The 54,371-nt window shown below is 47.4% G+C and carries 49 protein-coding genes and 1 tRNA gene (1 of these 50 running past the window's edge); 25 read left to right on the top strand and 25 right to left on the bottom strand.

The window, feature by feature from the left end:
- On the bottom strand, positions 1 to 2,250 hold a 2,250-nt coding region (locus ACFQ45_RS04345; RefSeq protein WP_377365695.1), incomplete at its 3' end, for a retention module-containing protein.
- Between the two features lie 219 nt (positions 2,251 to 2,469).
- Here ACFQ45_RS04345 and ACFQ45_RS04340 point away from each other — a divergent pair.
- Positions 2,470 to 3,960, top strand: a complete 1,491-nt coding sequence (locus ACFQ45_RS04340; RefSeq protein ID WP_452600443.1) for a SulP family inorganic anion transporter — start codon at positions 2,470 to 2,472, stop codon at positions 3,958 to 3,960.
- A 10-nt stretch (positions 3,961 to 3,970) separates the two neighbouring features.
- Complete coding sequence (locus ACFQ45_RS04335; RefSeq protein WP_377365691.1) at positions 3,971 to 4,816, top strand: universal stress protein; 846 nt, start codon at positions 3,971 to 3,973, stop codon at positions 4,814 to 4,816.
- A 1-nt stretch (position 4,817) separates the two neighbouring features.
- On the opposite strand, the gene ACFQ45_RS04330 is transcribed toward ACFQ45_RS04335, so the two are convergent.
- Positions 4,818 to 5,915, bottom strand: a complete 1,098-nt coding sequence (locus ACFQ45_RS04330; protein WP_377365689.1) for a peptidase C39 family protein — start codon at positions 5,913 to 5,915, stop codon at positions 4,818 to 4,820.
- Positions 5,916 to 6,093: 178 nt separating this feature from the next.
- On the opposite strand from ACFQ45_RS04330, the gene ACFQ45_RS04325 reads away from it, so the two are divergent.
- From ACFQ45_RS04325 to ACFQ45_RS04300, 6 genes are all read left to right on the top strand, one after another.
- Positions 6,094 to 7,560, top strand: coding sequence for a RimK family protein (locus tag ACFQ45_RS04325; RefSeq protein ID WP_377365687.1), 1,467 nt, complete (start codon positions 6,094 to 6,096; stop codon positions 7,558 to 7,560).
- A 187-nt stretch (positions 7,561 to 7,747) separates the two neighbouring features.
- A complete protein-coding gene (gene proC, locus ACFQ45_RS04320) occupies positions 7,748 to 8,575 on the top strand; it encodes a pyrroline-5-carboxylate reductase (protein ID WP_377365685.1) in 828 nt (275 codons plus the stop codon).
- A gap of 74 nt (positions 8,576 to 8,649) precedes the next feature.
- A complete protein-coding gene (gene dctP / locus ACFQ45_RS04315; RefSeq protein WP_377365683.1) occupies positions 8,650 to 9,702 on the top strand; it encodes a TRAP transporter substrate-binding protein DctP in 1,053 nt (350 codons plus the stop codon).
- Between the two features lie 80 nt (positions 9,703 to 9,782).
- Positions 9,783 to 10,280 carry a TRAP transporter small permease subunit gene (locus ACFQ45_RS04310; protein WP_377365681.1) on the top strand — a complete coding sequence of 166 codons (498 nt, stop codon included), beginning with the start codon at positions 9,783 to 9,785 and terminating at the stop codon, positions 10,278 to 10,280.
- 2 nt (positions 10,281 to 10,282) lie between these two features.
- On the top strand, positions 10,283 to 11,608 hold the full coding sequence (locus tag ACFQ45_RS04305; protein ID WP_377365679.1) for a TRAP transporter large permease: 1,326 nt from the start codon (positions 10,283 to 10,285) through the stop codon (positions 11,606 to 11,608).
- Positions 11,609 to 11,758: 150 nt separating this feature from the next.
- Positions 11,759 to 12,502: an AraC family transcriptional regulator gene (locus ACFQ45_RS04300; protein WP_377365677.1), complete on the top strand. Its 744-nt coding sequence runs from the start codon at positions 11,759 to 11,761 to the stop codon at positions 12,500 to 12,502.
- On the opposite strand, the gene ACFQ45_RS04295 is transcribed toward ACFQ45_RS04300, so the two are convergent.
- From ACFQ45_RS04295 to ACFQ45_RS04265, 7 genes are all read right to left on the bottom strand, one after another.
- A complete protein-coding gene (locus ACFQ45_RS04295; protein ID WP_377365675.1) occupies positions 12,499 to 13,560 on the bottom strand; it encodes an ABC transporter substrate-binding protein in 1,062 nt (353 codons plus the stop codon). The genes ACFQ45_RS04300 and ACFQ45_RS04295 overlap by 4 nt on opposite strands.
- The gene (locus ACFQ45_RS04290) at positions 13,557 to 15,011 is read right to left on the bottom strand and encodes a sensor histidine kinase (protein WP_377365673.1); all 1,455 of its coding nucleotides are present in this window, start codon (positions 15,009 to 15,011) and stop codon (positions 13,557 to 13,559) included. The genes ACFQ45_RS04295 and ACFQ45_RS04290 overlap by 4 nt, the downstream gene beginning before the upstream one ends.
- Positions 14,980 to 15,657, bottom strand: a complete 678-nt coding sequence (locus tag ACFQ45_RS04285) for a response regulator transcription factor (RefSeq protein WP_377365671.1) — start codon at positions 15,655 to 15,657, stop codon at positions 14,980 to 14,982. Before ACFQ45_RS04285 ends, ACFQ45_RS04290 begins: the two co-directional genes overlap by 32 nt.
- A gap of 93 nt (positions 15,658 to 15,750) precedes the next feature.
- On the bottom strand, positions 15,751 to 17,265 hold the full coding sequence (locus tag ACFQ45_RS04280; RefSeq protein WP_377365669.1) for a tripartite tricarboxylate transporter permease: 1,515 nt from the start codon (positions 17,263 to 17,265) through the stop codon (positions 15,751 to 15,753).
- Between the two features lie 3 nt (positions 17,266 to 17,268).
- On the bottom strand, positions 17,269 to 17,709 hold the full coding sequence (locus ACFQ45_RS04275; protein WP_377365667.1) for a tripartite tricarboxylate transporter TctB family protein: 441 nt from the start codon (positions 17,707 to 17,709) through the stop codon (positions 17,269 to 17,271).
- Positions 17,710 to 17,774: 65 nt separating this feature from the next.
- Positions 17,775 to 18,767 (bottom strand): Bug family tripartite tricarboxylate transporter substrate binding protein, encoded by a 993-nt coding sequence (locus tag ACFQ45_RS04270; RefSeq protein WP_377365665.1) that lies wholly within the window; start codon positions 18,765 to 18,767, stop codon positions 17,775 to 17,777.
- 264 nt (positions 18,768 to 19,031) lie between these two features.
- The gene (locus ACFQ45_RS04265) at positions 19,032 to 20,261 is read right to left on the bottom strand and encodes a pyridoxal-phosphate-dependent aminotransferase family protein (RefSeq protein WP_377365663.1); all 1,230 of its coding nucleotides are present in this window, start codon (positions 20,259 to 20,261) and stop codon (positions 19,032 to 19,034) included.
- 667 nt (positions 20,262 to 20,928) lie between these two features.
- Here ACFQ45_RS04265 and ACFQ45_RS04260 point away from each other — a divergent pair.
- The 3 genes from ACFQ45_RS04260 to ACFQ45_RS04250 all read left to right on the top strand — a co-directional run bounded on the left by ACFQ45_RS04260 (position 20,929) and on the right by ACFQ45_RS04250 (position 24,891).
- Positions 20,929 to 21,771: an HAD-IIB family hydrolase gene (locus ACFQ45_RS04260; RefSeq protein ID WP_377365661.1), complete on the top strand. Its 843-nt coding sequence runs from the start codon at positions 20,929 to 20,931 to the stop codon at positions 21,769 to 21,771.
- Between the two features lie 60 nt (positions 21,772 to 21,831).
- On the top strand, positions 21,832 to 23,061 hold the full coding sequence (locus tag ACFQ45_RS04255; RefSeq protein ID WP_377365659.1) for a glycosyltransferase family protein: 1,230 nt from the start codon (positions 21,832 to 21,834) through the stop codon (positions 23,059 to 23,061).
- Positions 23,062 to 23,139: 78 nt separating this feature from the next.
- The gene (locus tag ACFQ45_RS04250; protein WP_377365657.1) at positions 23,140 to 24,891 is read left to right on the top strand and encodes an alpha-amylase family glycosyl hydrolase; all 1,752 of its coding nucleotides are present in this window, start codon (positions 23,140 to 23,142) and stop codon (positions 24,889 to 24,891) included.
- Positions 24,892 to 24,965: 74 nt separating this feature from the next.
- Here the strand turns inward: ACFQ45_RS04250 and ACFQ45_RS04245 are convergent, their stop codons facing one another.
- Positions 24,966 to 26,816, bottom strand: coding sequence for an ABC transporter ATP-binding protein (locus ACFQ45_RS04245; protein ID WP_377365655.1), 1,851 nt, complete (start codon positions 26,814 to 26,816; stop codon positions 24,966 to 24,968).
- Positions 26,817 to 27,011: 195 nt separating this feature from the next.
- Between ACFQ45_RS04245 and ACFQ45_RS04240 the strand changes: the two genes are divergently transcribed.
- From ACFQ45_RS04240 to ACFQ45_RS04225, 4 genes are all read left to right on the top strand, one after another.
- A complete protein-coding gene (locus ACFQ45_RS04240) occupies positions 27,012 to 28,211 on the top strand; it encodes a Bcr/CflA family multidrug efflux MFS transporter (RefSeq protein WP_377365653.1) in 1,200 nt (399 codons plus the stop codon).
- A 14-nt stretch (positions 28,212 to 28,225) separates the two neighbouring features.
- Positions 28,226 to 28,573, top strand: a complete 348-nt coding sequence (locus ACFQ45_RS04235; protein ID WP_377365651.1) for a HopJ type III effector protein — start codon at positions 28,226 to 28,228, stop codon at positions 28,571 to 28,573.
- Positions 28,574 to 28,726: 153 nt separating this feature from the next.
- A complete protein-coding gene (locus ACFQ45_RS04230; protein WP_377365649.1) occupies positions 28,727 to 29,548 on the top strand; it encodes an HAD-IIB family hydrolase in 822 nt (273 codons plus the stop codon).
- Positions 29,549 to 29,664: 116 nt separating this feature from the next.
- Positions 29,665 to 29,820, top strand: coding sequence for a hypothetical protein (locus tag ACFQ45_RS04225; protein WP_377365647.1), 156 nt, complete (start codon positions 29,665 to 29,667; stop codon positions 29,818 to 29,820).
- A 44-nt stretch (positions 29,821 to 29,864) separates the two neighbouring features.
- On the opposite strand, the gene ACFQ45_RS04220 is transcribed toward ACFQ45_RS04225, so the two are convergent.
- Positions 29,865 to 31,355 (bottom strand): TyrR/PhhR family helix-turn-helix DNA-binding protein, encoded by a 1,491-nt coding sequence (locus ACFQ45_RS04220; RefSeq protein ID WP_377365645.1) that lies wholly within the window; start codon positions 31,353 to 31,355, stop codon positions 29,865 to 29,867.
- A 202-nt stretch (positions 31,356 to 31,557) separates the two neighbouring features.
- Here ACFQ45_RS04220 and ACFQ45_RS04215 point away from each other — a divergent pair, with 202 nt between their 5' ends.
- The gene (locus tag ACFQ45_RS04215) at positions 31,558 to 32,511 is read left to right on the top strand and encodes a LysR family transcriptional regulator (protein ID WP_377365643.1); all 954 of its coding nucleotides are present in this window, start codon (positions 31,558 to 31,560) and stop codon (positions 32,509 to 32,511) included.
- A 96-nt stretch (positions 32,512 to 32,607) separates the two neighbouring features.
- Here ACFQ45_RS04215 and can read toward each other — a convergent pair whose 3' ends face one another.
- The 5 genes from can to ACFQ45_RS04190 all read right to left on the bottom strand — a co-directional run bounded on the left by can (position 32,608) and on the right by ACFQ45_RS04190 (position 37,464).
- Complete coding sequence (can, locus tag ACFQ45_RS04210) at positions 32,608 to 33,243, bottom strand: carbonate dehydratase (protein ID WP_377365641.1); 636 nt, start codon at positions 33,241 to 33,243, stop codon at positions 32,608 to 32,610.
- Positions 33,243 to 34,082: a putative RNA methyltransferase gene (locus ACFQ45_RS04205; RefSeq protein ID WP_377365639.1), complete on the bottom strand. Its 840-nt coding sequence runs from the start codon at positions 34,080 to 34,082 to the stop codon at positions 33,243 to 33,245. Before ACFQ45_RS04205 ends, can begins: the two co-directional genes overlap by 1 nt.
- A gap of 101 nt (positions 34,083 to 34,183) precedes the next feature.
- Complete coding sequence (locus ACFQ45_RS04200; RefSeq protein ID WP_377365637.1) at positions 34,184 to 36,193, bottom strand: putative bifunctional diguanylate cyclase/phosphodiesterase; 2,010 nt, start codon at positions 36,191 to 36,193, stop codon at positions 34,184 to 34,186.
- A 63-nt stretch (positions 36,194 to 36,256) separates the two neighbouring features.
- A complete protein-coding gene (locus tag ACFQ45_RS04195) occupies positions 36,257 to 37,117 on the bottom strand; it encodes a DUF1853 family protein (protein WP_377365635.1) in 861 nt (286 codons plus the stop codon).
- A 5-nt stretch (positions 37,118 to 37,122) separates the two neighbouring features.
- The gene (locus tag ACFQ45_RS04190) at positions 37,123 to 37,464 is read right to left on the bottom strand and encodes a YqcC family protein (protein ID WP_377365633.1); all 342 of its coding nucleotides are present in this window, start codon (positions 37,462 to 37,464) and stop codon (positions 37,123 to 37,125) included.
- A 68-nt stretch (positions 37,465 to 37,532) separates the two neighbouring features.
- Here ACFQ45_RS04190 and ACFQ45_RS04185 point away from each other — a divergent pair, with 68 nt between their 5' ends.
- The gene (locus ACFQ45_RS04185; protein WP_377365631.1) at positions 37,533 to 38,591 is read left to right on the top strand and encodes a DUF3549 family protein; all 1,059 of its coding nucleotides are present in this window, start codon (positions 37,533 to 37,535) and stop codon (positions 38,589 to 38,591) included.
- A 7-nt stretch (positions 38,592 to 38,598) separates the two neighbouring features.
- On the opposite strand, the gene ACFQ45_RS04180 is transcribed toward ACFQ45_RS04185, so the two are convergent.
- The 3 genes from ACFQ45_RS04180 to rlmKL all read right to left on the bottom strand — a co-directional run bounded on the left by ACFQ45_RS04180 (position 38,599) and on the right by rlmKL (position 42,104).
- Positions 38,599 to 38,859: a hypothetical protein gene (locus tag ACFQ45_RS04180; RefSeq protein ID WP_377365629.1), complete on the bottom strand. Its 261-nt coding sequence runs from the start codon at positions 38,857 to 38,859 to the stop codon at positions 38,599 to 38,601.
- 130 nt (positions 38,860 to 38,989) lie between these two features.
- Complete coding sequence (gene purU, locus ACFQ45_RS04175) at positions 38,990 to 39,847, bottom strand: formyltetrahydrofolate deformylase (protein ID WP_377365627.1); 858 nt, start codon at positions 39,845 to 39,847, stop codon at positions 38,990 to 38,992.
- A gap of 91 nt (positions 39,848 to 39,938) precedes the next feature.
- Positions 39,939 to 42,104, bottom strand: a complete 2,166-nt coding sequence (rlmKL, locus tag ACFQ45_RS04170) for a bifunctional 23S rRNA (guanine(2069)-N(7))-methyltransferase RlmK/23S rRNA (guanine(2445)-N(2))-methyltransferase RlmL (RefSeq protein WP_377365626.1) — start codon at positions 42,102 to 42,104, stop codon at positions 39,939 to 39,941.
- A gap of 124 nt (positions 42,105 to 42,228) precedes the next feature.
- Here rlmKL and rmf point away from each other — a divergent pair, with 124 nt between their 5' ends.
- Positions 42,229 to 42,438 carry a ribosome modulation factor gene (rmf, locus tag ACFQ45_RS04165; RefSeq protein WP_377365624.1) on the top strand — a complete coding sequence of 70 codons (210 nt, stop codon included), beginning with the start codon at positions 42,229 to 42,231 and terminating at the stop codon, positions 42,436 to 42,438.
- Between the two features lie 61 nt (positions 42,439 to 42,499).
- Here rmf and ACFQ45_RS04160 read toward each other — a convergent pair whose 3' ends face one another.
- Both ACFQ45_RS04160 and ACFQ45_RS04155 read right to left on the bottom strand, forming a co-directional pair.
- Positions 42,500 to 43,537 carry a quinone-dependent dihydroorotate dehydrogenase gene (locus ACFQ45_RS04160; protein WP_377365622.1) on the bottom strand — a complete coding sequence of 346 codons (1,038 nt, stop codon included), beginning with the start codon at positions 43,535 to 43,537 and terminating at the stop codon, positions 42,500 to 42,502.
- A 32-nt stretch (positions 43,538 to 43,569) separates the two neighbouring features.
- Positions 43,570 to 43,791, bottom strand: coding sequence for a DUF2835 family protein (locus tag ACFQ45_RS04155; protein ID WP_377365620.1), 222 nt, complete (start codon positions 43,789 to 43,791; stop codon positions 43,570 to 43,572).
- Between the two features lie 126 nt (positions 43,792 to 43,917).
- On the opposite strand from ACFQ45_RS04155, the gene ACFQ45_RS04150 reads away from it, so the two are divergent.
- Genes ACFQ45_RS04150 through ACFQ45_RS04120 form a run of 7 tightly spaced genes read left to right on the top strand, consistent with a single transcriptional unit; the run spans position 43,918 to position 51,717 of the window.
- A complete protein-coding gene (locus tag ACFQ45_RS04150) occupies positions 43,918 to 44,883 on the top strand; it encodes an AAA family ATPase (protein WP_377365618.1) in 966 nt (321 codons plus the stop codon).
- Positions 44,884 to 44,886: 3 nt separating this feature from the next.
- Positions 44,887 to 45,777 carry a DUF58 domain-containing protein gene (locus tag ACFQ45_RS04145; protein WP_377365616.1) on the top strand — a complete coding sequence of 297 codons (891 nt, stop codon included), beginning with the start codon at positions 44,887 to 44,889 and terminating at the stop codon, positions 45,775 to 45,777.
- Positions 45,777 to 46,247 (top strand): DUF4381 domain-containing protein, encoded by a 471-nt coding sequence (locus ACFQ45_RS04140; RefSeq protein WP_377365614.1) that lies wholly within the window; start codon positions 45,777 to 45,779, stop codon positions 46,245 to 46,247. Before ACFQ45_RS04145 ends, ACFQ45_RS04140 begins: the two co-directional genes overlap by 1 nt.
- Positions 46,240 to 47,238 carry a vWA domain-containing protein gene (locus ACFQ45_RS04135; protein ID WP_377365612.1) on the top strand — a complete coding sequence of 333 codons (999 nt, stop codon included), beginning with the start codon at positions 46,240 to 46,242 and terminating at the stop codon, positions 47,236 to 47,238. Before ACFQ45_RS04140 ends, ACFQ45_RS04135 begins: the two co-directional genes overlap by 8 nt.
- Entirely contained in the window at positions 47,235 to 48,953 is a 1,719-nt protein-coding gene (locus ACFQ45_RS04130; RefSeq protein WP_377365610.1) for a vWA domain-containing protein, read from the top strand. The genes ACFQ45_RS04135 and ACFQ45_RS04130 overlap by 4 nt, the downstream gene beginning before the upstream one ends.
- A complete protein-coding gene (locus ACFQ45_RS04125) occupies positions 48,947 to 50,776 on the top strand; it encodes a BatD family protein (protein WP_377365608.1) in 1,830 nt (609 codons plus the stop codon). Before ACFQ45_RS04130 ends, ACFQ45_RS04125 begins: the two co-directional genes overlap by 7 nt.
- Positions 50,777 to 50,796: 20 nt before the next feature.
- The gene (locus ACFQ45_RS04120; protein WP_377365606.1) at positions 50,797 to 51,717 is read left to right on the top strand and encodes a Dyp-type peroxidase; all 921 of its coding nucleotides are present in this window, start codon (positions 50,797 to 50,799) and stop codon (positions 51,715 to 51,717) included.
- Between the two features lie 69 nt (positions 51,718 to 51,786).
- Here the strand turns inward: ACFQ45_RS04120 and ACFQ45_RS04115 are convergent, their stop codons facing one another.
- The 4 genes from ACFQ45_RS04115 to lon form a co-directional block, all read right to left on the bottom strand.
- Positions 51,787 to 53,616: a SurA N-terminal domain-containing protein gene (locus ACFQ45_RS04115; RefSeq protein ID WP_377365604.1), complete on the bottom strand. Its 1,830-nt coding sequence runs from the start codon at positions 53,614 to 53,616 to the stop codon at positions 51,787 to 51,789.
- Between the two features lie 75 nt (positions 53,617 to 53,691).
- A tRNA-Asp gene (locus ACFQ45_RS04110) sits at positions 53,692 to 53,768 on the bottom strand.
- Between the two features lie 7 nt (positions 53,769 to 53,775).
- Complete coding sequence (locus ACFQ45_RS04105; RefSeq protein ID WP_115469112.1) at positions 53,776 to 54,048, bottom strand: HU family DNA-binding protein; 273 nt, start codon at positions 54,046 to 54,048, stop codon at positions 53,776 to 53,778.
- Positions 54,049 to 54,173: 125 nt separating this feature from the next.
- A protein-coding gene (gene lon, locus ACFQ45_RS04100) for an endopeptidase La (RefSeq protein WP_452600442.1) crosses the window boundary here: on the bottom strand, positions 54,174 to 54,371 show its end. 2,202 nt of this gene lie beyond the right edge of the window; 198 of the gene's 2,400 nt are visible here — the last part of the coding sequence; its start codon lies beyond the right edge, outside the window; its stop codon occupies positions 54,174 to 54,176.

Below are 54,371 nucleotides of genomic sequence, written 5' to 3'. Positions count from 1 at the left end.
CACGGTGAAGCCTGCTGTGCCACCTTCGGTCACGTTGGTTTGGTCCGCCGCGATGCTCACCACTGGCGCCACAACAGAATGAGTAGAATACCCGAAACTTTTCACTGTATTACCCACTGAATCGCTTGAGTTAACGACGACGCTAATCTCAGTATCCGCGAGCAAATCAGATCCTTGAACATCGACAGACCAATGCCCGTCAACACCAACTAAAGTTGTATATTTAGTTCCGTTAACTTCTAGAGTCAGAGTATCGCCTTCTGCAATATCTCCACCAATCGCGGTACCAGTGACAGGAAGGACTTGCTGACTCTCGTCGAGAGAAATCATGTCATCTGATGTAATGTTATCTACTGTTACAGTACCTTGATCTGCGACAGTATCCTTTTGAATAGTGCTTGGTGCAGCATATGCCACATTACCTACAGCGTCAGATACAGATGCGTTTACTGTCAAAACACCATCTAACAAGCCGGTAACATCAACGTTTGCCTCAAAATACCCCCACCCGTCACTATCTGTGTATGAAATATCAGCTAAAGGAATGCTTATGCTATTGCCAGCAGAGTCGGAAATAGTTAAAGCAGTAACAGTGCTAGCAGTTTCGGTAAAACCACCAATTAAGAGTGATCCTTGCTCATCGTAGTTAACCGTTAAATCACCATTACCATCTTGAGCAAATACCTCGATATCAGCCCAGGTATCAACTTTATAAATCTCAGTACTGGTCACGGAAAAACTATTACCAGCTACATCCGTTCCAGAAACCTTTGCAGTAATATATGGATTTGCAGATGAAGTTGAAGCCAGAACGCTTCCCAAAACACCTACCGAGTACGTTAATCGCCCGAGGGAGTCCGTTTGACTTGACACAACTGTTTCAGCAATCACCGCATCATCCAAAACAATTTGGACAGTATCGCCAGCTTTGGCATCCCCAGACACCCATCCACTGACTGTAACGATATTTCCGTTAGTTGTTTCAGATGCATTTAGAATGCTATCGGATGTAATGGTGTCGATATCAATACCTGCACTCGCAGTCGTATCAACCGTATGAGTAGAGCTTCCATTACTGACGACTGAATTACCGGAAGCATCATCAGACTCAACACTCACATCGAACGCCGTATCCGCTGCCAAGTCTGTGCCCGCAACGTCCACAGACCATGTGCCACCTGCGGCCACTGTGGTTGTGTAAATATTACCGTTAATTTCTAGAGTAACCGTATCGCCTTCTGCGATATCGCCACCTGTGGCCGTACCGGTCACGGTCACTGTGCCTGCCGCTTCGCTCGCGTTGATCACGTCATCAGAGGTGATATCGTCTACCGTCACTGTACCCGCTGTCGCTGTGACATCAACTGCATAAGACTGGCTAGAACTCGCCTGACCTGTCTGTCCTGCTGAATTAGATACTTGAACGCTACCATCAACGATGGCATCTGCGTCATTCGCCAGGTCACTGCCCGCTACAGAGATTGAAAATCCGCCATTTACCACAGTACCAGTATATACAGTGCCGTTAACTGTAAGTTGGACTGTACCTGAAGTGAACGCATCACCTGTTACACTACCCGTAACCGTAACATTGTCCGCAGCTTCTGCCGCGTTAACAATTGAGTCAGTGGTAATCGGATCAATATCCAGATTAATCGTTAATGGTGTTGTAGAGGCACTAGAAGACGCTGAAGTGTTATTTGTAGTACTACTCGTCGCAAAGGCAAATGGATCTGGAGCGGTTTCACGGCCGTAGTAAGCTGAGCCACCTGTATCAACGTCCCGGCTGTTATCGGTGTCATAGCCGTAGGAAGGAAGTGCTTCTTGACCTGAACGGTTGATGCTGACGTCAACACGGTCGCTATCCCCATCATCAGTGCCGTCATTACCTGCGGCCGGAGCGTCTTGGATTAAGGTAGGGTCTTGGCCTTCAAGGATGGCCTGTTGTAATTCATCAAAATCGACACTGGAGTCGGCGACGAGCTCTTGAGCGTCACCAAAGCTGAAAACTTCATCTGTGATTTCGACGACGGCCTCGTTGGCCACAACAATCTGGTTACCATCTACAAACTCGATGGTGGCACTGCCATTACCAATAGCGATAACGGTTTCACCGTAGAATATAGGATCCCCAACGTTAACAATCCGCTCTTGACCATCTATGGATTGGACTCTGACCGATCCACTGATTTGTACTACGAAGCCAACTGCATTACCGAGAGTTGCAAAGGAAACTTGATTGTCGCTCATGATGATTACCTTGATAGAATTTTCAGCTATGACTGAACATAGACCTTCTTATCAAGCATTTCTATTGTACCAAGGTACAGTCGGCCAATTTATCGAGAATTTGCCGCTCAAATTGCGTTCACAATTATGACTCATTATAATGCGACGCTTCATTTAGCAGCGCCAGGCATGCAATGTGTCTCGTTCGTTCCGCTGCACAATCTCAAGATGATATAAAGGGTGTCCATGACAGATACATTAAAAAGAGAGTGGTTCTCGAACATACGCGGTGACGTATTGTCCGGTACCGTGGTGGCGTTAGCTTTGATTCCAGAAGCCATTGCCTTTTCCATCATTGCAGGTGTTGACCCAAAAGTGGGATTGTACGCATCCTTCTGTATAGCAGTGATTATTTCATTCTTGGGCGGTCGTCCAGGTATGATTTCTGCCGCCACAGGTGCCATGGCTCTCTTAATGGTGACTTTGGTAAAAGAGCACGGTTTACAGTACTTGCTCGCCGCCAGCTTTCTCTGTGGTGTTTTCCAAATCGCAGCAGGCTACCTAAAGCTCGGCAGTTTAATGCGCTTTGTCTCACGGTCGGTGGTGACTGGCTTTGTGAACGCTTTAGCCATTTTGATCTTCATGGCACAGCTTCCTGAATTGACCAATGTAACATGGCATGTGTACGCCATGACGGCAGCAGGGCTAGGCATTATTTATTTGTTCCCATACTTACCTGTGATTGGTAAAGCTCTTCCTAGCCCACTTGTTTGTATCGTCGTGCTGACTGGCTTTGCTATGGCTGTTGGCCTAGACATCCGTACCGTTGGTGATATGGGTGAGCTACCAGACTCTTTGCCTATCTTCTTACTACCAGATGTACCGCTAAATCTGGAAACCCTATTGATCATCTTGCCCTACTCACTCGGCCTTGCAGTGGTGGGACTTCTCGAATCCATGATGACGGCAACCATTGTCGATGAGCTGACCGACACAACCAGTGACCGTAACCGTGAGTGTAAAGGTCAAGGGGTTGCAAACATAGGTTCCAGCTTACTAGGTGGCATGGCAGGCTGTGCCATGATTGGTCAATCAGTTATCAACGTAAAATCTGGCGGCCGCTGTCGCTTGTCCACCTTCATTGCAGGTGTACTACTCTTGATCATGGTGGTATTCCTTGACGACCTAATTAGTCAGATCCCTATGGCCGCCTTGGTAGCCGTTATGATCATGGTGTCAATCGGCACCTTCTCTTGGGAATCCATCATCAATTTGAAACATCACCCGATGTCCACCAATATTGTTATGTTGGCTACAGTGGCGATCGTTGTGGCAACCCACAACCTAGCATTGGGCGTATTTGTCGGTGTCTTGCTGGCGTCTTTATTCTTCGCTAATAAAATTGGCCGCTTTATGGTGGTTAAAAGCGAAAACGCTGACCAAGGCACGGTTTATAAAGTGGTTGGTCAGGTATTCTTTGCTTCTGCTGAGAAGTTCAACAACGCGTTTGACTTTAAAGAAGCGGTACAGCACGTCACCATCGATCTATCCAGCGCTCATTTCTGGGACATCACGGCCGTATCCGCATTGGACAAAGTTGTGATCAAGTTCCGCCGTGAAGGCGCGACGGTAGAGGTGGTCGGCATGAATGAAGCCACTGCCACTGTAGTAGACAAGTTTGGCGTTCACAACAAACCAGAAGAAGCCGAAAAACTATTAAGCGGCCACTAAGGAGTTCACGATGAAAAACATTGTTGCATGCATTGATGGTTCAGCGTTAACCCAACCTGTTATTGACGCCTCTGCTTGGGCGGCATCAAAACTTGCAGCACCGCTGGTGCTGCTCCATGCCCTTGAGAAACAAAGTACCAATGAGCAAGATTTATCAGGCACCATTGGTTTCAGTAGCCGCGAGCATCTCTTATCAGAGCTGACCGAGCTAGATGAAAAACGTGCCAAACTCGCCCTAGAACACGGCAAGGTTTTGTTAGATCAAGCCAGCTCCCATGTGCAAGATCGCAATCTTGAGGTGACAGCACTACAACGTCACGGCCACTTTGTGGAAACTTTGGAAGACCTTCAAAACGACACCCGCCTATACGTTGTAGGCAAGCAAGGTACTGACCATAGTGCCAGCCCAGTGATCGGCTCTAATCTTGAAAACGCGGCGCGTTCCCTCTCCCAACCCATCATGGTGGTTTCAGGAAAATTCAGCACTCCAGAGAGCTTCATGGTCGCTTACGATGGACGAGAGACCGCCATTGCAGCACTCGAGCGCATTGCCAACAGCCCATTACTCAAAGACATTCCTTGTCATCTGATAATGGTCAAGCGGGATGTCGCAGATCAAGAAGAGGCGCTCGAAAAAGCACGTAAAAAGCTGCAGGAGCTGGGCTTTAAGGTGGAATCACACCTAATCGAAGGCACTAGCATTCAGCAAGCCCTATTAAATTACCAGCAACAGCACAACATCGGACTGGTCGCCATGGGCGCCTACGCTCACTCCAAGGTGCGTCAATTCTTTGTGGGTAGTAACACCACCAAAATGCTAACGGACTGCCAAGCTCCCGTCATCATCTTGCGTTAACTCACGAGATCACGATGGCCGCTCGCAATTGTGAGCGGCCATAGCGACTCATTTTTTCAAAGTCGGATTTCACCACCGGCACATATTGACACTCCACCAGCGCCACATCCTCTTCAAAATCTGGATCATGGACATAGATATGTTGCTCGTCATAGCCCGTCACCACCACCCAATGGGGGGACTTTTTACCATCCATTCGATAAGTACTGATCAACACAATGACCCACTTGCCCTGATCCACCGCAGTGACTAAGTCAGCACTAGACAACGACTGGTAGTGAACAGGCACCCCTTCCGCCTCGCTTTCACGAACAAACTTAGTATGACACGCTAAGAGTACTGTCTTCTTCAATTCGTCTCGCACCCCATCCAAAAATAGCGGCTGATCATCATTGAGCCAGACTTCAGCATTAAATCCACGACGTTTAGCCGCCAGCCCTAGCCCAGTAGGGTGACACCCCCCATGACCACTGGTCATGTAAATCGTGGTCGCTTCACGCCAAATGTCTAATTCATGCTCTAAGCTAGTATCCGCCTCATCATTATGGGCGGCACACACCATCAATAGGGAAGCAGGCCCACAGGTATAAGGCGTTCGTTGTCCCACATAAGGCACTTTCAACAACTTGCTTTTGTCATCAAAGGCTCGAATGCGCTTATGCATTCGCACGGCATTACTGGTGTCTTCATAGTAATTGAGATAAGCCCCAAATGGGCGGTAGCCCACTTTTTTATACAAAGCGATCGCCCCAAGATTACGCTCACTGACTTCAAGACGTAGGGAAATACAGCCATGTTTAGCAGCATGTCTCTCCGCTTGAACCAATAACAGTTGCCCTATCCCCTTCCCTCGCGCGGCTGCTGACACAGCCAAAGAATACAAACGAGCATGGGCACGCCCTTTAAAAAGGTGCACCAGAGCATAACCAAACACCTGATCATCCACGGAGGCCACAAGCAAAACAGACGCCTCAGACTTGATACCATGACGTAAACTACGGCGGCTCATCCGGTCCCCTTGGAACGCCTCTTTTTCTAAAGCCTCTAACGTATCTAAATCGGATAACTGGGCAACACGGACGAGAATTTCTTGTGACATATAAAGGCCCTCAAAGCCTAAATAAAGACGGTAATAATGGTGCGGATTTTAAGACCAAAACTAATCAAAAATATAGTCATATTGGTACGCAAATTTAATTAATTTACTACTATTACAAAGATAAAAAATAGCGCACTATGCGCCTATCTTAACAAGCCTATTAGAAGGACTTTTCTGCATGGCACAAACCTACATTGTGGTCGATCAACTCAAAGACTGGTCTGCATTCTTACCAAGTGACCATGTCATCACCTTTCCCCAGTATCTATCACTCACCACTAAGGCGAATGACCGCACACGTATCATTAACTTGTGCAAAAGCAGCCGTTATTTGTCTGATGGCTACTATTGCTCATTGCTTGCAGAAAGCCGTGGCCACAACGTTATGCCCTCCGTACGCACCCTAAATGACCTAAATAAAAAAGCCCTGTATGACATTGAGTTGTCACAATGGCTGCCGTCCCTAGCAGAAAAACTCGGCACGCCCAATGAAGCCACAACCATCAAAGGTCATGCGGTATTCGGCAACACACTTAACCCAGAGCTTAAAGACTTCGCACGCAAGCTGTTTGAGAAGTTCCCAGCGCCCGTTATTGAATTCACCCTAAGTTACAAGAAACAATGGCAAGTGAAGTCACTCAAGGCAACCTCCCATAAAGCCCTAGATGACGCGGAAGAAACCTTGTTTGCCGAAGCCCTCGATGGCTTCAGCTCAAAAGTCTGGAACCGAACTCGTAAGAGTCGCAGCATCAAGTTCGACCTAGCCATGCTAGTCAACCCAGAGGAAGAGCTGCCACCTAGCGACAAGCAGGCCCTGAAAAAATTTGTGCAAGCGGGCAAACAACTGGGCATCCAAGTAGACATCATTGGTCCAAAGGATATCGTTCGCCTACCGGAATACGATGGTTTGTTCATCCGCGAGACCACCAACATCGACCACCACACCTACCAGTTTGCCAAAAAGGCCGAAGCCTATGGCCTGGTCGTAATGGACGATCCAACGTCTATTATGCGCTGTACTAACAAGGTGTACTTGGCGGACCTCTTTAACACCCATAAAGTCCCCAGCCCTAAGACGCGCATTATCCACCGGGGCGAAACAGGCATAGAGGACACCTTAGAGCAGCACATCAGCTATCCCATGGTCGTGAAAATCCCAGATGGTGCTTTTTCTAAAGGCGTGCTGAAAGCCCAAGACCGCGCTGAACTAACCAAGTGCTTGGACGAGCTGTTTAAAAAATCGAGCTTGCTGCTGGTGCAAGAATACCTGTACACCGAATTCGACTGGCGTATCGGCATTTTGAACAACAAGCCTATCTTTGCGTGCCGCTACTACATGGTGAAAAACCACTGGCAGATCTACCAACACGGTGAATCCAAAAGCGAGAGTGGCGGCTTTGACACCCTACCTACTTTCGAAGTGCCAAGACGAGTACTGCAAGCGGCCATCGCTGCCACCAAACCGATTGGCAACGGTTTATATGGAGTCGATATCAAAGAAGTAAAAGGCCGTGGTTACGTCATCGAAGTAAATGACAACCCCAGCATAGACCGTGGTGTGGAAGACAAATACCTTGGAGATGAACTCTACATGCAGATCATGTCTGAGTTCCTGCGCCGCATGCAGCAAAAGACCATGAACTAATCCTCTCACCTTCACCAGAGTTGCCACAAAAGCAGCTCTGGTGAGCTTTTCTCCGATACGTCCATCTTTTGAACACGAACTGCTGTGTTTTTTGAACGTTATTTAATAACGACTTCCATAGAATCCTTAAAAGTGGTTTAGCGGTTTACAAATACCGCAACTGATTTACAACTTTCGAGGATCATTCATGTCTCAACACATCGCGTTTATTGGAGCAGGCAATATGTCTCGCGCCATTTACGGCGGACTTATTCGCTCTGGCTATCCCGCATCACAGATCACTGCCACGTCACCAGAGCTGGACGTTTTACAAACCCAACAAAACACCTATGGCATTCACACCACCACGGACAACCTATTGGCCACCACTAAAGCAGATGTCTTGGTTTTAGCGGTCAAACCACAGATTTTGAAAATGGTCTGTGAAGAGATCGCGCCCGTGGTGAAAAACCGCAAAGCACCACCACTGATCATTTCCATTGCGGCCGGCATCGAATGTAACGCCATCAGCAAATGGCTTGGAGTGGAAGCTCCCATCGTCCGCTGCATGCCCAATACACCAGCCTTAATTGGGGTTGGAGCCTCTGGCCTGTTCGCCAACCGTTTTGTATCCGATCAACAAAAAGATGCCGCAGAGCAACTCATGGGAGCCGTTGGCATCGCCGAATGGGTCACAGAAGAGCCGCTTTTAAATGCTGTTACAGCCGTCTCAGGCAGTGCACCAGCCTACTTCTTTTTAATGCTAAACGCGATGCAACAAGCGGCCATACAACAAGGTCTCTCAGCCGATAGCGCCCGCAAGCTTGCCCAACAAACGGCTCTCGGTGCCGCCAAAATGGCCATAGACAGCACAGAATCACTGACCCGCTTAATGCAAAACGTCATGTCGCCCCAAGGCTCCACCGAACAAGCCATTTTGTCACTACAAAGCAACGAATTCAGCGAAGCCATTGAAGCCGCAATGAATGCCTGCAAAGCACGCGCTGAAGCCATGCAAAAAGAATTCGGAGGCTAACTCCGCACTGAATTCAAGGAGGAACAAAGACTGTCATAAGGACATACCTAAGCATCTAAAACAAAGGAACCATAATGAAAATACAAAAAGTACTCTGTCTTGCATCAGGTATCATTGCCGCCACCCTTTCCACTCAAACCCTCGCGGAAAACAACTGGCGTATGGCGACACCTTGGTCCGGTGGTCCTTGGTTAGAAAGGGATGCCCAATCTTTTGTTGATCATGTGAACAACTTAAGCAATGGCGATTTCAATATCAAAGTGTTCCCCGGTGGCACACTAGGCAGCGCTTTGAAAGTGACCGACTCAGTGCAATCCGGTGTCGCACAAATCAGCCATAACTACATCAACTACGACTACGGCATGGACCCTACTACCGCCTTACTGGCAGGCCACTCAAGCGGCCTTACCCCAGAAGAATTCATGTTATGGATGTATCAAGGGGGTGGCGTGGAGCTTTACGAGCAGTACCGCCGAGAAAAATTTAACGTGGTCGCTTTCCCTTGTTCCATTTTGGGCACAGAAATCTTCCTACACTCCAATAAACCGGTACGCACTTTAGAAGACTTTAAAGGATTACGTCTTCGTACATCGGGCGCTTGGGCAGAAATCGCTTCGCGCTTAGGCGCTTCAACAGTGGTCATGGCAGGGAGCGAAATTTACAGTGCTCTTGAGCGTGGCGTGATTGATGCCGCCGAATGGGGCAGCCCAGAAATGAACAAACCAACAGGCTTCCAAGAAGTTGCGAAATACGTGATTTTCCCTGGCATCCACCAATCCGGTGGTGTTTTGGAATGCCAAGTGAATCGTCGCGCTTGGGAAGGCCTATCTGACCAGCAACAGAATTTGTTACGTCAAGCGGCAAAACTGTCTGTGTTTGATTCTTGGTTGGCAGCATCTTACGCCGATCTGGATGCCTACGAAGAACTTAAATCTGGTAACAATGAGCTGATCGAGCTTGACCCAAGCTTTATCAGTGCTGTTCTTAAAGAAACCAAAGCATGGGAAGACAGCTATGCAGAAGAAATTGATTGGTTCGCTAAAGTTCTTGAGTCCCAGCGCGCCTTCAAAGACAAAATCCAAAGCTGGCCTAACTACCGTCTAAAAATCGGCGAAACAGAGAGCTAATTCGTTCTCTCCTACGCTAACACTCAGCCAGCAACACTCCAATGTTGCTGGCTCCCACTAAGCTGATATCGAAACACACTATGAAACTCATTCGACTGATCGATGGGGTCACTCGCCTTTTTGGTGCCATGGCTGCCCTATTGATATTGCCGCTTATTTTTGCGCTGGTATACGAAGTATTCAGCCGCTATGTCTTAAACACCCCTACTCTTTGGGCCTATGAAATCAGTTATATGGTTATGGGAGCACTCTTTATGCTCGGCATGGCCAATGCGTTACGTCTCAAGCAACACGTCAGCGTGGACTTAGTCACCATGCACTTATCCCCTAGAGCGGCTGCTTGCCTTCGCATCTTGTTTTATTTGCCACTAATCCCCTTGATGTTTTGGCTCACCTGGGAGTTGGCTCACTATGCTTTAGAAGCCCTACATCGAGGCGAACGCTCCGGCCGCTCCGCTTGGAACCCTGTGATGTGGCCAGTATACAGCTCCTGGTTTATTGGCTTCCTTTTGTTGGCACTGCAATTGGTGTCAGAACTACTCAAAAGTCTTGTTGAAATAACCGGTCAGGAGCCTTAACCGTGAGCGAATATTTATCTTTACTGATGTTTCCGGCCTTGATCGGTTTTATCTTCTTAGGCCTGCAAATCTCATTTGCCATGATGCTAAGTGCTGCGGTATTTGGTTATCTAGTATTTGAGGACGTGGTGGCGTATCAGCTGCTGTCCAAGATCGAAGAAACAGCCTCTAATTCTGTGCTGGCAGCGGTGCCCTTATTCATCTTTATGGGGGCCATGCTCGAAAAATCCGGTATTGCCGAAAGACTCTTTCATGCCATTCATCTTTGGACTAAACGCCTTCCCGGAGGCATTGGAGTTGGGACCATTCTACTCGGGACCATCTTTGCCGCAGCCAGCGGAGTGGTAGGCGCCACGGAAGCAGTCATCGGCTTGCTTGCCATTCCAATCATGCTTAAGCATCAGTACGACAAGCGTCTATTATCAGGCGTTATCTGCTCTAGTGGTTCACTGGGGACCGCCATCCCACCTTCAATCACAGTGATTGTACTAGGGCCTGTAGCAGGGGTATCAGTTGGTCAATTATTTAATGGCTTACTTATCCCGGGCTTATTGATGGCGGGGCTGTTCATTCTCTATGTGATTTTAATAGCTTATTTCAAACCGGCTATGGCGCCATCGGGTACAGACACTGGCCCTCAGATCACTTTAAGCGAAAAATTAAAAGTCACTGTCACCGCTTTACTGCCTGCGGCCGCACTGATTTTCACCGTATTGGGTACCATTCTACTAGGGCTGGCGACCCCCACCGAGGCGTCCGCTTGCGGTGCTGTAGGCGCGGTACTGCTGTCGATTCTTTATCGCAGCTGCTCTCTCTCTGTATTGTGGGAGTCGGTACTCAGAACCGTAAACATCTCTGCCATGATCTTAATGATTGTGATGGCAGGCAATATGTTTGCTGGGATCTTCTTCGCCACAGGCGGCATGGGGACGGTTCAGTCGTTATTGCTGGACTCAGATTTAAGCCGTTATTCTGTGTTGGCAATGATTCTAGGGATCGCCTTTATCGCTGGCTTCCTGCTGGACATGATGTCCGTGGTCTTGATCATTATTCCAGTGGCGATGCCAATCGTGCGCTTGCTTGGCTTTGATGATATTTGGTTCTGTGTTGCCTTCTTAGTCATTTTGCAGACCAGTTACCTAACGCCTCCTTTGGCACCTTCCATTTTCTATCTAAGGGCCATATCGCCTGCATCCATCACCTTGAAACACATGTATGCCGGGGTAATTCCATTCATTGGTATACAGATAGTCGTGTTGGTGGCGATTTTGGCGATACCTGAGCTGGCAACTTGGCTGCCCAAAAAGCTCTCAACAGCCAATTGGTAGGCGCTTTGTACACAAAACCCAACACAAGTAAATAAGTATCATTATTGATAATGTGCCCTCAAAAGAGGGCACTATTCATTATTTGCAAATTTCTTGCATGCTTTAGACGCTCGGGGAAAAATACCCCAAAATAACTATAAGAGTACCTTTATGCAGATCAGAGATGTCCACTTACCTAACCATTGCCATTCACATAGCCACGATTTTCATCAAATTATTTTTCATACCCATGATGAAGCGCTATTTGACATAAATGGTTGCCGCGACACCATGAACATGCATAAGGGATGCATTATTCCGACCACAGACAAACATTGCTACAAGGGCTACGGCGACAGCCGCCAGGTCATTATTGATTTGCCCATCTTGAACTTTCACACCCGCGTAGACACCTTGTTCGACAAGCCCTGTTACTTCAAATCAGATCAGAATCTAATCGATCTAGTGCGTTGCATCAAAAACGAACAAGACAACTTTGAGCATTTCCCCGAAGCACATCTGAATATTTCCATGGGGCTATTGGCTTCTCTCTACTGCCGAATTTATGGCAGCGCGCCTAATACGACTTTTTTCAAGCGTTTGAATATTGAACTCATTGAACGATTTGTTGAGCATCATCTCGCCGCCAAGATTTCGGTGGCCCAGCTCGCAGATATGAACCACATGAGTCGAGGTCATTTTAATGAACTGTTTACCAAGCAAACGGGGTTATCCCCTTACCAGTTCATTTTGAAAAAGCGCCTCACCGTGGCCCACGAGTTAATTGTTTCGACGCGCAAGCCTCTCTCTTTGATTGCCCAGAATGTGGGATTTAGCTCTCAAAGCGCCCTAACCCACGCCTTTACAAAACACTTTGGCTACGCCCCGCGGCAACTTCGCACCGTCAGCTGCTAATCACCGCTGCTCAGCTCTAGGGCTAATTCCCAGCTTCGAATAAAGCGTCGCTGCTTGACTAAATCTCGCCCGACCAAGAGCTGCTGGTCTAGATCGACCGTCCGAATGGTGCGCGTTGGCCCAAGCGGCAAAGCAAACTGAGAGGCATTTTGCGATGGGCGAATAGGGTATAAAAGCTCCTCGGAAGTCATCAGAGCCTGGCCTTCGTCAGACAATAAAAAGTCTAAGAAACGCCCCGCATCTTGAACGTTGACGGCGTTTTTAGGAATCACAGCGGTACGCATCAGCATCAAGGTGTAATCTTTAGGAATGATCATTTCCAGATTAGGATCTTCAGCAGCACGCTGAGCCGCATAGGAACCTAGCAGGTTGTACCCAACAACCAATTCACCTGAGGCCACATCATCAATTATGCTGCTCGAGCAACAATAGGTGCGCACTCCGTGGCTACCAAAAGCTTCTAACATACGCCCCCATGTGGCATCCGCTTGACGGGCGTCTTGGCTCGCCAACAAGTAGCCAACACCACTGGTGCGAATATCGTAGGTTCCCATGCGTCCAGAGACTTGCTCATCATTTTGACGAATGTAGCTCAGCAAACCTTGTCGATCCTGAGGGATGTCCACCCCCATAAAGGCATTTTTGTTTACCATCATCACTACGGGCTCGTAAGAAAAGGCAAATACTTCATCTCGCCATTTCGCCCGATTGGGCAGGCGTCCCACTTCCTCCGACTGATAGGAACGGGTAAAGCCATCGTTAACCAGCTTTAACTGTAAATCCATGGCACTGCTCAATATCAAGCTTGCAGTAGGCTTAGCCGAATCCGCCACCGTGGAGTAGTAAAGCTCTAGGGTATTTATGTCCACATAACCGATGCGCACATCGGGATTTCGCTCAACAAAACGCTCCAAGATCGGCCGAAAGGAGGACATATCTAGAGTGGAATTGATGTACAACACTCGCTGGGCATTCGGGCTACCAAACCAAACAGGCAAAGCACCATAGCTCAAACTTGCGAACAAAAGGCCAATCAAAGCAATACATCGTCTCATCATTGGTCTCCAGAAAATTGGTATGCAGGAAAATCAACCACCACAGTCGTACCATGGGGATCCGTATCAAGCAAAACCACGTCCGCATTGTGGTGTTTAGCTATGTCTTTTACGAGGGACAAGCCCACTCCTGATCCAGCGATGTCATAGCGCCCTCGGTAGAAACGCTCGAACACTCGCTGCTTGTCTGCATCACTGATACCAACCCCATGATCGATAACCTCTACCCGGTACACTTGAGGAAGCGGGGTCACGCGAACTGTCACTTCTTTGCTCTGCTCAGAGGTATCCAGCATGCTGTAACGTACGGCGTTTTCGATTAGGTTCTGCATCATTTGCTCAATGGCAATGGTGTCCCCCACTACGATGGCCTCTTCCACTTCCACATCAAAGGATAAAATCACCCCTTTACGGTAAGCCGTAAGGGCTTGAGCCCGACAAGACTCTTGAATCGGTTGGATCAAATCGATCAACCCCATGGCTTTGGATTGCAAACGATGGCTAATAACCGCTTGATTCAACAGAAAGCTCACCGTATCGCTCAAGGCTTCACACTGGGCAATGATTTTTTCCAAGGCTTGGCGCTGCTCTTCTGGCTTACCAATGTCTCGAGCGTTTTCTGCCAAAGCTTTTAAGCTGGCAATGGGTGTACGTAGCTGGTGGGCGGCGTTGCCGGTATAGTTTTCAAGCTCTTCCAAGTTAGTCTGCAAGCGCTTCATAAAGTCATTAATTACGACTTTTAGATGATAGGTTTCTCTTGGGGTTTTCAGCGTCAGGGGCGTTAAATCTCCTGGAGTCCGCTCCTCTAACACCTGCTCAATTCGGTGCAAAGGGCGCAGGATCAGATGACTACCGATCAATAGCAAAACAATAGACACCAATGAAACCAACAAAATTAGTTCCACGGCACGCTGGGTCACTGAACCAGCCATTTCTTCACGGGATAAACGGGTATGAGCCAGAACAATACGCACGGTACCACTGGCATCCGGCTCAGTTAGATAACGTTCTAACCAAGCAAACCTTAGGGTTTCGCCGGAATACTGCCGATCAAAAAACTGAATCACGCCCTGCTCTACCGGTAAACTGGGTGTGGCATCCAGATCAAAATAGCCAGTCACAAAACCTTGAGAGGAGCTTTCAACCTTATAGAATACACGGTCGTCACTGGCCTGAGCCAAGGTAGCAAACGCAGACCAAGGGATATCAATGGTGATTTCACCAGCCTCTTGACCTAGGTTTTCATCCATCTGCAATAATGCACTGCGCAACAACCGATCATAGGAGATGTCCGCCAAACGCTGACTGTAATCAAACACCAACTTCATCGCCAATACAGCAATAAAGGTAATGGTGACAATACCAACAGCAACGAAGCGCCCTCGCAGGGAAGGAGAACGTCGATACTCAGCTAAGGATTCACTAGCGTTGTGCTGGGGTAACTTCCGCCACATACCCAATGCCTCTAAGGGTGCTAATGGTCAGGTCGCTGCCTGCCATTTTTTTTCGTAAACGTCCCACGTATAGCTCAATGGCATTGGGGCCAGGCGTTTCATCAAAGTTGAATAAATGCTCCGTGATCTCGTCCTTGCTCAATACTCGACCGAGATGCCCCAGAAAGATTTCCAGCAAACGAAATTCGCGGTTGGTCACCGCTGTCACGACTTGATTCACTAACACCTGACGACTGTCGCGGTCAACCGTAATATTGCCATGCTCAGTGACATTGGAGGCATACCCCTGTTTGCGGCGCAATAGAGCACGGCATCGTGCCTCTAGCTCACCAAAATCAAAGGGTTTGGTCAGGTAGTCATCGGCGCCTGCATCAAGTAAACGAATACGATCATCCACTTGGTCCCGAGCGGTCAACACCAACACAGGAGTGGCGTCCTCCCGTTGACGCAGCGCCTGCAGAATTTGTAAGCCCGACATATTAGGAAGATTCAAATCTAAGATGATCAGGTCAACAGACTGATAACGCAGCAGCTCATTGGCTTGCTTGCCGTCCATAATCAAATCTGCTCCGTGGCCAAGGCTCGATAAGCGCTCGCATATGGCTTGGCCCAACACTTCGGTATCTTCTACTACTAGTATTCGCATTCCAACTTCTCATCGGCCTAAAAACGGAACAAGTCCGAGTGAGATCCCCACCCGGACTTGTTAATCATAAACGCTTTTTCGCTCTAAATCAGATTAGGCTTCAGTGTTTTTACGCTTCATTTTTGCACGTAATACCGGACCCACGATCACAGGAAGGATCAAGCCAGCTAGAGCAACAGCCCAAAGAGCGATGCTTAGACCACTGCTCCAAAGCACTGTCCAGTCACCATCAGACAATACTAAGGCGTGACGTAGGTTTTTCTCCATTTCAGGCCCTAACAACATACCCAAAATGATTGGTACAAGTGGGATCTCAATCTTACGCATCACATAACCCATGATGCCGAAGCCCACCATAAAGTACAGGTCGATCGCACTGCCCGTGATCGAGAAGATACCAACCGATGCAATCAAGGTCACAATCGGCATCAAGTACTTAGGTGGAATGCTTAGCAACTTAACAAAGATCCCTACCATTGGGATGTTAAGCAGTAATAGCACCAAGTTACCTACGAATAGCGCAGCGATAACACCCCATACTAGATCAGGGCTTTGCTGGAACAACATAGGACCAGGGTTAACGTTTAAAGAGATCAACATGGCCAACAACACGGCCGTTGTACCACTACCAGGAACACCTAGAGTCAACATAGGTACTAGGGCACCTGATGCTGCACCATTGTTACCGGCTTCCGGTGCAGCCACACCACGTGGATCACCTTTACCAAAGGTGCCCTCTTTGTCTGACGCTTTTTTCTCCAAGGTGTAACTAATGAAGCTTCCCAGAGATGCACCCGCACCTGGCAATACACCAGACACGAAGCCTAATAAAGCACCACGAAGCGAAGCAGGCATAATAAACAGAATGTCTTTAGCCGTTAGCTTCAATTTGTTTAGTGCCACTTGTTTAAGGCCGTCACCCGCATGTTGCTCAAGGAAGAAGAACAGCTCTGAGATGGCAAACAAACCAACGATTGCAATCAGGAAGTCCACACCTTCGAATAAGTGAAGGTTGTTAAACGTGTAACGCTGAACGCCAGATGAGATATCGATACCCACAGTAGCGATCATTAGACCCAAAGCAGCAGCGATTAAAGTCTTGAATTGGTTTTTACCTGTGATACCGCCAAGTGTCGCAAACGCCAAAGCGAACAATGCAAAGTACTCAGCAGGACCAAATTTCAAAGCGAATTTCGCCAAGATAGGTGCCAAGATCACCAAACCAATGGTGGCGATGAAGCTACCAATAAAAGAAGCGATTGCAGACGTTGCCAAGGCTTCTGCAGCCTTGCCCTTGAGCGCCATCGGATAACCATCCAAACAGGTCATCATGGCTGGCTCATCGCCTGGAATGTTCAATAGGATGGACGAAATACGACCACCATACATGGCCCCCGCGTACACAGAGGTCAATAAAATCAAAGAAGACGTTGGCGATAGACCCAAGCTAAACGCCAGAGGAATCAGGATCGCTACACCGTTTGCAGGGCCAAGTCCCGGCAAGGCACCAATAAGCGTACCCAAGATCGCACCGATGAGTGCAAATAAAAGGCTTTCTGGAGAAAGAGCAACCGCGAAGCCTTGCATAAGTAGTTCGATAGTACCCATAACTTACAGCCCCAAAATACCAGAAGGAAGCGCTAGCTCAAGCAAGCGAGTAAACAATACGTAGATCACAACCGATGTGATGACACCCGTTAATAGGCTCTTCACTGGCGTTGCCCCCATTCTCCAACATAAGAATGCTACAGCAGGTGTTGCAGACAATACGAAACCTAGATGCTCAAGGGCGAAGGCAAACAAAGCCAATACCACACACACCACGCCAAGCTCGATCAACATTGACACAGCAGGCCATTTCACATCTTCATCAGGTTTGATCACCATGTACACAGCACCAATACCCAAAATAATGGAAAGCAAAATTGGGAACGTTTCTGGGCCGACAGCTTCTTGGCCACCGAATGGTACGGGGAATTGAGATGCTCCATAACCGTAAGCTACGGCTAAAATAAGCAATAGAACCCCGAACACACGATCATTAATACGCATGTTTATGCTCCGAAATAACTAAGGGAAAACGGAGGGGAAGCGGGTTCCCCTCAAAATCAGACTAATTAGCGAATTAGACCGATGTCTTTAGATAGAATTTGAATGTCTAGGGTTTGGTTCTTCACGAATTGAGTGAATTCTTCACCAGACTTCTGGAAAGGCATTAGACCGTTTTTAGTCATCACATCTTTCCACTCTTGAGTACCGCTAAGCTCTTCAACAGTGTCAACCCACCAGTCGTAAGAATCTTGGCTTGCATTACCCGGCACGTAGAAGCCACGCCAGTTTGGCGCAACAGAACTGATACCTTGCTCCATCGCTGTTGGGATCTGATCGAATGGTGCAGGTAGACGCTCTTCAGAAAGCACAGCAAGTACACGTAGGTCACCAGAATCCATGAAGCCTTTTACTTCAGAGATGTCACCAGTAAACGCATCAACGTGACCGCCAACTACTTGTACCAATGCTTCAGAACCACCGCTGAACGCTAGGTAACGAATTTTTGGAAGGTTTTCAACATTTGCTTCTTTTGCTGTGATCAAAACTTTCAAGTGATCCCAGCCGCCTGATGCACTACCACCTGCGAATTTCACCGCACCTGGATTGCCTTTCAAAGCGTCCATCATTTGCTTAAGAGAAGTGTATTTAGAATCTTTGCCGACAGCGATAACGCCGTAATCAGCACCCAGTGTACCGACCCATTTCACTTGGTCTGCATTCATACCTGGGAATTGGCCTTGAGCAAGGCGCGTGGTTGTTGCAGTAGACGCAGCAACAATTAGGGATTCATCTTTGTCACGTTTACTAACAGTGTGGGCGAATGCAACACCGCCACCTGCACCTGCCATGTTGACAGTTTGAACGTTACCTTTGATGTAATCTAAATCTGTAAGTACCTTGCCAACGCTACGACACGTAAAGTCCCAACCACCACCTGGGTTTGCTGGAGCGATACATTCAGCACTGCGAGCTGGCTCGTAGGCATACGCTTGTCCTGCGATAGTTAGAGCGGCTGTACCCGCAACAAGAACAGACTTAACTGACATGGTTTTAAGCATGATTTATCTCCTGCTTTTATTGTTTTTGTATTTAGATAATTAAGAACATCCGTCAATACGAACACCCTATGCGCACAACATACTCCGCTAACCTGTCACGATCCTGTCATCGAACATATTTTTTACACAAAGCAACAAAAAACATGCAACAAGACCCTGCGCCAAGTATCTTTAGGCAAAGTGATATAGAGCCTAGTACAAAAACAAAAAATGCCCATGATGAAATCATCATGGGCATTTTTATTCAGCCATGTGAAGCTTGAGTTAGGCGACGCTGCGAGAAATTAACCGAGGCGTGCTCTGTAAGTAAGCTTCCATCTCAGCCATACCATTAGGCTGATCGACTTTAACCCCAAGATCACGCATGGTACTACCTAATGCATGTAAGGTGCGGAACAGGTTGTGTTCTCGACACTGCTCTCCCATTTGCCCGATGCGCACAATAGGCTGACCGAAAGATCCCGCGATCTCGACTCGATAGACATCGGAAATATGATCACATATCTGTTTTGCTGACAGGCCCTCTGGGATGTTGATACCCACTACTGAATTCAAACGGGCTTTTCCTTGGATAAATAAATCCAAGCCCATTCCTTCAATACCCGCCTGCAAGGCACTAGAACAACGCTCATGGCGAGCGAAACGCTGCTCAAGCGTTTCTTCACAGACCAGTTTTAAGGCTTCATGCAAAGCCATAATGCCAGACACAGGGGCTGTATAATGATAGCCATCTCGGTGCCAAAAGTTTTCGGCTAATTTGGCATCAAAACACCAATGGGTCACAGGCTTAGTGCGGCTTTCAATGGCTTGCCAAGCATCATTAGAAAACGCCACCAAAGACACCCCTGGGATAGAAGACAAACCTTTTTGCCCACCCGTAATGACGCAGTCAACGTTCCATTCATCCATTTTTAGGGGCATGGTGCTCAAGGTACACACCGCATCGACTACCACTAAGCAACCATAGGATTTAGCAATCCCGGCAATTTCTTTTAAAGTGTGGTTACAAACCGTGTTAGAGGTTTCTCCCTGCACCATGCTGATCACTTTAGGACGCACTTGCTCAATGGCCTTTCTAACCCGCTCAGGGTCAGCGGCTTCATGAACAGGAATATGCAATTCATGAACATCTGCGCCAACACGGGTCGCCATTTCCGCCATGCGATGGCTAAAAAAGCCATTATTCAGACAAAGAATCTTTTCACCCGGCTGAAGCAAGTTCACAGCCGACATCTCCATGGCCGCCGAAGCTGGCCCCGCAACACCTAATACCCACTTGGATTCCGTTTGAAACACATAACGCGCCATCTGCTTCACTTGATCAATCACCTTGGCCATGGTTGGGCCTAAATGATTGATAACCACTGAATTGGCTTTGGCGACACGCTCAGGGATAGGTACCGGACCGGCGCCCATCATAAGCAGAGGTTCTTGAGGAAGAATATCGTAAAGGGATTGAAGTTGAGGACGGGGAATACCCGTGGAAGAGTCCATAGTTAGCCTGCCTTTAAATCTGCGAAAATGAAAAATCCATCTCGATTAGCAGAAAAATCTAATATCGAAAAATTCGTTATTTCAGTACAAAACTCGGTGATATTTGGTTTTTCAAAATAATCGTCTGAAATAGTACTGCAAAAAAACTCATTTTAAGAGTCTAGATTTTGAAAAGAGTCGAATAAACCAGAATGCTTATCATCCCCCATATATGCCACTTACTCGCTGTTTCATTAGTAGTATTTTTAACTTTCTGAGGCCACCACCGACTTCAACCTAAACACTCCCACAACAAGCCCACAAAAAGAGCAAAACCACCGCAACAATATTGTGCGCCACAAAATAGAGCACCAAAACAGTGCGCCATGGGTTTTTATTACTCTCCTGCTCCACTCCATTTAATGAAGTAAAACAGAATCTTAGACTCCCTTTGATTCCTCATAAATCCTTGGAGTATGAGTGTTCCTCTGTGCTCAGCTGTCACAAAACTGTGTTGGAAGCCCCTTACACTTTCATTCAATGGCGACCATATAAAACACGCTGGCAAGCTAATTGCTTTAACCTAGTAATAGAGTCGTTTCAAAAATGACTGGGCAAATGGATTTACATACATTTCCATGCCCCTTAAATCAACTTTAGGAGGAAAGGGTGAAGTTCAGAGGGTTAATTGACTTCATCTGATTACATGACATCCAAACTGATCGTATTTACGGATTTAGATGGCACACTACTTGATCACTTTGATTACAGTTTCCAGGCTGCAAGCACTGCACTGACCACACTAAAAACACTGGGCATCCCTTGTGTGATCAACACCAGCAAAACCTACTCAGAACTACTTTCTCTGCGCCAAGACTTACGTCATCGTGATCCATTCATTACCGAAAATGGCGCCGCGGTCTATCTGCCAAAGACTTGCTCACTTCAAGCCACAGATGAACTGCAAAGTCATGGGGATTATTGGGTAAAAGCTTTCGGCCCCAGTCGAGTAAATCTTATTGAGCTGGCTCTCAGTTTCAAAGACACCTATGACTTCACTTGCTACAGCGAATTAACCCCAGAACAACTTGCGGAATACACAGGCTTAGATCTAGCCAGCGCCTCCCTATCACTACAGAGAGAGTTCACCGAACCACTAATATGGAATGACTCTCAAAATGCTCTTGAGTCATTAAAAACAGAGATGGCAAAGCACGGTGTGAAAGTTCAAAAAGGCGGTCGCTTCGTTCACCTTATGGGAGAAGCCTGTGACAAAGCGGTCGCTATGGAATGGCTTAATCAGCAGTACCAAGACAAATACCAAGAACAAACCAAAACTATCGCTTTGGGTGACGGTGAAAATGACGTAGGCATGATTGGCCAAGCCAACATCCCAGTAGTAGTGCGCTCACCAGTACATATTCCACCAGAAATCCCAAACCGATCAGATGTTTGGATTACCGAATCCTATGGCCCAACGGGCTGGAGTGAGGCCATAAATAAGGCACTTGCTACGGAAGGTTACGTATAACAATAATGCTGGCCAAGTCACATTTGGTCATAACGCATACACATGCTTTAGGAGATTAAAATGGGTGATTTCTATCAAAACGGCATCATTACGACACTACACAATCTAGCCAACCGTCCACTGGAAGACATGGAGAATGAGCTCTGCGAATTCGCCAAAAAGCGCCCTCTCGCGTTGATCTTGCCATGCTTGTACTCGGAACTAGAAACCGATGCCATGCCAAACATCATTAAGCATCTTAAAGAAGTTCCCTACCTAGATGAAATCATTATCGGGTTGGATCGCGCCACCGAAGAACAGTACCGCCATGCACTGGAGTTTTTCTCCCAGTTACCACAAAAGCACAAAGTCCTTTGGAATGATGGCCCTCGCTTGCGCGCCATTGATGAAGTTCTAAAAGGCGAAGCTCTGTCTCCATCCGATCCTGGCAAAGGCCGCAATGTCTGGTTTTGTATGGGCTACACCTTGTCCGCTTCGGAAGCCGAATCCGTTGCCATGCATGACTGCGACATCGTCACCTATGACCGTAGCCTATTAGCACGCCTCATTTATCCCGTCGCGAACCCGAATTTTAACTATGAATTCTGTAAAGGCTTTTACGCCCGTACCGCCAACGGCAAGATGAATGGTCGTGTTAGCCGCCTACTCGTGACACCATTACTCTACTCACTGAAAAAAGTTTTGGGGCACTTGGATTACCTAGACTACCTAGACAGCTACCGTTATTCCCTTGCAGGTGAGTTCTCTTTCCGCCGAGATGTAATGACCGATCTTCGCATTCCAAGTGATTGGGGGTTAGAAGTAGGCGTATTGAGTGAGATGTACCGTAACTACTCCACTAACCGCCTATGTCAGGTAGATATTGCCGATGTGTACGATCACAAGCATCAGGACCTGTCAGCAGACAACGATGCTGGTGGTTTGTCTAAAATGTCCATCGACATCACTAAAGCCATCTTCCGTAAGCTAGCAACCAACGGAATCGTCTTTAACCAAGAAACGTTCCGTACTATCAAGGCCACTTATTACCGAGTAGCGCTGGACTTTATTGAGACCTACCGAAACGATGCTGAGATCAACGGTCTAAAATTAGACGTCCATTCTGAAGAACGTGCAGTGGAGTTATTTGCCAGCAATATTATGAAAGCCGGCAACAATTATCTTGAGAACCCAATGGAAGCACCATTCATCCCAAGCTGGAACCGTGTCGTGAGCGCCTTCCCAGGCGTTATGAAGCAGCTTGAAAGTGCAGTTGAACAAGATATGGCTGAGTACGGGCCGAAATCCTAGGCCCTCTCAGACTTGCGACTCTATGGGAGCCCGTGCATAGTAAAAAGATTAACCACCCGACATTGTAGGTAGGTAAAAATGGAATCAGCGCCTCTTTCACACCTTGAGCAACGACTCATAGGACACATTCAAGTTCTGTACCCTCATTTGGATGCAGGGGATTTTACACGCACCTGTTTAACGACCTTTGGCCTTGACCCGAAGACCGAATCCCCAACGCCTCACCGCAACATTTGGGATCAGTCAGACGTCATGCTCATCACTTATGCGGATACCCTGCGAAAGGAAGGCGAGGCGCCACTCAACACACTGCATTCCTTTGTGAAAACAGAGCTTGCCCAATGCATTTCGGCCGTCCACCTACTGCCGTTTTTCCCTTACAGCTCAGACGATGGTTTCAGCGTGATGGATTACACCTCTGTGAATCCCTCATCAGGTAAGTGGCGTGACGTCTCCGCTCTCTCAGAAGACTTTAAAGTCATGGGTGACTTGGTTATCAACCATTGCTCTAGCCGCAGTATGTGGTTTGAAAATTTCAAAGCGGGGGTCGAACCCGGTGCCAGCTATTTCTACGAGGCAGACCCCAATACGGATGTGAGCAACGTAGTACGCCCACGCACCTCACCACTGCTACGGGAAGTACAGACTAAAAACGGCGTTAAGCACGTATGGTGTACCTTCAGTCACGACCAAGTGGATTTGAACTTTGAAAATCCAACCGTGTTACTGGAGTTTTTACGCATCATCCGCCTTTACCTAGAAAAAGGCATTCGTTGGTTCCGCTTGGACGCGGTGGCGTTCCTATGGAAAACCCCAGGCACACCTTGCATCAACTTGCCAAACACCCATGAGATGATTCGTTTGCTACGCTTGATGATTGAGCACTATGCCCCTGATGCGGTGATCATCACGGAAACCAACATCCCTAACCGTGAAAACCTCACCTATTTTGGTAACGCCAACGAAGCCCATCTGATTTATAACTTTTCACTGCCACCACTGCTGATCAATACCCTAGTGTCTGGTAGCTGTGATCACCTTAAAAACTGGCTGATGCGTATGCCGCCAGCTCAACAAGGAACCACCTATTTGAACTTCGTGGCCTCCCACGATGGTGTGGGTCTGCGCCCAACGGAAGGCCTACTCAGTGAGTGGGAGCTAGACAACTTGATCAACACCATGAAACGATTTGGTGGCAAGATCAGCTCCCGCACGACCCCTACGGGTGAAGCCAAGCCCTATGAAATCAACATCAGTTTGTGGGATGCCTTGAGCGGCTCCGTGAGCAAAGGGCCCGACCAATGGCAATTTGCCCGTTTTATGTGTGCAGCGGGAATTCAATTAGCATTAGAAGGGCTACCTGCCTTCTATGTACACTCTCTGTTTGGCACAGAAAACGACCATGAGCGCGTGGGTAATACAGGTCAATTCCGCTCTATCAACCGCCATATTTGGAATATGGACGACCTTGAGCACAAGTTGAACACCCCTACCCATCACCAAAAAGTCTTTAACTCCATACGTGACTTAATCAAGATCCGTCGCTGTCAGCCAGCATTTCATCCGAATGCCACTCAATATGTGCTGCACACAGGGGATAAGCTGTTTGCGTTCTGGCGCCAAAGCCTTGATCGCCGCCAAAGTTTGTTTGCCATTTATAACATTAGCGACGAGCCTCAGACCTTCAACCTAGCGGAATTAAACTTAATTGCTACGGACGACTGGTGGGATCTCATCACCAACCAGAAATACGAAGACCGATTGGCGCACATCACCCTGCGCCCTTATCAGTTCCTATGGCTTGCGAATAAGAAGGGTAAGGTCAAATAGACCTAACGAATAAATACACCTGATAGAGACAAAAATGGCGCCTTAAGGCGCCATTTCTCGTTTCACAGTGCTTGTTAAACCGTTTCTTCAGCAATGTCTTCTGCTAAGAAGCCACCACTTTGGTGAGCCCACAGCTTGCCGTAGATTCCGTTATGAGCCACCAGCTCATCATGGGAACCTTGCTCAACCACTTCCCCCTTATCCAGCACGATCAAGCGATCCATAGCCGAAATGGTCGATAAGCGATGGGCAATGGCAATAACCGTTTTACCTTCCATTAGACGATACAAACTTGCCTGGATGGCTGATTCCACCTCTGAATCCAATGCTGATGTCGCTTCATCCAACACTAGAATCGGGGCATCTTTTAACAACACACGGGCGATGGCGATACGTTGGCGCTGACCACCAGATAACTTGATACCCCGCTCCCCCACCATGGCATCATAGCCAGTATTACCTTTCGGATCGGTCAAGCTCAGAATGAAGTCGTGGGCCTCCGCCTTTTTCGCGGCGGCAATCATTTCTTCTTCCGTAGCGTCAGGCTTACCGTATAGCAAGTTCTCGCGAACCGTACGATGCAACAAGGACGTATCCTGAGTCACCATCCCTATGTTTGCCCGCAAGGTTTCTTGCTGAACCTTGCTAATATCTTGGCCATCGATACGAATGGTACCGCTTTCAATATCATGGAACCGTAGCAAGAGGTTCACAATGGTGGATTTACCTGCACCAGAGCGACCAACCAACCCCACCTTCTCACCCGGCTTAATGGCCAGATTCAATTGATCAATCACCTTGATATCACGCTTGCCGTAATGGAAGTTCACTTGGTCAAATTCAATGGCTCCATGGTTCACCGTCATAGGCTTTGCGCCCGGTTCATCTTGAATCGTGAGGGGCTTAGACAAAGTCCCCATGCCATCGGCCACCATACCAATGTTTTCAAACAGAGAGCTTACCTCCCACATGATCCATTGGGACATACCATTCAGACGCAATGCCAAACTCACCGCAATCGCGATAGCGCCCACACTGATCACACTACTCATCCATAACCCTATCGCCACGGCAGCGATCAAAAAGGCTAAGAAGTAATTCAAACTCTGGACACAAAAGTTCAACCCAGTCACATAGCGCATTTGCTTATGTACTGTCTTTAAGAAACCATCCATGGATTCTTGCGCATAGTCCACTTCCCGCTGGTTATGGGCAAACAGCTTCACCGTTTGGATATTGGTGTAGCTGTCTACAATGCGCCCCGTCATGTTGGAACGAGCGTCCGCTTGTTCTTCTGAAATACGCTTTAGTCGAGGCACAAAATACAACTGAATCGCAATGTAGCCTCCGAGCCATAACAACATGGGTAACATTAGGCGATAGTCGGCTTGAGCAATGAGTACCAACATGGAAATAAAGTACACAAGGATGTACATCAACACATCCAACAACTTCATGACGGTTTCACGCACCGCTAGAGAGGTTTGCATCACTTTAGTCGCCACACGACCAGCAAAGTCATCTTGAAAGAAACCAACACTTTGGCGTAAGACAAATCGGTGAGACAACCAGCGGATGCGCATCGGGTAATTACCCAACAAGGTTTGATGCACTACCGCCGAATGTAAAAACGTCACCAGCGGCATCGCCACAAGCACCAATAAAGACATGCCAATCAGGCGACCACTTTCATCGGACAAGAATGTTTCTGGGTTCTTGGTGACCAGCCAATCCACCAACTGCCCCATAAAACTGAACAGCACCACCTCAAGAATCGCAACCGTCGCCGTCAGCAGTGACATTATGATCAAAGGGATCTCTGCACCACGGGAGTAATACCGGCAAAAAGCAAACAATGTTTTCGGCGCTTCTTCGGGCGCATGGGATGGATAAGCCGAAAGCCAACGTTCGAAGAGTTTTAACATAACAACCTAATTCATTTTGGCAGGATAAAATGGGTCACAAGTGAATCATAGTTCTTAGATGATAACTATAAGATCGAGCTTTTTAATTACCAGTTAAGCCGTATTTCCTCAATTTACCATAGGCAGGTTAAGTCTCCCCACCTATAATTGATACACTCAACTAATGAACTATTTTTCTATTAAAAACGGAACCTTATGCAGCTTACCCTTCCCATTATTATCGTACTAGGCCTACTCGCCGGACTCACACCTCTCGCGATTGATGCCTACCTTCCAAGCTTCCCCTCCATCGCAGAGAGTTTAGACCAAGACATCTCACACATTCAGCTAACACTCAGTATTTATCTCCTGTTTTTCGCTATTTTTCAGATTTTCTATGGCCCTATTTCAGACGCTATTGGCCGTAAGAAAACCATTTTTATGGGACTGATTGGCTTCATGATTGGTTCTGTGGTGTGTGCTCTGGCAGGTAGCTATGAAACTCTCATTATTGGCCGTATTATCCAAGCCATCGGCGGTGCGGGTGTAGCAGTAAGCGTTCCAGCCATGGTAAAAGACAACCTAACCACCAATCAATTCGCTAAAGCCATGTCCATGGTGATGCTAGTGATGGCACTCGCCCCTCTGGTTGCGCCAATTTTAGGTGGCACCATACTGGTGATTTCAAGCTGGCACGGTATTTTTATTTTCCTTGCCCTCTTATCCATTGTGGCAATGTTCCTGTTTAACCGCTTAATTCCGGAAACATTGCCTCCGGAAAAGCGTTCTCCCCTATCGTTCAGTAATTCTTTAAAAAACTACGCCCAGTTGGTTAAAAACCCATTTGTCTTAGGCTACATCATTTCAGGGGCTTTCCATTTTGCGGGCATGATGTGTTTTGTCACTGGGGCATCTTTTGTCTACATCAAGCTGTATGGCATTGATGAAGGCCTATTTGGCTTCTTATTTGGCTTAAACGTCATCACCATGATGATCGCGACGACCATCAACAGCCGTACAGTAGAGCGTCTAGGCATCGACCGTTTAATGCGTTACGCCATGTACTTCCTTATCGCGGACGCCGTCTATCTTTTAATTCTTTGCTTTATGGACAAACCGCCGCTGGCAGCACTTGTGTTGGGCTGCATGCTGTTCACAGGCCCCATAGGTATTCTAGGTAGCGGCACCATGGGCGGTGCCATGCGCCGAGCTGGCTCACTAAACGGCAGTGTCGCAGCCCTTGCAGGGACCATTCGATTTTCTACCGGTGCTTTAAGCGGTGTGGTCCTCAGTGCCGTCCATAATGGTACTTTTGTGCCAATGTTAAGTATCATGAGCGCTTGCGGTTTAATTTCCTTTATTTCTTACCGCATTGTTCAGCGCCATGAAGCGCGTACCCCTTTTATTGAATCTTAAACATAGAGTTGACTATGCTGACTTCACAAACATTGATCGAACAACTAAACACACAACCTGAAACAGTGGCTTTTCAGGACGTAATCGCTGTCATTGATAACGAATACACCTTTACACCCACAGCATTCACCAATGGTGAGCAAAAGAATGATGCCAATGAAAACAACGGCTCCTGCAAAATCTTGTCTTTTGCCAAGCTAAACCAGCTGTCGAGCGAATCTACGCTGCACCTATTTGGCGATTTTTACCGTAAGGATGTCCTGGAACACCCTACCGCCACTGATCACCAGAACATTCGCCAATTCATCCTTAATGGCTGGAATGGCGTGGCATTTGAAGGCCAGGCACTCACGGTTAAGTAACCGATCACTGCAGGCAAAGTAGTCCATTCAACAGACTGCTTTGCCTAGCTATCTCCCCTCTGGCCCCCTTTTAGATTCGTGCACTTAAGGGTGACGAATGAGACAAAAATCTGTTATTGCTATAGGCAACTCCGATCTTGTTAGAGGTTCATAATGGATTTAGTCGTATTTGATCTCGATGGCACTCTGCTCAACCAACATCAGCAGCTATCTCCCGTCACCATAGAGACCCTTAATCGAATGAAAGCGGCAGGCATTGCCTACACCGTAGCCACAGGGCGTACCCATCTTGCAGCTCAGCCCTGCTTAGCAGGTCATGACTTCCCCCTTTGGCAGATCTATAAAAACGGTGTGGAATGGTGGCACCCAGAAACACAGAGCTATCGCCATCACGGTATTTTATCTCTGGAAGCTCTCACTCATACATTAGAGCAGTTCTCAGCACATAAGGTGACACCCTTTATCTTTTGCCTTGAACCCAATGGCCAGCAATCCGTCTTCCATGAGCCTCCCAGTGACCGGTACGCACAGTCAGTTTTCGAGGAACTTTCCAGTCATGCAAACGTCACCTTAAAAACACTGGAGCACATGCCTAACGATGCCCAAATCATTAATATCAGCGCATTAGGTCACCCAGATCCTTTATCAGACATTGTCAAAGGCTGCCAAAATCAAGAGCATTTAATCGCTTACAGTGGTGGGGGCATCTATCATCCACAAACCCATTGGATAGACATTCACCACAGCAGTGCATGCAAAGGTTCCGCCATTGCCAAACTAAAAGAAGAGCTTAACGCCTCGAATGTCATCGTATTTGGGGATGGGGATAATGACCTGACAATGTTCTCAATGGCAGACGAGGCCTATGCTACAGCGAATGCGCCTGACTATGTTCAAGCTCAAGCCAAGGGGACAGTAGGTCATCACAATGAAGATGGTGTGGCGAAATTTTTAATGGAACGATTTCAGCTTTGAAGCATCCAATGCCTAGTACATTGGTCGTAATGTTACGTAATTGCAACAAAACGGGCTTTACGTGAGGAAGACTTTAACTCATAGTTAGTCTGTAAACTGAAAAGTGGAGAGAGATTATGTTTGAATTTACCCTGTTCATCGTTGCCATTGTCGGTGCGTTTGTAATGGTACGTTCATTAGCTGACTACGCATCTCAACCAAAGATGAAAGCACAACCAATCAAAGTTGAGAAACAAAAGACCACCCGTCGTCCAAACAAACGCTACCCATAATCATTGCCTACTCCGCTATGAGGCCTTAAGGTCTCAAGCGGCCCTCAGGTAATGCCATATTCCTTTAGCTTACTCGCAATTGAACTGTGACTGACGTTCAGGAACTGAGCGAGTTTACGTGTGCTCGGATAACGTGGATACAGTTTTCTTAGTAACTCTGCCTCATAAGCTTTCAATGTCTTGTCCAACGAGTTGTCCATTAATTCAATAGGCATAGACTCACTGACTTCGATGGGTAAATCATCCACATCAATGACACCTTCTGTGGCAATGTTTGCTGCCTGAGCCAGACAAGCCTCCAACTCTTTAAAATTACCCGACCAATGATGCACCTTCATTAATGCCATAGCTTCTTTAGAAACGCTCACCGACGGCAACCCTACTCGCTCTACCAACGAATCAAGCAATCCCTTAACGATGTTGCTAAGATCTTCTCGTCTTTGACGCAAAGGTGGTACATCCATCTGAAAAGAGTTCACCGAGTAAAACAGCTCTGGCAACAGATCCGGCATATGGGCCAATTCAGAGGCTTTCATTCGTGACAATGCAATCACTCGGGTCGGTGACTCCTCTTGATAAAGCTTTTCTGGTTGCTCCGCGAGCCAACGGGCAAGAAAGATCTGACAAGGTTTAGACATGCGCTCAAAGTCTTCTACCACGACCCAGGCATTTGTTTTCAGCACTTCTGTTAACTGCTCTACCGTCAGTAAAGAGCCTGACACCTGTCCCAAACGGGCGTCTAATTCCAGATGGCGTGTCTTCCATTCATTAAACAGCGTTTGAACAATATGCTTTTTGCCAGTGGCTAATTCCCCTGTTACCAACATTGGAGTATCGTTTTCAAAATAGGCTTGCGCCACCTTAAAGAGCTTTAGCATGGTCGGGCTCTTCACTACCTGATCCCCTAGGGGATTACCTAAGGAAGAAAGTGCTGCTGGCGCTTTACGCAAGCTGGATGTCTGCCGCTCTAATCTTTGTGCTGAGCGAATGTGAATAACGCCTCCAGCACACACCAGCGCTTCCGTTTCGTTTGAAACAAAAAATGGCTGCATTTCTAACAGCACTAGCTGACCATTAAGCCGTACCCGTTTGGTGACACCACTTCCCAAGTCTTGCCAATCTAATCGCTCAAAGGGCACGCTGCGAATGAAATCCCCTAAAGGATGACCGATCAGCGCTTCTCTCGCGACCCCAATGTCTTGAACGGCTCGGCGAGTGGCCAAGGTGACATTACCCGCTAGATCGACCGCCACAACCCCATCAGGCAAGGCTTCCATAAGGGTTAGCAAAGCATTTTGTTCTCGTTCTGACGGCGTAAAGTTAACGGTTTTTACATCGTCTACGCCTGACAAGCGTCGCAAATCTGACAGCAAACGCTGCAGTTGTCGAAACTCGATATCATCAAAACCCACATACAGACGTCCAGCGGTGCTATCGATCTCGATTCGACGCATATCAATGCCATAAGGAATCAACAGATCCAATACCTCTCGGGCCATGCCGATACGATCTTCACAACGGATTTCTAAGCGCATTCATGTCCCCATGCCTGAGTTGATTTCGCTATAATTTACCATAAATTCCCTTAGTCTAAGGGAATGATCAAAGATCCCTAGGTCACAGCCAGCAACCTAGAACAAACATCATACTTCTGTCTAATCTAACGAAAACCCTCGTTCTATTCATACAGAAAATGAAGTAACATGTGCGGCCATTAGTTTGAGAAATGGGCCACCTATGCAGCTAGATAAAATTGACCTGAATTTACTCAGGTATTTAGATTCTCTTTTACGTGAACAAAATGTCACCCACGCTGCAAATCAATTAGGCATCACTCAACCGGCCATGAGTAATGGTCTGCGTCGTCTACGAGATTTATTTCACGATCCTCTCTTGGTACGCACCAGCGATGGCATGATGCCCACCGCCCTAGCTATCCAACTACAGCCCCGTGTTCGTACCATTCTTCAATCCGTTGATGAAGTACTGCATCTGGGCCATAACTTTGAAGCAGAATCCAGCTCTCGCGTATTTCGCATTATGGCCAGTGACTATGCTGAGGCAACCCTGATCCCTCCTTTAATGGAGAAGCTACAAACCGAAGCACCAAACGTCATCATGGACGTTATGAATCCCAGTGATGTGAGCTTTCACGATGTAGAGAAAGGCAAGGTGGATTTGGTTATTAACCGTTTTGAAACTCTGCCCCAGTCGTTTCACCAAAAGTCTGTATGGGTAGACCGTTTCTCTTGCCTTGTACCTAACAATGATGCCTTCGAAGGTGAACTTACCTTAGAAAGATATTTGGAATCGCAACATGTCTGGGTCAGCAAGACAGGCTTCGGTGTGGGCGTTGGCATTCAGCCAGAAGAAGTTCAAAAGCTAGGCTGGGTTGACTCTACCCTAGCGGAACAAGGCCACAAACGAAACATTCGTCTGTTTACTCGAAATTATAATGTGGCCATGCGCGCTACTGAGCAGTTAGGGCTTGTGGCGACCCTGCCGTCCCTTGCGACCCATTTAATGAAAGGCAATCCAAACGTTCGCGTGGTTGAGCCACCGTTTGAGATCGATCCTGTGGAGCTCAAGATGTTATGGAGCCCACTATTGCAACACGATCCAGGCCATATCTGGTTACGCTCAACCATTGCTGGCTGTGCCAAGACCATTGCAGAAAAAGCGCACTTGTAAGTGCACTGAGACGTACCAAGTCTTCAGGAAATTTTCTAGCCTTCATAAAAAAGCAGCCCTATGGCTGCTTTTTCATTAGAAGAGTACATTCACTTGTTACGGCACCGTATGCAAACGTACTTCCGCTTCCAGAGCATTGGATACGGTCACATTTAGATCGGTTATATGGCCGTCTTGAATGCTATAACACCAACCATGTACGACAAGGTCCTGACCTCTCTTCCAAGCATTTTGGACAATACTGGTTTGGCAGACGTTGGCGACTTGCTCGATCACATTCAACTCACACATACGATCGAATTTTGCTGGAAAGGTGTCTAAGCTATCCACTTCAGACTTATGTAGACGGTACACATCTTTAATGTGACGCAGCCAGTTATCAATCAAACCAAATTCATTGGTTTCCATGGCGGCCTTAATGCCACCACAACCATAATGTCCTACCACCATAATATGGCGAACTTTTAAGACGTCTACTGCATACTGGATCACAGATAGGCAATTTAAATCCGTGTGCACCACCACATTTGCGATATTACGATGCACAAACACTTCCCCCGGCAAAAGATCAACAATCTGATTGGCGGGCACACGGCTGTCGGCACATCCGATCCACAGGTATTCTGGCTCCTGTTGTTGGGACAACTTTTCAAAGAAGTGCGGATCTTCTGCCGTAACCTTCGCCGCCCAATCGCGATTTTTATCAAATAAGGGGCGCAATCTATCTGGCATTATGGGGTTCCTTGTTTTTTAAACCAACGTAACGAGATATCTGCCGTGAGGTGTATTTCGGTCAGAGCCAACGCTGCCTGGCGACCGGCATAGGGTGCCTTATGAATATGGGGGGTCATGCTGAGCAGATTGCCAATTTGCTCTTGGCTATCTAGATGAAATTGGAACTGATAGGAAGAGGCCTGCACCAAGTCAAAGCCGGTAATTCCCTCTTCAAACGTTTGTTTAAAGGGACGAATCTCGGGGTATAACACGTTGCGCAGCTCTATCAAATGCTGCGGGCCAGATTCAACCAATAACAACCAGCCCTCCGATTGCAACACTCGAGAAAACTCACTTTCTACCGGAAAACCAAAGGCACATACCACGCAATCAAAATACTCTGATGCGACGGGGATATGGGCATTACTTCCCACCACCCAAGCTAACTCTTTCGACTTTTTACTGGCGGATGTAATCGCCCATTTGGAAATATCCAAGCCCGTGCCAGTAAGCTGTGTTCCCAAGGCCTGCTTTAACCAATGCAAGTAATAGCCCTCACCACAGCCTGCATCCAGTAACTTAATCGACTTTTTGGCCGTAAGCGCTTCTGGCATGGAATCAAGAACCCCTTGAATAATGGGATCATAAACGCCAGTCATCAGCAGATTTTGCCGTGCAGCGACCATTGCTTTGCTATCACCAGGATCTTTCGAGTGTTTGTTTTGCACTGGCAACAAATTAATGTAGCCCGTTTTGGCTAGGTCATAACTGTGGTTAGCACTACAGGTTAGAGTTCGTCCAGATTGCGTCAACGGTTGCTGATCGATTGGACACAGTAAATGGTCTAGATGAGACACTCAAACTCCCAATGTGGCGGTCGCGGTTTTCAATCAGGGGATACTATCAAAAATACAGGCAAAAAACGCCTAGGGAGGCAGGTTTTCTAATACTTCAGGAGCTATTGAATATTGGCAACCAACCGCGGAGCTTGATAGCGTTGGCTGGTGAGATAATGAGAAAAGTCATCGCTACTCATCGGGCGGGAGTAAAAGTACCCTTGCACTTCTTCACAGTCGTAGCCCACGAGTACGTCTTTTTGCTGTAGGCTTTCGACCCCTTCTGCAATCACCTTGAGATTCAAGCTGTTAGCCATCGCAATGGTCGCTTTGACGATGGCATCATCGTCCGCATCGACCCCCAAGTCTTGTACAAAAGACCGATCAATTTTAAGGGTCTGAATTGGGAATTTTTTCAAATAAGCCAATGACGAATAGCCAGTACCGAAGTCATCTATCGACAAGCTTAAGCCCATAGCACGGAACGCATGAAGTTTGTCTATGGTTTGATTAGCGTCGGCCATCAACATGCTTTCCGTAAGCTCTAGCTCAAGGTATTTAGGGTCGACCCCTGTTTCTTGCAACACAGATCTCACCATCTCCACAAGATTCGGCTGCATAAACTGACGGCTTGATAAATTGACGGACAAACTAATCGGAGCATGTCCCTGCTCACGCCATTCTTGCAACTGGCGACAAGCCCGTCGAATCACCCATTCCCCTAAGGGCAAAATTAACCCACTCTCTTCCGCAATGGGTATAAAGTGGTCTGGGGGAATCATCCCCAGTTCAGGGTGATTCCAGCGTATTAAGGCTTCTGCCCCCACTGTCAGCTCATCAGATAGGCGGATCTTGGGCTGATAATGGAGTTCAAACTGTTCTTCATCTATAGCTTTACGTAAACCGCCCCCCAAAGTCATGTAGGCACGATGACCATCACTCATAAAGTCATCGTAAACACGATAACCATTATGAGCGGCTTCTTTGGAGCGATACATGGCTGCATCGGCATTTTTCAGCAAGGCATCTGCATCTGTCCCATGCATGGGATAACAGGCCACACCAATACTGGTGGTAATTAACATTTCCAAATCCGAAACCGGATAAGGGGTTACCCCAGTACTATTAATCCCCCGGGCAATGGCCTCCAACTCTTCTATAGATGATACATGCTCAGTCACCACCACAAATTCATCTCCCCCAAGCCGATACAAGCAAGAGCGGGAAGGAATTGTGGCTTTGATTCGGTCTGACACTCGCTGTAACAACTGATCACCCACACGATGACCAAAGGTATCGTTAACCACTTTGAATCCGTCTAGATCGAAATAGAGTATGCCAAACATACGATCACGTTTTTTCGCCGTGACCTGTGCTTTGGCCAACTGCTGATAAAGAAGATGACGATTAGGCAATTGCGTCAAGCTGTCGTAATTCTGCATTCGGTACAGTTCGACTTCATAATCTCTCAGGGCCTGTATGTCTTGAGCAAACATATGAACACACTGGGTTTGGGGCTCCATATGGGCCTCAATGCGGTACCAACGAACGCCTTCCTGGGTAGATAATCGGATCTCTTGTTCCAAATGCCCTGATTCGCTCAAACGCTGAGTAAAAGAACTGGCAGCACTGGATACGGCAAACAACTCTCGAATATTGCTCACGCCAGAGAAGCAAGACTCAGCGAGGGTACTAAAGGAAACCTTGCGCCCCTGCTCATCGAAAGATAAAAACGCTAAAGACTGAAATAAATCTGATGCTGGCAGGTCAACAGAAGTAGAGGGCTTAAGAGCCACAGTTGGGGAACAAGGTTGCGCTTGTACTGCAAAGCCAATTCGATCAGCCCCCAGTGAAATCTGTACTGCATCACAGCGATAAGGCAAGGCCTCTTGATCGTGCATAAACCAGTAAAAACGGGTCTTGGTAGGCGTATCAGGAAGGTTAGCAAAGGCCGTTAATTGTTGCTGTAGTTTTCGATCGATACACACCAAGCCTGCTTGATCCGCCCCAAGGGACGCACCAAACACTGAGCGAGCTTCGGCACTGCTCCAAGAGACAGTTCCTTGAGCAAGATCGATTACCCATGCCACTTTGGGAGCATGAGACGGAATTTTTTCTACAACTTCAGACATTCAGGTTTATGCTACTTCTGCTAGATAGTCTTATATGCCTGAACCAGGTTCAGTTTTCAAGGATTACCAAGAATTTGGACAGATAAAAATCCAAAATAGCGTGTTTTCATAGGGAGTTTTTCGTATTTGACAAGATATTAGCTGTGGACGACTATCATTCTCAAACACTTGCTCCAATGCATCATGAAGGGCCTGAACATCAGTGAATTCGGACTTTTCAATATCTGACGGGGTGATCCAGTTAGGCTTATTAGCCACGTGAAGCGCCTCTAACCAATCTGCCCAACAAGGCAAATCCCTTAAATACATCCAGCCGCACTCAGTGTGTAGTTTTGTAATTGACTCCTCACTGGGGACGTTCATTTTTGGAAAAAGTCGCCCAAAAATTAAAAGATTTGAACAATACGTTTCAAAGCCAGTTAGCGTGGTTAACCAATGCCGCCCTGCTCCAGTTTCAAGGATTTTCAACTGATGCGTCCTAGCGTGGGTCGTTTTTTTCAATAAGTTGTCATTTTTATTGGGACCAATCCAATCATTGGGCGCCAAATCTGGCCGTTCTAGATAAAACTTGAGAGCCACTTCAAACAACCAAATCTTGCCAGTCATGTCTTTTGCGACCAAGTCCACCTCCCCTAAGGTTCTTTTGTCGTCATAGACCTGCTCATGTTCTGCCAAAATGGTTAACTGTGAAAACCGTAGCACTGCAAATGAAAACAACTGCTCAAAATAGGTTCCCAGGAAATGAGACTTGGCCGCTCGCATATGCTCTACGAGGGGCTCAGGATCTGTCACCAATGCCCCAAAAATATCCTGCCAATCCGGTTTTAAAAAATCCTTAAATGGCTTGTCAGCAGTAATCACCTCCTGTCCCACTAACAACCATTTCAAATCGTTAAGATATTGCTGAGGAGCAACCGACAGCATTTGCATCAGACACCACTCGTAAGATGCTGGTCAATTGCCTCTAGACTGTTTTGAATTGCCCTTTGATGGGCTGAGGACAGTGCTGGAAAGGCCGTTTCAACCATGGGTGCGATATTACAGCTCGAAGGCAAAGGCGCCTGTTGCTCTATCAACACTTTAAAGCGTGCCACAAAGACATAACGTAGCCACTGTTCAAAGCTCATAGTGTCCACCGCAAAAGGCTGTGTTGAAGCCATTTGCTCTGGGGTTGGCTCAGGCACCTCCCACACATCAGCCTGATGTAAGGCGCTCTGTAGCACCAACAAATGATCTGCCAATTGACTGTAATACGTTAGAGAATGGGACAACTGATTTCTCTCCTAAAAAACGGTATGATATGCCCCTCATAATACAGATTTAGATGCCCTACGTACCCATGCAAAATATTGAATCTCTGAGTGATTTGTTTGATTTAGTCGGCTGCCGTGTCAGTTACTACGATGTTGGTCGACACATTTCCAAAATTACACCCCAGCAAGCCATCCAGTTTGACCGTAAACAACAGCCATATCCTTATGGTTTTCGTAAGCATGCATGGTTGGCCTGCGTTTTATCACAAAAGGAACTTGTCCAAGAACCTGTTATTTGGTTCTTGCGCCTTCCGTTAGACGAAACGGGCTGCCTCAATTTGGGCACTCGCGACCACTTCATCAAAACCATCGTCGATAAAATCATGCACAAAGGCAGCGAACAGGGATTGAACGAAGCGTTGGAAGATAACCCCTATGCGTTTCAACCCGATCAAGAACGTCTTGCAAGCTTACACGCTGTTTTGGGGCAGGATTTAAAGCAGAAACCTTCGAGCTTTTATGCGCCTTTCTTGGCCTATGCAGACAGCGATGGTCTGTGTGATGCATCAAAATGGTCAGAGCTTGGATACCAAGGCATTGCGGATTTCGCGACACGATTGAGTGACACAGGTAATTTAGAGCGCGCTTTGCGTCTTCTTAATGAAGGTCCAAAAGAAGTGGTGTTTCCTTTATGCCATGCGTTAGAGCACGACGTTCAGGGTGAAGAGATAGTACATTTGATTTGTCAAAAGCTGACGGAATCAGACACTACCCCAATGGATGCTGCCCATTGGATTAGAGCAATTTCTAGAAATGACTTCCCAGGGCCACTCTTTATTCCTCTGTTTACTTTGCTGGGGGATATTGCCCATTGCACGGACGAGCAACTTGAGCTGATTGCTTCGTTGGTTTCCAAGTGTCCTCATTGGATCACCGCCCAACCTCAGCTTTTGAGAATTATCCTTGAAAAATTGGCTCACCGAGAAGACGGCTTATTAGGGTTTAAGCACATAGTGACGGATCTGACGCAACAACCTGACACCCGCGAGCAATGTTGGGAAATTCTGCGCTCGCAGCACGCCAGCAAAGCGCTTCAGCAAGCGGTCGGCGGTTTGTTCAACCAAGGCAGTGCAACCCTGCAATAATCCACTATCAGTGACGAATGTGCTTAACCTCTTCGGTTGAGCGCATTTGCTGCCGGTATTCTTTAAATTCGTCGCTCAACTCATAAGTTCCCTCTTGTGTTGTCTGCAACGCCCCTCGATTCACCAAGGCATCTAGGGTCTTTGGCAAAACCTTTTGTTTGCGATCTCCTTTCACAAAGAAGAACTGATCGTCCACTTGAATGAGCTCAAACCCCGTTTCCAAGAAACCTACACAAAGGTTTTGGGTCGGCGTTAACTTTAATTTCATGCGTCACCTCCCACCAGTTTTTCTGATTGATGAAGTAACTATAGTCAAAAAATGGAATAACAGAATGTTATTGGGAAAGGAAGGCAATCCCGTAGCCGAAATTGCCTTATTTGATCAGCCCTGAAAACCCTTACTGGGCGAACACAACCGTCTTGTTTCCGTGGACTAGGACGCGATCTTCAAGGTGATAACGCAAACCACGAGAAAGAACTAACTTTTCGATATCCTTACCTAAGCGAACCATATCCGTAGCCGAATGACTGTGTCGGACTCGAATAACGTCCTGCTCAATGATCGGCCCTGCATCTAAGTCCGCCGTCACATAGTGACAAGTGGCTCCGATCAATTTAACACCTCGCACTGCGGCTTGATGGTACGGCTTAGCCCCCACAAATGAAGGCAAGAAGCTGTGGTGAATGTTAATCACACGGTGCTTGTACTTGTGGCAAAGGTATTCAGGGAAAATCTGCATGTAGCGAGCCAATACAATGGTATCGGCACCGGACTCATCGATGGTTTTCTCAATGGCCTGAAATGCAGGCATCTTGTCTTCTTTTGGCACATTGATACAGTGGTACGGAATGTTGTACCACTCCACCATAGAGCGTAGCTCTTCATGGTTGGCAATCACTCCAACGATGTCACACTGTAGCTCGCCAGTGTGCCAGCGGTGGAGCAAATCATTCAAACAATGGGATTCCTTGGTTGCCATTAGCATGACTTTAGGAAGGTTCTCACTGCTGTTAATGTACCAATCCATATCGAATTCTTGCGCTATGGCAGCGAATTCCGTGCGAAAGGTGTCAATGTCTACGGTCATGCTTTCCGCATCAATCACATGACGCATAAAGAACCACTTTTGCTCGGCATCCGTGTGATGATTCGCTTCGACGATAGAGCCGTTGCGCCGGTTTAAATACTGACTCACAGCGGCCACAATGCCCACTCTATCTGGGCAGCTTATCACTAGACGAAAGGTCTTACTCATAAGGCTTTTCTACTTCTCTAATTCGATTAACGGACCAACGTTAACCAGTTGGTCAAACAGTTAAAGATTATACAAAATTACCAGTACGATTCTATTTGTGTTTTAGAATCCAGCACTGGTGAATCTTTTGATTACGTTCAAAATCCGGATCAAGGGATTTATGGGTGATATTCTGCACTTGGTAGCGCTCTTCTAGCTCTGGAGCCAGTTCAAAGCGACGATAGTTATTGGAGAAAATCAACTCACCCTCACTACTAAGACGGGCCATAGCCAGATCAATCAAATCCACGTGATCCCGTTGGATGTCCAATACCCCTGCCATTTTCTTAGAGTTTGAGAACGTCGGAGGATCCATAAAGATCAGATCAAACTCATCTTGTGAGCGACGCAGCCATTCAAAACAATCCGCACGAACCACTTGGTGATCCCGCTCAGAAAACTCATTCAACTCAATATTGCGACGGGCCCACTCAGTATAAGTGTTTGACATATCGACACTTAAAGTGGTTTTAGCGCCACCCTGCCCCGCATGGACAGAACCGGAAGCGGTGTAACAAAACAGGTTAAGGAAGCGCTTGCCGTTGGCTTTATCTTGGATCAGCTTACGTACTGGACGGTGGTCTAAGAAGAGCCCTGTGTCCAAGTAGTCTTTTAGGTTGACGATAAAATCACAGCCATGCTCCTCAACGATCATTTCGTGCTGAGAGTGGTCCACCTTCTCGTACTGCTGCTTACCGGATTGACGCAAACGCTGTTTCACCACAACGTTCGTTTCAGGGATATCTAATGCTGTCGGTATCGCGCTCACTACTTCAAACAAGCGCTGCTGAGCTTTATTTTCATCCACGCTTTTGGGTGCTTGGTACTCTTGTACATGGGCCCAATCATTGTAGATATCAATGGCTACAGAGTATTCCGGCATGTCTGCATCGTACACTCGGTAACAAGTCACATTTTCTTTTTGCAACCATTTACGCAGCTTCTTGATGTTCTTCTGTAGACGGTTACCCACCATTTGAGCACCAGGAGACAAACCAATTTGCTCCCGACTACCGGCTTTGATGTGACTGTCATTAATAGGGAAACGGTAGGCACGACATTCAAGACCACCGTTTAAAACACGAGTGCTCTTTTCTGGGCGAATAGGAATCTGACGAGCGAGGTTTTCGCTGCTGGTCAGCATCATCATTTCCCCTTGATCCGCATGTTCAATGGCCCAATCACCCAGCTGACGATAAAGCGCGATCAATGCCATCTCATCACCTAGACGCTCACCATATGGCGGGTTCACCATAATCAGTGTCGGCTGGGACGACCAATCAAACTCATGGGATTGGAATGAAGACATGGACACTTCCACTACACCAGACAAACCGGCACGCTTGATGTTTTCTCGTGCTGCTGCGATGGCTTTTTGCTCACGATCCGTGCCTTGAAAACGGACGTTCAAATCAGCAGGATCCACTCGCTCATTTTTTGCCAGGTCCATCAGCTGTTGCCACATACGGTGATCGTGTTTTTTCCAACCTTTAAAACCCCAGTATTGGCGGCGCGCCCCAGGAGCAATATTCATGGAAATTAATGCCGCTTCCACAAGGAAAGTACCGGAACCACACATGGGATCGACCAGTTGCTTGAAAGGAGCGTCTTTGCTCCAACCCGCTCGCAACAAGAGGCCTGCCGCAAGGTTTTCCTTTAGTGGCGCCATAGCGCCTTGCTGACGGTAGCCACGACGATGCAAGCTGTCACCTGACAAATCCAAACTCAAGGTCGCGTTGTCTCGTTTGATCTTTAATGCGATACGAAGATCTGGGTTCTGCTTTTCAACGCTCGGACGTTGCCCTGTCTTTTTAACAAAGAAGTCTGCAATGGCATCTTTGGTCCGCACCGCACCAAACTGAGTATTGCGAATGGCATGGTTAGTACCATGACAATCGATGGCAATAGTGTTGTCAGGGTGCATATGCTCCGACCAATCCACGTCAAGCACCCCTTGGTACAGCTCATCAGCATTGGTGACCTTAAAGGTCGCCAAAGGCATCATCACACGAGTGGCCACACGGGACCATAAGCAGGCCTGATACATGCCTTTTAGGTCTGTCGTCAGCTTAACCTGTGCCTCACCTAAGCGAGTATTTGTCAGTCCAAGAGCATGTAACTCTTTCTCAAGGATGTTTTCTAAGCCAATAGGGCAAGTTAGCTCTAGGGCGATGTTTTGTTGACCACCGTCCTGAGAAGGTGTCTGGATATCTGTCATGTTTATTACTTTTTAATGAATTTTAAAATAATGTTAGAGCAAAGTGTTTTTAGACAAACCAGCGCTCCTCTACTAATTATTAAAGTTCACTTAAATGAAAAAGAGAACTGAGAGGAAACAATACATGAAGAAACAAAAACGAGATCTTCATCAAAGAGCTTATGTTCGTGGCTACCGTGCAGGCATGGCAGGTCGTTCAAAAGCCCTTTCAGAGACGTGCCATGTTACTGCGCGCCCAGATTGGTTAGCCGGATGGCGAGAAGGTCGAGAAGACATGTGGAATGGCTTAACCCCCGTTGACGGCACCTATAAAGCCGCAACTTTTTCTCAGTAAACACCCAAATTCTTTAAGAAAAAGGCCAGAATCATCTGGCCTTTTTCGTTTGTTTTATACCCTAAGCCAAGTTTTGCTGTCTGATATAGGCGTCCGTGGCGGTCACTGACTCTCGAACCAACTCAGGACCACGGTAGATAAAGCCAGAATACAACTGAACCAGCTTCGCCCCGGCTTGCAACTTTTCAACCGCGTCAGAGCCAGACAAAATACCGCCCACCCCGATCACTGGCAGCTCTCCCTGAAGGTGGTCACACAAGACACGAACCACATGGGTAGACGCATCGCGCACTGGCGCACCACTTAAACCGCCCGCCTCAGCAGCATGGACATGCCCCATGACCGCATCACGGGACAAGGTGGTATTCGTGGCAATGATGCCGTCCACTTTTTGCTCCATCAAGGTATCTGCCACAAGCTTGATTTCATCATCTGTCATGTCAGGAGCGATTTTGACTGCCAATGGCACCGCACGGCCATGTTCTTCAGCGTAACGATTTTTGGCTTCCACTAAAGGCTGGATCAACTCCGCTAAGCTTTCACCGAACTGTAAAGTACGTAATCCAGGCGTATTCGGGGAGCTGATGTTTGCAGTAATGTAATCCGCAAAAGGAATCACTTGCTCTAGACAGGTCAAATAATCAGCGGCGGCGTCTTCCACAGAGGTGGTCAGGTTCTTACCAATATTGACCCCTAAAATACCCTTGTAACTATGCTGGCGGATGCGGGACAACATATGCTCCACGCCCTTGTTATTGAAACCCATGCGGTTAATGATGGCCTCGTGCTCCGGCAAACGGAACAAACGAGGCTTAGGATTGCCTGATTGACCCTTTGGCGTCACTGTACCCACTTCCACAAAACCAAACCCCAAAGCCCCTAATGCTTCAAAAGCATCGGCGTTTTTGTCCAGTCCCGCAGCCAATCCCACCGCATTGGGAAAGTTTAGCCCCATGACATTCACTGATTGCGTTACTTGTTCCTTTTTGAACAAGGAAGTCACACCTAATCGTGATGCCGCCCCCAACATATCAAGAGATAATTCATGGGAGACTTCAGGATCAAGCTTAAAAAGTAGCGAACGCGCTAGGTTATACATATGGGCTGCCTAATGGTAACTCTGTGTTTGGGTTAATGTCGTTTTTCAAGATTAACCAGCTTGTTATGTTCGTCAAACTCCACCTCAAAAATGCCATGCAATCCCTCGTGGGTAATAAACTTCTGGAAGACTAACAAAGGCAAACGCACTCTTCTGCCGTCCGAACTGTATGCAATAACGTGTTTTTTTGAGCCGCGGTACATTTCTTCATACTGACTGGCAGTAAGGCTGACACCAATTGTGATTTTTGCCATGAAGATTCCGTTTAACGCTTTCTGATACAAGCTCCTGCTTGTGGTGCAGGTTTCATCTTGGATATTATGATGCGTATTATATTGCCTCGTTTCATTTATTGACAGAAGTATAAAGGCCAACCTTGTATGGAAGCAGTTGTAGACCGTCTAAAAGATCATTTAAAACACGCTATTGTCGGCCAAGAAGCCTTACTTACCGATCTGCTTGTCGCACTGATCGCCAAAGGACATGTATTACTAGAGGGACCGCCAGGGATCGCAAAAACCACCGCCTCAAAAGCCTTAGCCAAGGCTATTAGCGCAAGTTTTCAACGCATTCAATTTACCCCAGACTTACTACCGGGTGATGTGACGGGGTCCGAAATTTATCAACCTGAGACCGCCGCCTTTAAATTCGTTCCAGGCCCCATCATGCACGATATAGTGCTTGCCGATGAGATCAACCGTGCGCCTGCAAAGGTACAGTCCGCCTTATTGGAAGCCATGGGAGAGCGCCAGATCACGGTAGGCAATAGCACTTACACCCTATCCGACTTGTTTTTTGTCATTGCCACGCAAAACCCTATTGAACAAGAAGGCACCTACCCTTTGCCAGAAGCGCAACTGGATCGCTTTATCATGAAGCTAGAAGTAGGTTACCCAGATCTGGAGTCTGAGTTAGCGGTTATGCGCTTGGTACGTGAACAAGACAAAGGCGTCCAAAGCCACTCAATAACGGCCCAAGTGAGCCAAGCGGACATCCAAGCTTTACAGAAAGCCGCCTTAGAGATTTATATGGCTGAATCCGTAGAGCAGTACATTGTGTATTTAGTCACAGCTACTCGTCACCCTACACCTTATTTTGAAGACGAAGGTGCTTTTGCGTCTCTGATCGAATATGGGGTCAGCCCCCGAGCCACTCTTGCCTTAGACCGTTGTGCTAGGGCCCATGCTTTGATTTCGGGGCGGGATTATGTCACACCTGATGATGTTCGAGCGGTCGCCCATGGCGTGTTGCGCCACCGTATTTTGCTGTCCTTCCAAGCCAGCGCCCAGAACATCAATGTAGAGCAAATCATTAACATGATCCTCAACAAGGTTCCGGTGTTGTGATCGATGACCGACTTTACTAGTCCACCGTCTCCAGAGCTAAGTGGAGAAGACCTTCGCGCCCTGGCTCCCTATGCTCAAGCTTTAGGAAAAGCCAAGCTGCAAGCCCAAGCTAAAACCCTTGCAGGGGACCGTCTCAGCAAGCGTAAAGGCCATGGCTTAGAGCTTTATGAGATTCGCCCCTATCATGCCAGTGACGAAGTTCGCCATATTGATTGGCGAGTCACGGCCAGAACAGGCGCCCCTCATGCGCGGGTTTACACCGAAGAAAGAGAACCCAAAACATTGGTGATTCTCGCCTTGTCTAGAGACGCTTACTTTGGCACCCAAACAACCTTTATCAGCACTCGGTTTGCCCAGCTTGCCGCACTGATTGGCTGGCGCTGTCAAGCAAAGCGAGAGCAACTTGAACTGAACATTCCATTTCGCTTCAACGCTCCCCAAGTAAAAGACTGGCATCGCTTTTCCTTAGAACTTGCAGACTGCACAATGCTCGATCGGATAGAAGAAGCTGCGCCTTTGCTGGAATTAGAGGCCAATACAGGCACCCGTGGCTGCTCGGTGGTGATATTGAGCGATCATTTAAATTTGAGCGATCAAAGCCGACAGGTTTTAACACACATGGCCCGTCATAACCGGGTTTACTGGGTATCGCTGGAAGATGATCAAACTTTTAAGCTTCCTTCCGGTGCGTATACCCTTAAAACACCACAAGGCCCAAAAGCTTTAAGGGTAAACGCTCAGGAAATGGCGCGCTTAGGGGAACGTTATGCCATTAAACAGCAACAATTTAATGGTGAGTTAAGTGCCATCGGCGTTCGCCGTCTATTGTTTGATGTGAACCATTCCCCCATTGCGATCGCAAGGGAGTTACTGCATTTAGGAGTCATTCACTAATGAATCCTAAAATAGAATTACCCAACACAGCTTACATACTGCCCGATCCCATTGCCATGTGGCCGCCAGTTTGGTGGTTTTGGCTGATTGTCGCTGGCCTTATAGTATGCCTGATCGCACTAAGCAGGGTATGGATTCGCCGCCACATAAAACGCCGCTATCGAACGGATGCCCTGACACTGGTGAAAGCGTTGCACTCCAATCAAACCTCCAAAGACCTATGCAGCACTTGTCTCGAGGCCATTCGACGTACACTTTTAACCGAGGGTAAGAGCGACCTAGCCAGTTTGCCCATTGACTCCCTATGTCAGCAACTAGATCAAGATAAGGCCCATCATAAATACCCTTTAGTAAATATTTCCTCGCTTCTGAATGAGGGCCTATATCGACCTGGGGTTCAGTTAACTTCTGATCAGCATGAACAGGTTTTACGCACCACCCAGCACTGGCTAAGGAGGCACCATGCTTGAGCTGCAATGGCCGTGGGCGCTGCTGCTAATGCCAACCCCTTTGTTATTGCTCTGGACGCGAGCACGAGTTAGTAAGCAAACGGAAGCCCTACAATGGCGCTTTGCCCAACAACTCTACACCGCCAGCAGCGCCAAAAAGCAGACGACCCATAAGATGAGCTTGATATGTTTTTTGGGTGCCTGGATCTCTCTAATCTTTGCGATTACGGGCCCTAAATGGCTTGGAGAACCCACCCATATCCCCCCAACAGGCCGCGACATCCTGATTGCACTGGATTTATCAGGCAGCATGCAAGTGACAGATATGGTGTTAAACGACCGGCCTGCGGACCGTCTTATGGCAGCAAAATCGGTATTAAGTGATTTTATCCAGGAGCGACGTGGGGATCGTGTGGGGATTATCGTATTCGGTAGTAAAGCTTACCTGCAGGCACCACTAAGTTATGACCTAGCCACTATTAATCAACTGGTTCAGGAAACCCAGATTGGCTTCGCCGGAGAGCAGACCGCCATTGGTGATGCCATCGGTCTTGGAATGAAACGCCTAGAGGACAAACCTGCCGACCAAAAAGTACTCATTCTAATGACTGATGGAGCCAATACCGCTGGCCGTGTTAGCCCTCTGCAAGCGGCCAACTTCGCAGCCCAAGAAAATGTCACCGTACACACCATTGGGATTGGTGCGGAACAAATGACAGTGCAAGGTTTTTTTGGCCCCAAAACGGTCAACCCTTCTAGCGACCTAGATGAACCATTATTGACAAATATTGCCGAGTTAACGGGGGGCCGCTTTTTTCGCGCCCGCAGTACCGAAGAACTGGCTGACATCTACCAGATACTCGATCAATTAGAACCTACGCCAGGCATAGACACCCTACAGCGCCCTGTTACCACACTATTTCATTGGCTTGGATTGTTAGCCCTGCTGTTAACAGGGGGAGCGCTACTAGCCAGTGGCTCAGTGCGCTTAAGGAGGCAGCAGACGCCATGACCCTATTTAACTTGGTGCACTTCACTCGCCCTGAATGGCTTCTCTTAATACCTATCGTAGGGTTACTCGGGGTGCTTTTTACAATGAAAGCAACCCATCAAGGCCTTAAACAACTGATAGCGCCGCACTTACTTGTGCATCTCACCCATGAGCATAAAGGACATAATCTCAATAAATGGTTGGGCATATTATCAAGCTTACTGCTCTGCCTTGGCCTCAGTGGCATTAGTTTTGACAAAAGCAGTACACCGCTTTACGTGGCCCCCAACAAAACTATTTTTGTGGTGGATCAATCCCTATCCATGTACGCAACAGATGTTCGACCGAATCGACAAACCAAAGCCAAACAAATCTTACGGGACATCTTGAATCAAGACATGGAAGGTGAATTCGCCTTAGTCGCATTTGCCGGGGACGCCTATGTCATCAGCCCATTTACCCAAGACAAACAGACATTAATCCACTTTTTAGTGGCATTGGATCCGGTCATTATGCCCCTTTACGGGAGCCAATTTCATAAGGGGCTAGAACTTGCCACTGGGCTATTAGACCCTACGGATACTAACGCTCACATTATCGCGATTACAGACGAACTAAACGATCAAGATGCAGCATTTATGGAGGACAATGGAAGGCTTTCTAACTTGAAGTTTGATGTCATCGCCCTCGGCACAGAAGCTGGCGCTAACATAAGAGTACCCAATGGAGAAACTCTGCGTCGCAATGGCTTTCCCATCCTTGCCAAAACACCAGTGGAAAAAATACAACAAGCAACCAACAACATAGGTGGGAATTTTTATACTCATGATTTAACCCCTACCGACTTGAAAACCATCAGCCAATCATCAGATTTCAGTGATGCACGCGATGCCAAAGATTCCGGTGTCTTGGGCGTCACTTGGAATGAGCAAGGCCAATGGTTCGCTCTACCGTTTCTACTTTGGATGCTTTGGCAGTTTAAAACCCGTGCCTTATTTGTATTTTTAGTGGCTCTCCCCTTGCTCCCACAACAGGGGAAAGCGACACCCATGGACTGGTTTAAAACACCTGATCAAAAGGCACAAGAGGCCGTCAACCTTGGGGATTGGGAGGAAGCACGGGCGCTGTTTGAGAACCCAAACTGGAAAGCCGCCAGCCACTATGCCACAGAAGATTACGACAGCGCAGCCGAGTTACTTCGAGAGTTCGCACACTCTCCTGAAGAATATTACAACCTAGGCAATGCATTGGCCCTGAAAGGCGACCTTGATGACGCCATCGAAGCCTATAAAAGTGCCTTAAAGCAAAAGCCAAATTTCAAAGAAGCCCAACAAAACCTAGAGTATTTACAGGATCTAAAAGAACAGCAGAAACAGCAACAAGAGCAGGACAATCAACAGGGGAATCAACAGAATAAACAGCAAAATACCCCGGATAAGACTCAGCAAAACTCAAAAGACAACCCAAGGTCTGAGGATGAAAATCAAGACACACAGTCGCAAACACAAGACAAAGATCCTTTAAATCAGGATAATCAATCTAGTTCCTCAACAGAACAGGACAATAGCTCCCAAGACATGTCATCGTCACAAGAAACTCAACAAGCTTTGGATCAATGGCTACGCCAAATTCAAGATGATCCTGGGACCCTGTTACAAAGGAAGCTATGGTATTTGCACCAAGAACGACGGAACGAAAATCGCTTTAACGAAGAAGAAGGTATGCAACCATGGTAGTGCGCTCTCGCCTCTATCCTACTAACCCCCTTTTACTAACACTCCTTACCTTGTTAGCCCTAATCCTGTGGACGCCACTTGCCACAGCTGATGAAGTTACTGCAGCTCTTGATAAAACCACAGTAGCCGAAAATGAAATCGTAAAACTTACCGTGCGAGCCAACTTCAGTGATACCGGATCAGGGCCAGACTTTTCAGCGTTAAAACGTGACTTTGACGTGCTTTCTAAAAGCCAAAACAGCCAGTTCAGCTTCAACCTTGGTACCAACCAAGCCCTCAGTTTTTGGGTGGTTTCATTGAAACCTAAATCGGTGGGCACCTTTGAAATCCCACCTATTCCCGTGGGAGACCAGGAGTCAGAGCCGCTTTTTCTAGAAGTTCGTCCTGCCAGACAAATGACAGACCCAAACGGCAATCCACTAGTCATGCTGCGGTTTAAAACCGACGAATTACAACCCTATGTACAGCAACAAGTGATCTTGACCCTTGAGCTCTACAGTGCCGCCACATTGCAGAATGCCAAGCTCACCACACCAAATCACCCTAACTTACTGCTAGAGCGCTTATCTGACGACCAAATTCGTTACGAAGAAATCAATGGCACCTCTTACCAAGTACTGACCAGAGAATACGTCGCCTTTCCCCAACGCAGTGGAACTTTGGAGCTCATTAATCAGAGCGTTGAAGGCACACTGAATACCGGCTCTGGACGACGCCTAGTGAGCGTAAAAAGCACACCCATCACCTTGGATGTGTTACCTATTCCCGCGTCCTATGGCAATACGAACTGGCTACCAACCGATGCGGTAGCAGTTAAATCTCAATTGACCACCACCCTAACTGACCCTCGTGTTGGGGATACTTTAAACTGGAACATCAGCCTAACCGCCCAAGGGGTGCTTGGGGAACAACTTCCCACTTTGAGTTTTGATAGCACTCGGGCTTATAAGCTGTACCCCACCTCTCCTGTTTTCGACAGCAGTAAAAGCTCCGCAGGCATCATGGGCCGCCAAAGTATCGACATAGAAGTTGTGCCTACACAAGCTGGAGAACTCACCTTGCCTCCAGTCACAGTCACTTACTGGGACCCAACAGAGCGCGCAATCAAGACGGTGACCGCTAATACCAACACCTTGGAAGTTGCTCCATTGCCCAATTCCATCCCTCAAAGTGATTCATCAGCGCCTGAGACTGAACCAGCTGAAGTCAACACACCTGAGAGCACAGCACCCACTCAATCAAGCCAGTCGGTGGCACCTATTTCATTGACCAAAACCAAGCCTCCAGTCCCAAGTATTGCAGACCCTAATGAGCCCGCTCCAATGGAAGTCGTCATTGACACGCCTGAATCCCAATCTTCTTGGATCGTCTGGTTAGCACTTGGCTTGATTGGAATTGGTGCTATCGGTCTAATCGGCGCAATATTGATCTACAAACGAAAACAAATAGACAGCGCATCAAACTCAGTACCCACTTTGCAAGAATTCGCACCATTAACCTCTAATAGTGAAGACGCTGCGTTTCAACAACTACTCACCAGTTGCCGTACAAACGATCTCGGAAGATTGCGCCCGTGCCTACTGGAGTGGGCACGACATCGTTGGGGCGACAGCACCATTCGCGGCGTCGAAGACATCAAACGATTGGCTAACAACCCTCGCCTGACACAACTTTTAATGGAGGCCGAGTTAGTCATGTATTCAAATTCAGCGGCCCACAGTTGGGACGGACAAGCCCTTGGTGACGTATTAGTAGAATATGCCACAGGACAAAGCAAACCGTCTCAGGCAAGCCAACTTAAAACACTTTATCCAAACTTTTAACGAACGAGGAGTCGTCAGTAATGACCATAGATTTCCAAACTGGTATTGTTGCCGAACCGTCAAGCGATGCGACCTTTATCCTACTCAATGCGGCACCGGGCAAAGAAGCACAATTGCGCAAAGCCCTAAGTACAGCCCCAGCACTCATTGAATCCATTCAGCAGCAATTTCCTGATACTGAATTACACGCAGCCATCGGATTTTCATGCCATGGGTGGGAACGCATCATGGCAGAAGCCAAACCTGCTGAATTAGCCCCCTTTCCAAGCTTTTCTGGTGAGTTACTTTCCGTCTCGGATGAGGCCCACGATATAGTGCTGCATATTAGATCCATGCGTCACGATGCTACACACACCCTTGCCCTCAAATTGTTCCAGTCATTTGCGGACAGTGTCACCTTTTCACAGCAAACAAACTGCTTCAAATACCTAGATAACCGAGATTTTACTGGTTTCGTGGATGGCACAGAGAACCCTCAAGGGGAAGACAGGAAAGACGTCGCCTTGGTAGGCGAAGAAGATTCTGCACATTTGGGTGGCTCATACTTGAACTACATGAAATTCACCCACAACCTAGCGAAGTGGAATACTGTAGATTTAAAAGACCAAGAAGATACCTATGGCCGCACAAAATACGACAACGAAGAGTACGCCTCTGCAGATAAGTCAGTGCACGCCCATACTAAGCGTACCTCTTTAAAGGATGATAACGGCAATTCCCTGGAGATTTTGCGACACAGCATGCCTTTTGGTGATCTGCAGGAGCAAGGACTAGTATTTGCCAGCTACTCTCGTACGCCAAGCATCTTTGATCGCATGCTTCAAAGCATGATTGAAGGAGATGAAGATGGCAATGTGGATCATCTTATGAAGTACACTAATGCGACCGCTGGCAGTGCGTTTTTTATTCCATCGATTAGCTTTTTAAAAGCCCTAGCTTAATCCAAGTACTCTAAAAGCAAAGCAAAAAAAACCACGCAATTGCGTGGTTTTTTTATCTCTAAATACCGCTTAGTTTCTCTCAATCTCTGCTTGGTTTTTCACCATTGATTGTTGAGCACCTAAGGCCATACTAGAAAGAGTTTGAGAAAGGTAGTTTTGGTAGATTTCGCGCTGGGAATCCTCTACCACCTCATCGCCTTGCTCTACCGCAGTCAGACGGAACGCAACCACATCACCATTTGGCGCATCCTCAACCGCAGTCACAGGTTCACTGGCCTGTGGATGTGGCAAAGTGAAAGCTAGACTTGTCACTTCATCTTGACCACGTTCAGCCATGTCTACGCTTGTCCAGTCACCATTGCCTGACGCCAAAGCTTGTTCCGCTTCTGCTCGCAATTCCTCTAGAGCCTTTTGCTGCACAACAATGGATGTGATGGCTTCTTTGGCCTGTTCAAAGCTTTGTGGGGCAGAAGGCTGATGATCATTCAAGTGAATCACCACGACTTGCTCATCGCTTAGCTCAATCAGATCACTGTTTTGATTATCTTCCAGAACTAGAGGGCTATATGCCGCGGCAATTACAGCAGGAGCACTAGTAATCTCATCAACACCACCATCACGACCAAAGTAGTCACTGGTTAATACTGATACACCGTACTCATTTGCAAGCGCATCTAAGCGGTCACTCGCATAGGCCAAGTCAGTGATGTTTTCGTGTTCATTAAACAGCTGATCTTTTGCTTTCTCTGCTTTCAAATCCACCATTAACTCATCACGCAATTCATCGATAGAAGGCGCTTCGGTTTCATGGATCTGATTTAGCTTAATAATGTGATAACCAAATTCAGTTTCCACATCAGCGATATCCCCCTCATTCATTGCGAATAAGGTGTCCTCAAATGGCTCAACCATGATGCCACGGGCCACATAACCTAGGTCACCACCGTTTTCTTTGGAACCCAAGTCATCTGAGTATTGTGCCGCTAGATCAGCGAAAGACTCACCCGCGTCAAGCTTACCCTTGATTTCTTCTACCAGGGCTTGGGCGTCACTGTCTGAACGAGATGATGTGTCAATCAAAATATGAGACGCTTCACGCTCTTCACCACCGAAGTTAGCGACACGAGCTTGGTAAGCATCTTGTAGCTCTGCATCCGTCACAGAGACGCTGTCTTCAAGATCTGCGACAGAAATTGTCACATAGTCCAACTTAACCTGCTCAGGAGAGATAAAGCTTGCCTGATTGTCATCGTAGTATGCTTGAAGTTCTTCATCTGTCACCGACACAGACTCAGCCTTATCAGCCAAAGAGAAGCGGATGTAATCATAACTACGCTTTTGATTCTGCAAGGTAACAATGGCATCGACTTGGCTTGGCAAAACAAATTCTGTACCAGCCACTGCATTACGAGCCTGTTGAATTAACACGTCTTGTTTGATTCGCTCTTTAAACGCTAAAGGCGTAAAGCCCAAGGAACGAATAAAGTTAAGGTATTTGTTTTGATCAAACTGACCATTAGTTTGAAACTGCTCTGCTTGCAGCAGGTAAGCATCCACTTGAGCATCAGACACTCCAAGATTCAACGCTTCAGCTTGATTGGTCATTACAGCTCGCTGAATCAGTTCATCCAGAGCGCGGCGCTGAAGAGCGTTCTCTTCTAGCATGGCAGGATCAATCTGCCCACCCATCATGGAAATCAATTGTCTACGCTGGGTTTCAGCAGTTTGAAGTAGCTGCGTACGGGTTATTTCCTTACCGTCCACTTCGGCTACGGTGTCAGTAGATGTGAAGCTTTGTACCAACGCCTCAACACCGAATAGAGCAAAAGTCACGATGACAACACCGATGATTACTTTAACAACTATACCTTGTGACTTGTCTCTTATATCTTGGAGCATCTTGCCTACCCTAGAAACTTGTATTGTTATAACAAAAAAGGTGCATTCCGCTGGGAACACACCTCTTTGCTCTAATGGCGGAACGGACGGGACTCGAACCCGCGACCCCCTGCGTGACAGGCAGGTATTCTAACCAACTGAACTACCGCTCCTGAATCATTAGTTTACTGCGTCTTTAAGGCCTTTACCGGCTTTGAAGCTAGGAACCTTAGCAGCTTTAATTTGGATCTCTTCACCAGTCTGTGGGTTACGACCAGTGCGTGCCGCACGTTCTTTAACAGCAAAAGTACCAAAGCCAACTAGAGTAACTTGGTCGCCTTTAGCAAGAGCTTCTTCGATTGCAGTCAAAGTTGCATCTAGTGCGTTGCTTGCCGCTGCTTTAGATAAATCTGCGGACGTGGCAATTGCATCAATCAGTTCTGATTTATTCACGTTCTACCCCTTTAGTAATTTCCGTGGTTCCATTGTATTTCTAAAATCTGGCCAAAAAACAAAACAGCCAACAAGATGAGCATTTATACAAGCCCTTCCTAGGCCCTGTCAACACAGGGTTTGCACTAATGATGACTTACAGATTCTTGTTCATCAACAGTTTTTTCCTTTCCTGACACAGTTTCCGCGCTTTTTGGTGAAGGAACGTACTCTAAAGCAACGTCAAGTACCTCATCGATCCATTTTACTGGCACAATGTCCAAATCCGCTTTGATATTGTCAGGAATTTCTTTCAAGTCTCGAGTGTTTTCTTTCGGTATCAA

Source organism: Rhodanobacter aciditrophus (assembly GCF_042679525.1).
GTDB classification, from domain to species: domain Bacteria; phylum Pseudomonadota; class Gammaproteobacteria; order Pseudomonadales; family Marinomonadaceae; genus Marinomonas; species Marinomonas aciditrophus.
Note: the sequence above shows the minus strand (reverse complement) of the source record. Positions and strands in the feature narration are given on the sequence as shown.

Coding starts and splice junctions, on each gene's coding strand:
- ACFQ45_RS04235 (WP_377365651.1), top strand. CDS start 28,226: ATGCTGACTTCACAAACATTGATCGAACAACTAAACACACAACCTGAA.
- purU (WP_377365627.1), bottom strand. CDS start 39,847: ATGAGTAAGACCTTTCGTCTAGTGATAAGCTGCCCAGATAGAGTGGGC.
- proC (WP_377365685.1), top strand. CDS start 7,748: ATGTCTCAACACATCGCGTTTATTGGAGCAGGCAATATGTCTCGCGCC.
- ACFQ45_RS04225 (WP_377365647.1), top strand. CDS start 29,665: ATGTTTGAATTTACCCTGTTCATCGTTGCCATTGTCGGTGCGTTTGTA.
- ACFQ45_RS04120 (WP_377365606.1), top strand. CDS start 50,797: ATGACCATAGATTTCCAAACTGGTATTGTTGCCGAACCGTCAAGCGAT.
- ACFQ45_RS04150 (WP_377365618.1), top strand. CDS start 43,918: ATGGAAGCAGTTGTAGACCGTCTAAAAGATCATTTAAAACACGCTATT.
- dctP (WP_377365683.1), top strand. CDS start 8,650: ATGAAAATACAAAAAGTACTCTGTCTTGCATCAGGTATCATTGCCGCC.
- ACFQ45_RS04220 (WP_377365645.1), bottom strand. CDS start 31,355: ATGCGCTTAGAAATCCGTTGTGAAGATCGTATCGGCATGGCCCGAGAG.
- ACFQ45_RS04330 (WP_377365689.1), bottom strand. CDS start 5,915: ATGTCACAAGAAATTCTCGTCCGTGTTGCCCAGTTATCCGATTTAGAT.
- ACFQ45_RS04140 (WP_377365614.1), top strand. CDS start 45,777: ATGAATCCTAAAATAGAATTACCCAACACAGCTTACATACTGCCCGAT.
- ACFQ45_RS04280 (WP_377365669.1), bottom strand. CDS start 17,265: ATGGGTACTATCGAACTACTTATGCAAGGCTTCGCGGTTGCTCTTTCT.
- ACFQ45_RS04155 (WP_377365620.1), bottom strand. CDS start 43,791: ATGGCAAAAATCACAATTGGTGTCAGCCTTACTGCCAGTCAGTATGAA.
- ACFQ45_RS04230 (WP_377365649.1), top strand. CDS start 28,727: ATGGATTTAGTCGTATTTGATCTCGATGGCACTCTGCTCAACCAACAT.
- ACFQ45_RS04275 (WP_377365667.1), bottom strand. CDS start 17,709: ATGCGTATTAATGATCGTGTGTTCGGGGTTCTATTGCTTATTTTAGCC.
- ACFQ45_RS04200 (WP_377365637.1), bottom strand. CDS start 36,193: ATGTCTGAAGTTGTAGAAAAAATTCCGTCTCATGCTCCCAAAGTGGCA.
- ACFQ45_RS04145 (WP_377365616.1), top strand. CDS start 44,887: ATGACCGACTTTACTAGTCCACCGTCTCCAGAGCTAAGTGGAGAAGAC.
- rmf (WP_377365624.1), top strand. CDS start 42,229: ATGAAGAAACAAAAACGAGATCTTCATCAAAGAGCTTATGTTCGTGGC.
- ACFQ45_RS04325 (WP_377365687.1), top strand. CDS start 6,094: ATGGCACAAACCTACATTGTGGTCGATCAACTCAAAGACTGGTCTGCA.
- ACFQ45_RS04335 (WP_377365691.1), top strand. CDS start 3,971: ATGAAAAACATTGTTGCATGCATTGATGGTTCAGCGTTAACCCAACCT.
- ACFQ45_RS04295 (WP_377365675.1), bottom strand. CDS start 13,560: ATGATGAGACGATGTATTGCTTTGATTGGCCTTTTGTTCGCAAGTTTG.
- ACFQ45_RS04185 (WP_377365631.1), top strand. CDS start 37,533: ATGCAAAATATTGAATCTCTGAGTGATTTGTTTGATTTAGTCGGCTGC.
- ACFQ45_RS04240 (WP_377365653.1), top strand. CDS start 27,012: ATGCAGCTTACCCTTCCCATTATTATCGTACTAGGCCTACTCGCCGGA.
- ACFQ45_RS04285 (WP_377365671.1), bottom strand. CDS start 15,657: ATGCGAATACTAGTAGTAGAAGATACCGAAGTGTTGGGCCAAGCCATA.
- ACFQ45_RS04115 (WP_377365604.1), bottom strand. CDS start 53,616: ATGCTCCAAGATATAAGAGACAAGTCACAAGGTATAGTTGTTAAAGTA.
- ACFQ45_RS04135 (WP_377365612.1), top strand. CDS start 46,240: ATGCTTGAGCTGCAATGGCCGTGGGCGCTGCTGCTAATGCCAACCCCT.
- ACFQ45_RS04290 (WP_377365673.1), bottom strand. CDS start 15,011: ATGTGGCGGAAGTTACCCCAGCACAACGCTAGTGAATCCTTAGCTGAG.
- ACFQ45_RS04130 (WP_377365610.1), top strand. CDS start 47,235: ATGACCCTATTTAACTTGGTGCACTTCACTCGCCCTGAATGGCTTCTC.
- ACFQ45_RS04125 (WP_377365608.1), top strand. CDS start 48,947: ATGGTAGTGCGCTCTCGCCTCTATCCTACTAACCCCCTTTTACTAACA.
- ACFQ45_RS04255 (WP_377365659.1), top strand. CDS start 21,832: ATGGGTGATTTCTATCAAAACGGCATCATTACGACACTACACAATCTA.
- ACFQ45_RS04300 (WP_377365677.1), top strand. CDS start 11,759: ATGCAGATCAGAGATGTCCACTTACCTAACCATTGCCATTCACATAGC.
- ACFQ45_RS04195 (WP_377365635.1), bottom strand. CDS start 37,117: ATGCTGTCGGTTGCTCCTCAGCAATATCTTAACGATTTGAAATGGTTG.
- ACFQ45_RS04270 (WP_377365665.1), bottom strand. CDS start 18,767: ATGCTTAAAACCATGTCAGTTAAGTCTGTTCTTGTTGCGGGTACAGCC.
- ACFQ45_RS04215 (WP_377365643.1), top strand. CDS start 31,558: ATGCAGCTAGATAAAATTGACCTGAATTTACTCAGGTATTTAGATTCT.
- ACFQ45_RS04160 (WP_377365622.1), bottom strand. CDS start 43,537: ATGTATAACCTAGCGCGTTCGCTACTTTTTAAGCTTGATCCTGAAGTC.
- rlmKL (WP_377365626.1), bottom strand. CDS start 42,104: ATGACAGATATCCAGACACCTTCTCAGGACGGTGGTCAACAAAACATC.
- ACFQ45_RS04180 (WP_377365629.1), bottom strand. CDS start 38,859: ATGAAATTAAAGTTAACGCCGACCCAAAACCTTTGTGTAGGTTTCTTG.
- ACFQ45_RS04310 (WP_377365681.1), top strand. CDS start 9,783: ATGAAACTCATTCGACTGATCGATGGGGTCACTCGCCTTTTTGGTGCC.
- can (WP_377365641.1), bottom strand. CDS start 33,243: ATGCCAGATAGATTGCGCCCCTTATTTGATAAAAATCGCGATTGGGCG.
- ACFQ45_RS04245 (WP_377365655.1), bottom strand. CDS start 26,816: ATGTTAAAACTCTTCGAACGTTGGCTTTCGGCTTATCCATCCCATGCG.
- ACFQ45_RS04250 (WP_377365657.1), top strand. CDS start 23,140: ATGGAATCAGCGCCTCTTTCACACCTTGAGCAACGACTCATAGGACAC.
- ACFQ45_RS04265 (WP_377365663.1), bottom strand. CDS start 20,261: ATGGACTCTTCCACGGGTATTCCCCGTCCTCAACTTCAATCCCTTTAC.